The organism is Actinoplanes philippinensis (genome assembly GCF_900113015.1).
In the GTDB taxonomy this organism is placed as follows: domain Bacteria; phylum Actinomycetota; class Actinomycetes; order Mycobacteriales; family Micromonosporaceae; genus Actinoplanes; species Actinoplanes philippinensis.
Map to the genome: position 1 here is coordinate 169,057 of NZ_FONV01000006.1, position 55,912 is coordinate 224,968.

At 71.6% G+C, this 55,912-nt stretch carries 54 protein-coding genes and 1 pseudogene (2 of these 55 running past the window's edge); 28 read left to right on the plus strand and 27 right to left on the minus strand.

The genetic code is table 11. The annotated features are described in order from the left end of the window. The 3 genes from BM290_RS17035 to BM290_RS17045 form a co-directional block, all read right to left on the minus strand. Positions 1 to 794, minus strand: partial view of an ALF repeat-containing protein gene (locus BM290_RS17035; protein WP_177319759.1) — the 5' end (the start) only. It extends 2,776 nt beyond the left edge of the window; only the first 794 of its 3,570 coding nucleotides appear in the window; the start codon lies at positions 792 to 794; its stop codon lies beyond the left edge, outside the window. A gap of 569 nt (positions 795 to 1,363) precedes the next feature. Then, the gene (locus tag BM290_RS17040) at positions 1,364 to 1,789 is read right to left on the minus strand and encodes a DUF3052 family protein (RefSeq protein WP_093615092.1); all 426 of its coding nucleotides are present in this window, start codon (positions 1,787 to 1,789) and stop codon (positions 1,364 to 1,366) included. Positions 1,790 to 1,858: 69 nt separating this feature from the next. Continuing rightward, on the minus strand, positions 1,859 to 2,173 hold the full coding sequence (locus BM290_RS17045; RefSeq protein ID WP_143133788.1) for a hypothetical protein: 315 nt from the start codon (positions 2,171 to 2,173) through the stop codon (positions 1,859 to 1,861). Between the two features lie 268 nt (positions 2,174 to 2,441). Between BM290_RS17045 and BM290_RS17050 the strand changes: the two genes are divergently transcribed. Beyond that, a complete protein-coding gene (locus BM290_RS17050; RefSeq protein WP_239143444.1) occupies positions 2,442 to 2,939 on the plus strand; it encodes a DUF998 domain-containing protein in 498 nt (165 codons plus the stop codon). Between the two features lie 208 nt (positions 2,940 to 3,147). Here BM290_RS17050 and BM290_RS49760 read toward each other — a convergent pair whose 3' ends face one another. Next, positions 3,148 to 3,741 (minus strand): TetR/AcrR family transcriptional regulator, encoded by a 594-nt coding sequence (locus tag BM290_RS49760; RefSeq protein ID WP_093615096.1) that lies wholly within the window; start codon positions 3,739 to 3,741, stop codon positions 3,148 to 3,150. A gap of 142 nt (positions 3,742 to 3,883) precedes the next feature. On the opposite strand from BM290_RS49760, the gene BM290_RS17060 reads away from it, so the two are divergent. After that, entirely contained in the window at positions 3,884 to 4,933 is a 1,050-nt protein-coding gene (locus BM290_RS17060) for an MBL fold metallo-hydrolase (protein WP_093615098.1), read from the plus strand. Between the two features lie 12 nt (positions 4,934 to 4,945). On the opposite strand, the gene BM290_RS17065 is transcribed toward BM290_RS17060, so the two are convergent. The 3 genes from BM290_RS17065 to BM290_RS17075 form a co-directional block, all read right to left on the minus strand. After that, the gene (locus BM290_RS17065; RefSeq protein ID WP_093615728.1) at positions 4,946 to 5,875 is read right to left on the minus strand and encodes a TIGR01777 family oxidoreductase; all 930 of its coding nucleotides are present in this window, start codon (positions 5,873 to 5,875) and stop codon (positions 4,946 to 4,948) included. Next, positions 5,872 to 6,618 carry a DUF2071 domain-containing protein gene (locus BM290_RS17070; protein WP_093615100.1) on the minus strand — a complete coding sequence of 249 codons (747 nt, stop codon included), beginning with the start codon at positions 6,616 to 6,618 and terminating at the stop codon, positions 5,872 to 5,874. Before BM290_RS17070 ends, BM290_RS17065 begins: the two co-directional genes overlap by 4 nt. Before the next feature lie 73 nt (positions 6,619 to 6,691). Then, a complete protein-coding gene (locus tag BM290_RS17075; protein WP_093615102.1) occupies positions 6,692 to 8,080 on the minus strand; it encodes an FAD-dependent monooxygenase in 1,389 nt (462 codons plus the stop codon). Between the two features lie 223 nt (positions 8,081 to 8,303). Here BM290_RS17075 and BM290_RS17080 point away from each other — a divergent pair, with 223 nt between their 5' ends. Genes BM290_RS17080 through BM290_RS49145 form a run of 3 tightly spaced genes read left to right on the plus strand, consistent with a single transcriptional unit; the run spans position 8,304 to position 11,429 of the window. Further along, positions 8,304 to 9,134, plus strand: coding sequence for a TetR/AcrR family transcriptional regulator (locus BM290_RS17080; protein ID WP_093615104.1), 831 nt, complete (start codon positions 8,304 to 8,306; stop codon positions 9,132 to 9,134). A 53-nt stretch (positions 9,135 to 9,187) separates the two neighbouring features. After that, on the plus strand, positions 9,188 to 10,927 hold the full coding sequence (locus BM290_RS17085; protein WP_143133789.1) for an FAD-dependent monooxygenase: 1,740 nt from the start codon (positions 9,188 to 9,190) through the stop codon (positions 10,925 to 10,927). A 37-nt stretch (positions 10,928 to 10,964) separates the two neighbouring features. Beyond that, complete coding sequence (locus BM290_RS49145; RefSeq protein ID WP_239143445.1) at positions 10,965 to 11,429, plus strand: nuclear transport factor 2 family protein; 465 nt, start codon at positions 10,965 to 10,967, stop codon at positions 11,427 to 11,429. Here BM290_RS49145 and BM290_RS17095 read toward each other — a convergent pair. From BM290_RS17095 to BM290_RS17105, 3 genes are read right to left on the minus strand one after another with little or no spacing between them, the layout of a single operon-like run. Next, the gene (locus BM290_RS17095; RefSeq protein WP_093615108.1) at positions 11,407 to 11,814 is read right to left on the minus strand and encodes a DUF6069 family protein; all 408 of its coding nucleotides are present in this window, start codon (positions 11,812 to 11,814) and stop codon (positions 11,407 to 11,409) included. The genes BM290_RS49145 and BM290_RS17095 overlap by 23 nt on opposite strands. Then, positions 11,807 to 12,265: an SRPBCC family protein gene (locus tag BM290_RS17100; protein ID WP_093615110.1), complete on the minus strand. Its 459-nt coding sequence runs from the start codon at positions 12,263 to 12,265 to the stop codon at positions 11,807 to 11,809. The genes BM290_RS17095 and BM290_RS17100 overlap by 8 nt, the downstream gene beginning before the upstream one ends. After that, the gene (locus BM290_RS17105) at positions 12,262 to 12,606 is read right to left on the minus strand and encodes an ArsR/SmtB family transcription factor (RefSeq protein WP_093615732.1); all 345 of its coding nucleotides are present in this window, start codon (positions 12,604 to 12,606) and stop codon (positions 12,262 to 12,264) included. Before BM290_RS17105 ends, BM290_RS17100 begins: the two co-directional genes overlap by 4 nt. Positions 12,607 to 12,857: 251 nt before the next feature. Here BM290_RS17105 and BM290_RS17110 point away from each other — a divergent pair, with 251 nt between their 5' ends. Next, a complete protein-coding gene (locus tag BM290_RS17110; RefSeq protein ID WP_093615112.1) occupies positions 12,858 to 13,721 on the plus strand; it encodes a CHAP domain-containing protein in 864 nt (287 codons plus the stop codon). Between the two features lie 52 nt (positions 13,722 to 13,773). Here the strand turns inward: BM290_RS17110 and BM290_RS17115 are convergent, their stop codons facing one another. From BM290_RS17115 to BM290_RS17130, 4 genes and pseudogenes are all read right to left on the minus strand, one after another. Then, the gene (locus BM290_RS17115; protein ID WP_093615114.1) at positions 13,774 to 14,466 is read right to left on the minus strand and encodes a tetratricopeptide repeat protein; all 693 of its coding nucleotides are present in this window, start codon (positions 14,464 to 14,466) and stop codon (positions 13,774 to 13,776) included. Between the two features lie 48 nt (positions 14,467 to 14,514). After that, a pseudogene (locus BM290_RS17120) lies at positions 14,515 to 14,943 on the minus strand (dihydrofolate reductase family protein); the annotation flags it as partial. A 133-nt stretch (positions 14,944 to 15,076) separates the two neighbouring features. Continuing rightward, positions 15,077 to 15,379: an SRPBCC domain-containing protein gene (locus tag BM290_RS17125; protein WP_093615116.1), complete on the minus strand. Its 303-nt coding sequence runs from the start codon at positions 15,377 to 15,379 to the stop codon at positions 15,077 to 15,079. Further along, on the minus strand, positions 15,376 to 15,711 hold the full coding sequence (locus BM290_RS17130) for an ArsR/SmtB family transcription factor (protein ID WP_093615736.1): 336 nt from the start codon (positions 15,709 to 15,711) through the stop codon (positions 15,376 to 15,378). The genes BM290_RS17125 and BM290_RS17130 overlap by 4 nt, the downstream gene beginning before the upstream one ends. A 91-nt stretch (positions 15,712 to 15,802) precedes the next feature. Between BM290_RS17130 and BM290_RS17135 the strand changes: the two genes are divergently transcribed. The 3 genes from BM290_RS17135 to BM290_RS17145 all read left to right on the plus strand — a co-directional run bounded on the left by BM290_RS17135 (position 15,803) and on the right by BM290_RS17145 (position 19,829). Then, positions 15,803 to 16,699, plus strand: a complete 897-nt coding sequence (locus BM290_RS17135) for a hypothetical protein (protein ID WP_239143446.1) — start codon at positions 15,803 to 15,805, stop codon at positions 16,697 to 16,699. A 116-nt stretch (positions 16,700 to 16,815) separates the two neighbouring features. Further along, positions 16,816 to 18,078 (plus strand): KAP family P-loop NTPase fold protein, encoded by a 1,263-nt coding sequence (locus BM290_RS17140; RefSeq protein ID WP_093615118.1) that lies wholly within the window; start codon positions 16,816 to 16,818, stop codon positions 18,076 to 18,078. Positions 18,079 to 18,215: 137 nt separating this feature from the next. After that, positions 18,216 to 19,829, plus strand: a complete 1,614-nt coding sequence (locus BM290_RS17145; RefSeq protein WP_143133790.1) for an Hsp70 family protein — start codon at positions 18,216 to 18,218, stop codon at positions 19,827 to 19,829. A 10-nt stretch (positions 19,830 to 19,839) separates the two neighbouring features. Here the strand turns inward: BM290_RS17145 and BM290_RS17150 are convergent, their stop codons facing one another. Both BM290_RS17150 and BM290_RS17155 read right to left on the minus strand, forming a co-directional pair. Then, the gene (locus BM290_RS17150; protein WP_093615122.1) at positions 19,840 to 23,871 is read right to left on the minus strand and encodes a hypothetical protein; all 4,032 of its coding nucleotides are present in this window, start codon (positions 23,869 to 23,871) and stop codon (positions 19,840 to 19,842) included. Then, positions 23,862 to 24,950, minus strand: coding sequence for a metallophosphoesterase family protein (locus BM290_RS17155; RefSeq protein WP_093615124.1), 1,089 nt, complete (start codon positions 24,948 to 24,950; stop codon positions 23,862 to 23,864). The genes BM290_RS17150 and BM290_RS17155 overlap by 10 nt, the downstream gene beginning before the upstream one ends. A 154-nt stretch (positions 24,951 to 25,104) precedes the next feature. Between BM290_RS17155 and BM290_RS17160 the strand changes: the two genes are divergently transcribed. Further along, positions 25,105 to 26,133, plus strand: a complete 1,029-nt coding sequence (locus BM290_RS17160) for a TolB family protein (RefSeq protein ID WP_203779207.1) — start codon at positions 25,105 to 25,107, stop codon at positions 26,131 to 26,133. 4 nt (positions 26,134 to 26,137) lie between these two features. Here BM290_RS17160 and BM290_RS17165 read toward each other — a convergent pair whose 3' ends face one another. Together BM290_RS17165 and BM290_RS17170 are read right to left on the minus strand one after the other, a co-directional pair. Then, positions 26,138 to 26,890: a hypothetical protein gene (locus BM290_RS17165; RefSeq protein ID WP_143133791.1), complete on the minus strand. Its 753-nt coding sequence runs from the start codon at positions 26,888 to 26,890 to the stop codon at positions 26,138 to 26,140. Between the two features lie 89 nt (positions 26,891 to 26,979). Beyond that, entirely contained in the window at positions 26,980 to 29,238 is a 2,259-nt protein-coding gene (locus tag BM290_RS17170) for a right-handed parallel beta-helix repeat-containing protein (RefSeq protein WP_143133792.1), read from the minus strand. Between the two features lie 304 nt (positions 29,239 to 29,542). Here BM290_RS17170 and BM290_RS17175 point away from each other — a divergent pair, with 304 nt between their 5' ends. Together BM290_RS17175 and BM290_RS17180 are read left to right on the plus strand one after the other, a co-directional pair. After that, the gene (locus BM290_RS17175; RefSeq protein ID WP_093615130.1) at positions 29,543 to 30,544 is read left to right on the plus strand and encodes a carbon-nitrogen hydrolase family protein; all 1,002 of its coding nucleotides are present in this window, start codon (positions 29,543 to 29,545) and stop codon (positions 30,542 to 30,544) included. A gap of 63 nt (positions 30,545 to 30,607) precedes the next feature. Next, a complete protein-coding gene (locus BM290_RS17180; RefSeq protein WP_093615132.1) occupies positions 30,608 to 31,630 on the plus strand; it encodes a hypothetical protein in 1,023 nt (340 codons plus the stop codon). Positions 31,631 to 31,703: 73 nt separating this feature from the next. Here BM290_RS17180 and BM290_RS48350 read toward each other — a convergent pair whose 3' ends face one another. Continuing rightward, positions 31,704 to 31,859, minus strand: a complete 156-nt coding sequence (locus BM290_RS48350) for a hypothetical protein (RefSeq protein WP_093615134.1) — start codon at positions 31,857 to 31,859, stop codon at positions 31,704 to 31,706. Positions 31,860 to 31,963: 104 nt separating this feature from the next. Between BM290_RS48350 and BM290_RS17190 the strand changes: the two genes are divergently transcribed. The 6 genes from BM290_RS17190 to BM290_RS17210 all read left to right on the plus strand — a co-directional run bounded on the left by BM290_RS17190 (position 31,964) and on the right by BM290_RS17210 (position 37,592). After that, positions 31,964 to 33,253, plus strand: coding sequence for a hypothetical protein (locus tag BM290_RS17190; protein ID WP_143133793.1), 1,290 nt, complete (start codon positions 31,964 to 31,966; stop codon positions 33,251 to 33,253). Between the two features lie 45 nt (positions 33,254 to 33,298). Continuing rightward, on the plus strand, positions 33,299 to 34,396 hold the full coding sequence (locus BM290_RS17195; protein WP_093615138.1) for a hypothetical protein: 1,098 nt from the start codon (positions 33,299 to 33,301) through the stop codon (positions 34,394 to 34,396). Beyond that, a complete protein-coding gene (locus BM290_RS47310) occupies positions 34,393 to 35,205 on the plus strand; it encodes a hypothetical protein (protein WP_143133794.1) in 813 nt (270 codons plus the stop codon). Before BM290_RS17195 ends, BM290_RS47310 begins: the two co-directional genes overlap by 4 nt. Continuing rightward, the gene (locus BM290_RS17200) at positions 35,202 to 35,735 is read left to right on the plus strand and encodes a hypothetical protein (protein ID WP_093615140.1); all 534 of its coding nucleotides are present in this window, start codon (positions 35,202 to 35,204) and stop codon (positions 35,733 to 35,735) included. The genes BM290_RS47310 and BM290_RS17200 overlap by 4 nt, the downstream gene beginning before the upstream one ends. Positions 35,736 to 35,820: 85 nt before the next feature. Next, positions 35,821 to 36,732 carry a hypothetical protein gene (locus BM290_RS17205; protein WP_093615142.1) on the plus strand — a complete coding sequence of 304 codons (912 nt, stop codon included), beginning with the start codon at positions 35,821 to 35,823 and terminating at the stop codon, positions 36,730 to 36,732. A gap of 50 nt (positions 36,733 to 36,782) precedes the next feature. Further along, positions 36,783 to 37,592: an SAM-dependent methyltransferase gene (locus BM290_RS17210; protein WP_239143447.1), complete on the plus strand. Its 810-nt coding sequence runs from the start codon at positions 36,783 to 36,785 to the stop codon at positions 37,590 to 37,592. Between the two features lie 253 nt (positions 37,593 to 37,845). Here the strand turns inward: BM290_RS17210 and BM290_RS17215 are convergent, their stop codons facing one another. Continuing rightward, positions 37,846 to 38,523 (minus strand): M15 family metallopeptidase, encoded by a 678-nt coding sequence (locus BM290_RS17215; RefSeq protein WP_093615144.1) that lies wholly within the window; start codon positions 38,521 to 38,523, stop codon positions 37,846 to 37,848. Positions 38,524 to 38,610: 87 nt separating this feature from the next. Between BM290_RS17215 and BM290_RS17220 the strand changes: the two genes are divergently transcribed. The 3 genes from BM290_RS17220 (at position 38,611) to BM290_RS17230 (ending at position 40,582) form a co-directional block, all read left to right on the plus strand. Then, positions 38,611 to 39,450: a YihY/virulence factor BrkB family protein gene (locus BM290_RS17220; protein WP_093615146.1), complete on the plus strand. Its 840-nt coding sequence runs from the start codon at positions 38,611 to 38,613 to the stop codon at positions 39,448 to 39,450. A 69-nt stretch (positions 39,451 to 39,519) separates the two neighbouring features. Continuing rightward, a complete protein-coding gene (locus tag BM290_RS17225; protein WP_093615148.1) occupies positions 39,520 to 40,035 on the plus strand; it encodes a hypothetical protein in 516 nt (171 codons plus the stop codon). Between the two features lie 121 nt (positions 40,036 to 40,156). Beyond that, on the plus strand, positions 40,157 to 40,582 hold the full coding sequence (locus BM290_RS17230; RefSeq protein ID WP_093615150.1) for an ankyrin repeat domain-containing protein: 426 nt from the start codon (positions 40,157 to 40,159) through the stop codon (positions 40,580 to 40,582). Here BM290_RS17230 and BM290_RS17235 read toward each other — a convergent pair. Then, the gene (locus BM290_RS17235) at positions 40,550 to 41,491 is read right to left on the minus strand and encodes a Clp protease N-terminal domain-containing protein (RefSeq protein ID WP_093615152.1); all 942 of its coding nucleotides are present in this window, start codon (positions 41,489 to 41,491) and stop codon (positions 40,550 to 40,552) included. The genes BM290_RS17230 and BM290_RS17235 overlap by 33 nt on opposite strands. Positions 41,492 to 41,856: 365 nt before the next feature. Between BM290_RS17235 and BM290_RS17240 the strand changes: the two genes are divergently transcribed. After that, entirely contained in the window at positions 41,857 to 42,633 is a 777-nt protein-coding gene (locus tag BM290_RS17240; protein WP_093615154.1) for a hypothetical protein, read from the plus strand. 130 nt (positions 42,634 to 42,763) lie between these two features. Here the strand turns inward: BM290_RS17240 and BM290_RS17245 are convergent, their stop codons facing one another. After that, entirely contained in the window at positions 42,764 to 43,522 is a 759-nt protein-coding gene (locus BM290_RS17245; RefSeq protein WP_093615156.1) for a DinB family protein, read from the minus strand. Between the two features lie 396 nt (positions 43,523 to 43,918). Here BM290_RS17245 and BM290_RS17250 point away from each other — a divergent pair, with 396 nt between their 5' ends. Further along, positions 43,919 to 44,449, plus strand: coding sequence for a hypothetical protein (locus BM290_RS17250; RefSeq protein ID WP_093615158.1), 531 nt, complete (start codon positions 43,919 to 43,921; stop codon positions 44,447 to 44,449). On the opposite strand, the gene BM290_RS51065 is transcribed toward BM290_RS17250, so the two are convergent. The 3 genes from BM290_RS51065 to BM290_RS17260 all read right to left on the minus strand — a co-directional run bounded on the left by BM290_RS51065 (position 44,427) and on the right by BM290_RS17260 (position 46,266). After that, positions 44,427 to 44,663, minus strand: coding sequence for a DUF6959 family protein (locus BM290_RS51065; RefSeq protein WP_373871041.1), 237 nt, complete (start codon positions 44,661 to 44,663; stop codon positions 44,427 to 44,429). The genes BM290_RS17250 and BM290_RS51065 overlap by 23 nt on opposite strands. A 228-nt stretch (positions 44,664 to 44,891) precedes the next feature. Next, a complete protein-coding gene (locus tag BM290_RS17255) occupies positions 44,892 to 45,488 on the minus strand; it encodes a histidine phosphatase family protein (protein ID WP_203779208.1) in 597 nt (198 codons plus the stop codon). A gap of 106 nt (positions 45,489 to 45,594) precedes the next feature. Further along, positions 45,595 to 46,266: an SMI1/KNR4 family protein gene (locus BM290_RS17260; protein WP_203779209.1), complete on the minus strand. Its 672-nt coding sequence runs from the start codon at positions 46,264 to 46,266 to the stop codon at positions 45,595 to 45,597. Positions 46,267 to 46,448: 182 nt separating this feature from the next. On the opposite strand from BM290_RS17260, the gene BM290_RS17265 reads away from it, so the two are divergent. Next, positions 46,449 to 47,282, plus strand: a complete 834-nt coding sequence (locus tag BM290_RS17265) for a PIG-L family deacetylase (RefSeq protein ID WP_093615160.1) — start codon at positions 46,449 to 46,451, stop codon at positions 47,280 to 47,282. Between the two features lie 47 nt (positions 47,283 to 47,329). Here the strand turns inward: BM290_RS17265 and BM290_RS17270 are convergent, their stop codons facing one another. Further along, positions 47,330 to 48,118, minus strand: a complete 789-nt coding sequence (locus tag BM290_RS17270) for a GNAT family N-acetyltransferase (RefSeq protein ID WP_093615162.1) — start codon at positions 48,116 to 48,118, stop codon at positions 47,330 to 47,332. Positions 48,119 to 48,288: 170 nt separating this feature from the next. Between BM290_RS17270 and BM290_RS17275 the strand changes: the two genes are divergently transcribed. Further along, complete coding sequence (locus tag BM290_RS17275) at positions 48,289 to 50,844, plus strand: ATP-binding protein (RefSeq protein WP_143133795.1); 2,556 nt, start codon at positions 48,289 to 48,291, stop codon at positions 50,842 to 50,844. Between the two features lie 304 nt (positions 50,845 to 51,148). Here BM290_RS17275 and BM290_RS17280 read toward each other — a convergent pair whose 3' ends face one another. Beyond that, positions 51,149 to 51,982: a helix-turn-helix transcriptional regulator gene (locus BM290_RS17280; protein ID WP_093615166.1), complete on the minus strand. Its 834-nt coding sequence runs from the start codon at positions 51,980 to 51,982 to the stop codon at positions 51,149 to 51,151. Between the two features lie 102 nt (positions 51,983 to 52,084). On the opposite strand from BM290_RS17280, the gene BM290_RS17285 reads away from it, so the two are divergent. The 3 genes from BM290_RS17285 to BM290_RS17295 all read left to right on the plus strand — a co-directional run. Continuing rightward, entirely contained in the window at positions 52,085 to 53,080 is a 996-nt protein-coding gene (locus tag BM290_RS17285) for an aldo/keto reductase (RefSeq protein ID WP_093615168.1), read from the plus strand. Positions 53,081 to 53,347: 267 nt separating this feature from the next. Further along, positions 53,348 to 53,740, plus strand: a complete 393-nt coding sequence (locus tag BM290_RS17290; RefSeq protein ID WP_143133796.1) for an effector-associated constant component EACC1 — start codon at positions 53,348 to 53,350, stop codon at positions 53,738 to 53,740. A gap of 1 nt (position 53,741) precedes the next feature. Beyond that, positions 53,742 to 55,912, plus strand: the 5' portion of a protein-coding gene (locus BM290_RS17295; RefSeq protein WP_093615172.1) for a caspase, EACC1-associated type. Its footprint extends 340 nt past the window's final position; 2,171 of the gene's 2,511 nt are visible here — the first part of the coding sequence; the start codon lies at positions 53,742 to 53,744; its stop codon lies off the right edge, out of view.

A 55,912-nucleotide genomic window follows, 5' to 3' on the forward strand; every position in this document is an offset into this window, starting at 1 on the left:
GCCGCGGCCGTCTCCCGCGCCGCCAGCTCGGCAGCCGCCTTCGCCAGGCGTGCCGTCTCCACCGCGGTGGCCGCGGCGTCCTTGGCCAGTTGCGTCTCACGCGCGGCCAGCTGGCTGGCCTCCTTGGCCTGCTGTGCGAGCTGAGACACCGTCTGCAGCTCGGCGTCGCGCGCACGAGCCACGTTCTGGCCGTAGTCCAGGAACTCCTGCAGGTCCTCATCGGTACCGGACAGTGCGGCCTGGATGGCCGCGGTCAGGTTCGGACCGGCACCGGCCGACATCTGTCCGACCAGGACCCTGTCGTCGTGGCGCTGCGCGACATACTGGTCCTGGTCGAGGAACTTGCTGACGTCGGCGGGCGTGCCGCTGAGCGCCACCTGCGCGAGCCTCTGCACCTCGGGCCCGCCGTTGGCGGACACCTGCCCGACCCGGACCCGCTCGTCACGTTCCCAGGCCTTGCGCCATCCGGAGACCAGGAACGCATGCCGATCGGCGGGGGTACCGGCCAATGCGGCCTCGCCGGCCGAACGCATCGCCGAGCCGCCGAGACCGATGTATCGGGCGATCTCCGCCTGCTCGTCAAGGTCCTGCGCGGCCGACAGTCCGTTCGGCATGAAGTCGCGGATCGCGTCGTCGCCGCCGACAAGTGCCAGTTCGGCGGCCCTGGCGACGTTCGTCTCGTCGAAAAGCAGCAGATCCGTGGCGTACGCACGGACCTCGCTGATGCTGATGTCAGCCGACTCCTCCTCCGCGCGTGCCGCCGGCGGCGAGATCAGCTCCGCCGCCAGCACCACGACTGCCGTGGTAGCCAGCAATCGCGACCATCTGCCAGGCCTGTTTCGGCCATGACGAACCAAGGACATGTGTTGCACCCCCGTAGAAAAGTGACCTGAGTGGTCGATCCGCGAAGCAGGCCGGGACTTCGAGCAATGCCGCCGAACAGCATGCTCCCGGCTCATCGACCAGAACCGCGTTGTCCTACTCGACGTCCTCGAACATCCCGCCCGAGACACCGGAGTAGCTCACAGCCGCCTCGACAGGCTCATCGCCGCTCTGCGGACGCGCCGCTCACCGCGATCGCCGCAGTCGCACCCGTGACGGCCATTGCCGACACACTCCGAACCTGTCGCACGCCAAAGCCCCCGTTGCCCTGTTTCACATCGTGCGGCTCAGATCATAGACAACGATGATTAACCCGTGGGGCCGCGGCAGTCGGAGCACTGCCCGGCGAGGCAAGCGCCCTAATGATGACGCAGTCGTCCATCCGTTGACGGATGGCAGGCACGACGATCCCGGAAACGATGTGGAGGCGGCCCTACATCGGAGGCGGACACCATGAACCGGTCGTCAGCGGCGGCCGGCATCACCGAACGGCGGGGATGCGGTGCTCCCGGCGGATGACCAACCGGAGGCCCGACCAGATCTCGTCGATCGCGCACACCTTGTTGTCGACCAATCCGGTCGGCAGCGCGACCTCGCGGACGACGTCCTCGGTGACGTCGGTGGGCACCTTCGACGCCCGTTTCGGCCAGGCGACCCAGAAGCCGCCGTCCTGTGCCATGCCGCGCCGGACCTCGTCGAGGCGGGTCTGCAGCACGTGGCGCTCGGTGACGAACAGCACGATCACGTCGGTCGGGGCGCCGGCGGCCAGACCGGGCCGGACGGCCACTCCCTCGGGCAGGCCATCGAGATTGCCCGCGAAGCCCGCCGGCGCGTCGAGCAGGGCGACCCGGTGACCCGGTTTGATGCCGAGCTTGCGGTACAGCGGAGTGTTCGAGTAGCCGGCCATGATGCCTTCGCAGTCGTCGGTGTGCGTGAATGGTAGCCGTGCGTCCGGCCGCGGGTGTCCGGCGATCGGTCAGAGTGAGGTCACGACGAGGAAGGGTGTCGCGGCGACGAGGGCGCACGCCGGCCAGAACCAGCGTGCGGGGACGTCCGCGTTTCGCCACAGCAGGTAGTTGACGCCCACCCAGATGAGCGCGGACCCCAGGATGACCGGCACCAGGGTCAGCGACAGGGCGAGCAGGCCGTCGTTCTCGGTCGGCTCCCGGACCGGCCAGTGGAGTCCGGCCAGGGGTCCGTTGCCCAGGTAGTAGTAGGTCAGGAAGATCGAGACGATCCCCGGCACACCCAGCACCAGGTTCGTGCCGACAGCGATCCACAATCTCCGCATCTCGCCCATCCCTCGTGTCCGTCGCCAGGCTCGGGGTGAGGCTAGCCCTACCGGGATCACGGTGTTCTGCCGTAGTGCCCGCGCGGCATCGCCGTTGATCTACTCAGACGCATGCGACCTTCCGCCGTGTCCACTGTGGGCGCCCTCTGCTGGGCGGCCGCCGCCCCTCTGTTCCTGGCCGCGAATGTCGTCGTCGGGCTCGCCTGGGACGATCCGGGCTTCAGCTGGGCGACGAACAACATCAGTGATCTGGGGAACGTGTCCTGCGGTGTCTGGGACACCAACCCGTCCCCGGTACGTGTGCTCGCCCTGGCACGACGTCATGAATGCGGCGTTCGTGCTGACGGCGGCACTGCTGATCGCCGGGCTGGTGCTGAGCCGGCGGGTGCGGGGGCCGGGGAGGGCGGTCCGCTGGGGCTGGTGGCTGATGGCGTTCGGGGCGGCCGGGCTGGGCCTGGCCGGGGCTTTCCCCGCGGACAGCAACGAGAATCTGCACCTGCTCGGCGCGGTGCTGGTCTTCGGGTGCGGTAATGCGGGCCTGCTGGTCGCCGGGTGTGCCCGTGAGGGGACTCTGCCGGCGCGGCTGCGGCCGGCCACCGCGGCTCTCGGCCTGCTGGGCCTCGCCGGGAGTGTCCTGTTCCTCGTACAGCAGGGAATGGGCCTGGGTGTCGGCGGCATGGAACGTGTCGCGGTGTTCCCGCTGCCGGTCTGGGCCTGCTACGCCGGGTGTTCCCTGTACCTGAGCAGCCGCCTCTCCCGCGCCTAGAACGGGGTGCCGGCGAGCGGGCCGGGCAGGGGTTCGTCGTGGATGACGTCAGAACGACGTACGGCCGGTGCAGTCCCCCGGGTTTCGGCGGTGACGATCTCGGCGGACTCGACCACCCGGCGGCGGCACCGTGCCCCGTGGCGTCCGCGGGGCCGACCGAGCGTTCGATCAGCTGCGGACCTGCCTGCGGCTCAGCTGACGCCGGAGGTCAGGACGGGGCGTATCCGCGCAGGATGAAGGCGATCGTCTCGTCGACGCCGGCCTCGATCTGGTCGGCGGGGAAACCGCCGCTGGTCGCCAGCTGGGTGAGCCCCTGCAGGGCGACGAAGAGCGGCAGCGACATCAGGTCGAGTGGCCCCGGACGGACCTCGCCCCGGCGCTGACCGTCGGCGATCAGGTCGGTGGCCAGGTCTTTCAGCCGGTGCATGGCGGTGATCAGCTCGGTGCTGGCGTCGGGGTCGTGCTTGCGCCCATACATCAACTCGAGCAGGGCGCCGTTGGCGGCGGCGAAGCCCAGATAGGTACGGGCGACAGCGGTCAGCCGGGCGCCGAAGCTCTCCCCGACCCGGTCGAGGGACGCGTCCATGGCCGAGGTGAGGCGCTGGAATCCCTCGATCGCGAGGGCGTCGAGCAGCGCCTGTTTGGTCTTGAAGTGCCGGCTGGGGGCGGCCGGGCTGACCCCCGCCTCACGGGCCAGTTCGCGCAGCGACAGCTCGGCCGGGCCGCGGGCGCGCAGGGTGTCCTCGGCGAGCGTGAGCAGGGCGGCGCGGAGGTCTCCGTGATGGTACGGCCGAGCTTTCATGATCCCATCCTAGCGTGATGTAGGCGACGAACACATTGTGTGCGTTGACTACATTGTTATCGCTGCCTACATTTGGAGCAGCCTACAGGCCTCGCCATCGCGGCCGATTGACGGACAGGCCCAGCAGAAGGAGTCGCCGCTCATGGACAACCGGTTCAACATCGCCGCACAGATCGGCGGAAAGGCCACCGGAGCCCGCCGCGCCCGCATGGAGGCCTCCCCGCAGTACTCCGGCGGGCGGTTCCGCAACAACGTCCCCACCAGCACCGGCATCTCGCTGTCGGCCGTACCCCGCGTCGCTGTCGCCGCCTTCACCGGCGGCGACGCCCGGCGGCCGCACCACCCGGTCCCGCTGGTCGAGGCCCCTCCCGGCGGCGACGCTCAGGGACTGCACATCACGTGGTACGGGCATTCGACCGCCCTGGTCGAGATCGAGGGTCATCGTGTCCTGCTCGACCCGGTGTGGAGCGACCGCTGCTCCCCCACCCCGCTGGCCGGGCCGCGCCGCCTGCACCAGCCGCCGGTCGCGCTGCGTGACCTGCCGCCGATCGACGCCGTGGTGATCTCGCACGACCACTACGACCACCTCGACATGCCCAGCATCCAGATCCTGGCCGACCTGCAGACCACCATGTTCGTGGTGCCGCTCGGCATCGGGGCCCACCTGGAGCGCTGGGGCGTGCCGGAGTCGCGCATCACCGAGCTGGACTGGAACGAGTCGACCCGGGTCGCCGGCCTGGAACTGATCGCCACCCCGGCCCGGCACTTCTCCGGCCGCGGGCTGAGCCGCGACGAGACCCTCTGGGCCAGCTGGGTGATCAACGGGCCGACGCGCAAGGTCTTCTACTCCGGCGACACCGGCTACTTCCCCGGCTTCGCCGCCATCGGGCAGGAGCACGGCCCGTTCGACGCCACCCTCGTGCAGGTCGGGGCGTACGGCCAGGACTGGTCGGACATCCACATGGTGCCCGAGGACGGGGTCGCCACCCACGTCGACGTGCGCGGCGGACTGATGGTGCCGGTGCACTGGGCGACCTTCGACCTGGCGCCGCACCAGTGGTCGGAGCCGGCCGACCGCACCTGGCGTGAGGCGAAGGCCCGGGGCGTCCGGCTGGCGATCCCCCGGCCCGGCGAGCGCGTCGACGTGGACAACCCGCCCGAGATCGACGCCTGGTGGCAGCAGGTCGCCTGAGCCGTCGACGGCCTAGCGGGCGGCGCCGGCCGGCGCCGCCCGGCGGTCGAGCAGGTCGGTCACGGCCGACTCCAGGTCGGCGTGGGTGAACGTGAAGCCCGCGTCGAGCAGCCGCCGCGGGACACAGCGGCGGCCGGTCAGCGCCAGCATCGGGTCGGCGCCGAGGAACACTGATCCGAAACGGACCACCGGCGCCGGGCTCGGCAAGCCGAACGGCCGGTGCAGCGCCCGCCGCAACGTCGTCATCAGATCGCGGTTACGCACCGGGAACGGCGCGGTCGCGTGCACGATCCCGGACATCTCCGGATCGTCGACGCAGTGCCGCACGATCGCGCACAGGTCGTCGGCGTGCAGCCAGCTGACCCACTGGCGGCCACTGCCCATCCGCCCGCCGAGCCCCCACCGCACGAACCCGGCCATCCGGTCGAACGCGGGCGTGCCCGGATCGAGGACGATGCCGGTGCGCAAGGTGACCCGGCGCTGCGCGGTGATCCCGGCGGCGGCCTCCTCCCAGGCGCGGGCGACGCCGGCCATCTGCGGCGGGCCGTCGGCGGGCCGCGCCCTCTCGTCGAGCACCGGCTCACCGGCGTCGCCGTAGATCGCCAGGGTGCTCATCTGCAGCAGCAGCGGCAGCGGCCGATCCAGGGTCGCGCACGCGGCGGCCAGGGCCCGGGCCGGCTCGGTGCGGGAGGTGGTGAGCAGCGCGATGTTCGCCGGTGTCGCCCGCCGGAACACCAGCTCACCGCAGAGGTTGATGAGCACGGCATCGGTCAGCTCGGCGGCCCAGGACCCGGCGGTACGCCCGTCCCAGCGCACGTGGCGGCCCCAGCGGACCGGCGTCGCCGACCGGCTGAGCACCACCACGTCGTGGCCGCGGCCGATCAGGTCACGGGCGATCCGCTGCCCGAGCGCGCCGGAGCCCCCGGCGATGACCGCCCTCATCGGCTCGCGACGGCGGCCGGGCGCACCGCCATCGGCGGCAGCGCGCTCCACTCGGCGGCGAGGTCGCGCATGACCAGGCCACAGTCGAGGATCGCCGTCCCGTGCGGGAAGTTGACCGGGTCGTCGAAGAAGCTGGACCGCACCGACACCGGCTCGACCGGTGTGACGCGCCACTCCCCGCTGCTCAGCCGCACGCCGTCGAGACGGTCCGGGTCGGGCGTGGCGGAGAAGCCGTCGCAGCCACGGCGGAAGAACTCCGACGCCTCGGCCGCGCCGGTGAACAGGTGGCTGCCGGTGAGGGCCCGGGTGGTACGGACGTGAGCTTCCACCCGTACCCCCTGGGTGTCGTCGTTGATGTTGATCTGCAGCTCGTCGGCGGTCTCGCGCACGTCGAAGCGGGCGCGGGAGTGGTGACCCGGGAAGATCCGGCCGCCAGCCCAGGTGGTGAGCAGCGAGCCGGTGTCGCGGCGTGGGATGTAGACGCCGTGCGCGACGCCGTCCGCGGTGTCCCACTCGACGGCGATCCGGTGAGCGGCATTCTCGCTGCGCACGCCGAACGGCATCGGGACCGTGGCCGGACGGACGCCGCTCAGCCGGATCAGGCAGATGCCGGAGACGGCCCAGCCGTTGACCACCTGCGGGCGCAGTGGCGCGGGCAACAGGCGCGCGGTGACCTCCGGGTCGGTGCGGTAGTTCACGAGCAGGCGTCGCTCGATGACGCTCGCCATGCGTGGGGTTCTCATCCGGCTGCCTCCGCTAGGTGTTGAGCGGTCGCTCAAACAGCAGATTACACCGTTTGAGCGACCGCTCAAGCCCCTACCCGAACCAGTGGCCCAGCCGGGCATCGAGTTCGCGCTGATCGTCACCGGCCCAGGCGACGTAGCCGTCCGGCCGCAGCAGGACCGCCGGCGCGTCGAACTCCGCGGTGGCGTCGGCGTGATGGTCGACGCGGTCCGACCAGACGCCGGCGGTCAGCCTTCCGGTGCGGTCCAGCAGCAGGCCACGGCCCTGATGCAGCAGGTCGTAGAGGCGGCCGCCCCGCACCGCGACGTCCGGCAGGCGGCGGCCGACCGGATCCGGGCCCGGCCCGAGGTCGTAGCGGATGCCGATCCCGGAAGTACGCTCGATCAGGCGCCGGTTCACCTCCTCCACGTCCATCAGCTCGGCGAACAGCCGCAGCGCCGCCCGCGGGCCCGGCTCGTCGGCCAGCAGAGCCGTCTGGGCCCGGGTGAGATCGAGCACGTCCTCCGCGACCGGCCGCCGCTCGGCCTGATAGGTGTCCAGCAGGCCGTCCGGCGCCCAGCCACGGACCTGAGCGGCCAGTTTCCAGCCGAGGTTGACCGCGTCCTGAACACCCAGGTTGAGGCCCTGCCCCCCGATCGGCGGGTGGATGTGGGCCGCGTCGCCGGCCAGCAGGACCCGCCCCACCCGGTACCGGTCGGCCAGCCGGGTCGCGTCACCGAAACTCGACAGCCAGCGCGGCGAGTGCACCCCCAGATCGGAGCCGGTGATCGCCCGCAACGCCCGCCGGAAGTCGTCCAGCGTCGGCGGCTCCGTACGATCGACGACCCCGACGCCCGGGACGATCACCCGGTGGAGCCCGTCCGCGGACGGGCGGACCATGAACCGCCGGTCCGCCACCCCGGCCGGGATCTCCGCCACCGCCATCTCGCCCATCAGCGTCTCGTTCCGCGCCGGCTCGCCGGGAAAACCGACACCCAGCAGCTTGCGGACGGCGCTGCGGGCGCCGTCACAGCCGACGAGCCAGCGGGTACGCAGCCGCTCGCCACCGGACGTCTCGACGGTCACCCCGTCGTCGTCCTGATCGAGACCGGTCAGCGCCACCCCACGCCGGACCTGGCCACCCCGGTCGGCCACGTGTTCCTCCAGCAGGCGGACGATCACCGGCTGCGGGATGCCCAGCAGGTAGGCGTACGCCGAGTCGAAGCCCGCCGGCGCGGGTTTGTCGATCGCGGCGAAGTAGGCGCCGGCCGGACGCCGCCGCCCGTGCGCCAGCAGACGCTCCAGCAGCCCGCGCATCGCCATCAGCTCGATGCTGCGGATCTGCAGGCTGACGATGCGGGCCGGGGAGAAGGGCTCGGTGTCGCGCTCCAGGACGAGCACGCTGACGTCGTGCAGCCGCAACTCGGCGGCGAGCATCGCGCCGGCCGGGCCGCACCCGGCGATGATCACGTCGAAATCCATCGGTGTTGCCTCTCGGGAGTGCGGGGCGCTCCCGGCGACAACTACGTCAATCGCCCGACCGGGACAGGACGGGGAGCACCCACATCGATACAACGGTCATGGGTCTCACCTCCCCGGGTGGTGTCGCGGTCAGCAGCAAATTAGGGGGCTGCTCCTGAGCTGTCAATAATTGCAGGCACCTGAAAACTTGCAGATGTCTGCAAGTTCGGCGTACGGTGGCCGCATGACGGACGACCCAGGGCTGCGCGAACGCAAGAAGCAGGCGACCAAGGAAGCGTTACGGCAGGCGGCGCTGCGGCTGGCCACCACCCGGGAGTGGGATCAGGTGCGGGTCGAGGACATCGCGGCCGAGGCCGGGGTCTCCACCCGGACGTTCAACAACTACTTCGCCACCAAGGAGGAGGTCTTCCTCGCCTCCGCCGAGGAGCGGGCCATGCAGACGGTGGCCGCGCTCGACGCCCGGCCCGCCTCCGAGCCGCTGTGGACCGCGGTGATCACGGCGGTTGTCGACACCTTTGCGGGGCGGCCGTCCCCTGACGTGGCGGCGGCCCGGGAGATGGTCGCTCCCCGGGCGCTCTTCGGCGAGCAACTGAAGGCGTTCGCCGTGGTGGAGCGGGCGCTCGGTGAAGCGGTCGGCCTTCGGATCGGGCGTCAGGACATCTATCCGCGTCTTGTCGCCGCCGCGGCTGTGGGGACGGTTCGGGTGGCGTTCACCCACTGGCTGCGGTCGGGGGCGCGGGAGGCGTTTCCGGCAGTCCTTCGGGACGCGCTTGAACAGGTCGCGGCCGGCCTTCCCGAACCGGCCGGGCCTGTCTCACCAGCCGGGCCTGCCGGCCCGTCCAGGCCTCCCGGTCCGGCCGGGCCTGCCGGACCCGTGCGGCTTTCCGAACCGGCCGGGCCTGCCTCACCAGCCGGGCCTGCCGGCCCGTCCAGGCCTCCCGGTCCGGCCGGGCCTGCCGGATCCGTGCGACTTTCCGAACCGGCCGGGCCTGCCGAACCAGCCGAACCAGCCGGACTTCCCGGACCTCCCGGACCGGGGCGACTTTCCGGATAGATCGGGTCTTCCGAGCCGGCTGAGGCTTCCGAATCGACTGGACGGGGTGTGGTGTGACCGTTGACGTGGTGGTTGTCGGGGGTGGGCCGACGGGTCTGATGCTTGCCTGCGAGCTGCGGCTCGGTGGGGCTGAGGTCGTCCTGCTGGAGCAGCGGCCCGCCCCGAGCGGGTTGTCCAAGGCACTCGGGCTCTCCGGGCGGGCCGTGCAGATCCTGCAGTCCCGAGGGCTGCTCGACCGATTCGATCCGGGACCCGTGCCGGCGAGCGGCTTCGCGCGATACGCCCATCTCGGGGGCATTCCGCTCGATGTGGGGCGGCTTCTGGACTCTGCTCCGGAAGGGCGTTATCCGCCGTATCTACCGGTACGGCAGGCCGAGGTGGAGCGGGTGCTGGAGGACCGCGCGCGGGAACTCGGCGTGGACATCCGGCGCGGTCACGAGGTCACCGGTCTCGCCCAGAGCGCCGTCGCCCTCCACGGCACCGGCGGCGACGGCCTCGACGGCGGCCGGTCCGGCCCCGACGGCGGCCGGGACGGTTCCGACGCCGGCCGGCACGGTTCCGACGGCGGCCGGCACGGTCTCCACAGCGCTCGGGAGGGTCTCCACAGCGGTCGGACCGGCCTCGACAGTGGCCGAGATGGTATCGGCGGCGGCCGGGACGAGGGGGTCGTGACCATCGACGTCCGCGCGGATGATGGTGGGGCCTACCGCATGAGCGCCCGCTACGTCGTCGGTTGTGACGGGGCCCGCAGCGTCGTGCGCAAGCAGGCCGGTATCGGGTTTCCCGGCACACCGGCCCGTCAGTTGTCGCGGTTCGGTGATGTGGTCCTGGCCGCGCCGCCCGGTGTCGCGCCCGGCATGACCCGCACCGAAAACGGCCATTTCGCCCTGATCCCGCTGGGTGACGGCGTGCACCGGGTGGTCACCACCGAGTGGGGGCGGGACGTCGACCACGACACGCCGCTCACGCTCGACGAACTCGATGCCAGCGTGCGCCGTGTCATCGGCGCCGACCTCGCCATGACCGAGCCGCGCTGGTTGTCGCGGTTCACCGATGCCGCCCGCCAGGCCGACCGGTATCGGGCGGGTCGCGTGTTCGTCGCCGGCGACGCCGCCCACATCCAGCTTCCGGCAGGCGGGCCCGGTGTGACCACCGGCCTGCAGGACGCCGTGAACCTGGGCTGGAAACTCGCCGCCGAGATCACCGGGTGGGCGCCACCCGGGCTACTCGACACCTACCACACCGAACGCCACCCGGCCGGCGCCCGCATGCTGGCGTTCACCCGGGCCCAGGGCCTGCTCCTGTCCCCCGGCGACGACGCGGGGGCGCTGCGCGACGTGATCGGCGAACTCGTCGGAGCCCACGACGACACGCTGCGCCACGTCCTCGACCGGATCCTGCATCTCGACGTGCGCTACGAGGCCGGCCCGTACGCGCATCCACTCACCGGCACGTGGGCGCCCGATCTCGGCGGCCTGTCCACACTGCTGAACGACGCCCGCCCCGTCCTCATCGACCTCACCCCAGACCAGCGGCTGCACGGCATCCCAGCGGGCTGGGCCAACCGCATCCACCTGACCTCCGCCCAGCCCGACCTGGCTCTTTCCCAGGCCGATCCGGTTTCGGTCCGGACCGGCCTGCCTTCGACCGGGACCGATACGGCAGCGGCGCAGAGCGGACAGGGGTTCGACGGGATGCTGGTACGGCCGGACGGTCATCTCGCCTGGGCCGGCACGCATGGTCTTTCCGAGGCACTGACGAGCTGGTTCGGCGAGCCTTCGGCCGTTGACTGACGGCCGGGATTTCGCCGGACGTCTATCGTCGGCTGTCGTGACGGACACACGTGAGCTGATCGAACGATTCAACGCGGCCTGGCAGCGCGGTGACCTGGCCACGCTGTCGGAGCTGCTCGACGAGGACGTCGTGTATTGCCCGAACGCCTGGGACGGCCCGGCCCGGACGGCGCACGGCCGGAACGCGGTCATCGCCGTCTTCGCCGAGCAGATCGGCCCCACCCGGACCGAGCAGATCAGTCACTCCCCCACCGAGCGGGTCGGCTCGGGCGTAACCGGGCAGGGCAGCGCCGGGGACAGCGACGCCGAGGAGGGCGGTTTCGGTGAGGGGCCGGTCCTCGGGGACGTCTTCGCCAGCGGCGAGCGGGCCGTCTGTGAGTGGCAGTGGCAGCCGGCCGGGGACGGCACGGTGCTGCGTGGGGTCGACGTCTATCGGGTACGGGACGGGCGCATCGTGGCCAAGGACGTCTACGGCAAGATCACGGCACCGCCTCCGCGGTGACACGGGATCGGCCGAGGGCCGCGGCCGCCACCACGATGATCGGGACCAGGGTCAGGTGGCACAGCGCCAGGCTGACCGTGCTGATCGTGTCGAAGTCGGCCGGCAGGGTCATCCCCGCGATGGTGGCGACCGCCAGCAGCGGCCCGGCGATCTGTGCGGCCCGGACCACCCAGCCCGCGCGGGGTGCCAGCAGCGCGGCCACGGCTAGCCCGGCGACCAGCGGGATCACGCTGAACCCGGCGACGGTCACCGCGTCCACCCGGGCCGGGCCCGACGGCGTGGTGAACCGGAAGTCGCCGCCGGCCAGCCGCCCGCCCAGGTGGACGACCAGGTTGACGGCCGCCGCGACGCCGGCGGCCGCGGCGACGACCGCGACCCTAGACATCGGCGGCGGCCCGGCGGCTCAGGAACGCCTCGATGCGGGCGAGCGCTCCGGCCCACACCTCGGCGGCGAAGAAGTCACGGACCTCGGGCGCCGGGAATCCGCTCTGCACCACCGTCATCAGCGTTCCCCCGTCGGCGGCCTCGAAGGACACCTCGATGCGGGTGGTCATCGTCTGCCCGTCGGGGCTGACGCCGACCGACTCGGTGACCAGCCGATGTGGCCGGTCGATCTCCAGGAACGTCTGGGTCTCCCGGAACAGCACGTCGGGGCTGGGACCCCACACCGCGGTCTGCACACCGCCGACGCGCAGGTCGACCTCGATCTCGACGATGCCGGGTGTCTCGTCGAGGATGCTGAACCAGATCTTCTGCTTCTCGGCGTCGGTGTACGCGTCGAACACCTCTTCCGGTGTGGCGGGCAGTCGTCGTGCCGTACGCATCTCCAAGGTCATTTCTTGTCCCCCTCAGGTTCGGTACACATGGTGAAGTAGGCGTCGAGTCCGTCCAGGCGTCGTGCCCAGAGCCGCTGGTAGAAGCTGATCCAGGCCATCGCGTCGTCGAGTGGCGCCGCGCTGAGGCGGCACTGCCGGGTGCGGCCGACCTTCTCGGTGACGACGAGGCCGGCGTCCTCGAGGACCTGGACGTGTTTCTTCATGCCGGTCAGGGTCATGCCGGTGGGTTCGGCTAGCTCGCCGACGGTGGCCGGGCCCTCGCCGAGCCGCACGAGCACGCCGCGGCGGGTGGGGTCGGACAGGGCGGCAAACACCCGGTCCAGGACCGCTTGCTGAACCATGTGGTTCACCTTATGACACTGAACCCAGGAGTTCAATGTCGCGGTCACACCAGTGCGCCGGGCGACCAGGACGTCCACATCGGTGTCCGGCAGCCGCACCCCTGTGCGATCGCCGCCGCCCCGGGCGGCCGCTACCCGATCGGCAACCGGGTCACCCCGTGGATCGAACCAACGTCCCGCGCCGCGCGCCGAACTGGATGAGTGACCGGCACGGATCGCACTGATCCGGCCTCTCGACAGGAGGACCCCGTATGACGAACCTGCACACCGACGTGATCGAGACCGCCGCCGCCCGCCTCCGCCGTCTGCTGACCCGGTCGCTCGCGCTGGGAGCCGTCGCCGCGGGTGCAGCCGTCAGCTTCGCCGTTCCCGCGCAGGCCGCCGGCATCACCGGTTACCACGTGGCCGGGACGGGTGGGAACGGAACCCGCGTCGTCAGCGACCCGCGCACCACCGCTCCGACCCAGGGGACCAGGCTCGCCGACGGCACCGCGATCACCATCGACTGCGGCGTCGTCGTGCGCAGCGGCCGCCGCGAGACCGTCTGGCACCACATCACGGCCCCGGTCAAGGGCTATGTTCCCGGCTACCACACCGACATCCGGCGCTCCGGCTGGTTCCTGCGTGGTGAGGCGACCTGCTCCACCACGACGCCGCCCGCCCCGTCCACGCCCGCCCCGTCCACGCCCGTTCCGTCCACGCCCGTTCCGTCCACGCCGGCCCCGACCTCTCCGGCGCCTTCCACGCCGCCGGCGACGCGTGGTGCCACGATCGACTACAACGAGGGGTACGAGGGGTCCTGCGTCTACTACGTGCTGGACCGCTTCAAGAAGCTGACCGGCGTGTACCCGAAGGCGTTCGGTGACGCGCAGCACCTCGCCGACAGCGCGGCCGCCAACGGCTGGGCCACCGGCTCCACCCCCCGCGTCAACAGCATCGTGACCTTCGAGGGTGGCCAGAACGGCGCCGGCTACCAGTACGGCCACGCCGCCTGGGTCGAGAAGATCGACGGCAACCGGATCTACGTCTCGGAGTGGAACTTCCCGGACCCGTCCACCACCACGTACCGCTGGCTCACCCCGGTCGCCGGTGTGAAGTACATCTACGCCCAGTGATCCGACGCGGCCCGGACCCGGCACAGTGGATGCCGGGTCCGGGCCGCGCCCGTCACGCCCGGATCCCGGCTCGCGCCTGCTCGATCTGATCCACGACGGCGTACGCCTCTCGCGGCGCCGCGATGGCGTACGCCTCTCGCGGCGCCGCGATGGCGTACGCCTCGTCGAGGATCGCCATCGCATCGGTCACGCGGCCCTGCGCCGCGGCGATGTACGCCAGCCCGACCATGTTGGCCGCCACCCCCTCCGGGGTTCCCGCCTCCCGCCAGAGCCGTGCCGACTCCTCCAGCCGGGAGCGTGCGTCGTCGAGCCGGCCGGCCGCGTGCGCCGCGATGCCGAGATGCCGCAGCGCCTCCGCCTCGACGGCCTGGTCACCGGTCTCTGCGGCGAGCCGCTGGGACCGCTCCAGATACGGAACCGCCACGTCGTCGTCGCGCCGGATCACCTGGTGCAGGCATCCGGTCCAGAACAGCGCCGCGCCCTCGCCGCGCACGTCCCCGGCCCGCCGGTAAAGCTCCGCCGCACGCTCGAACAGCGGCAGCTCCGCCGGGTCCTCGGCCGGTGACGAGCCCGCGGCACGCGCGGCCAGGTAGCGGGCGTGCAGGATCCGGCCACGGGCCAGCGCGACGTCGGCCTCCACCACGTCCAGCCCGCGCTCGGCGGCGGCCAGCCGGCTGATGTCACCGCCGAAGACCGCCCGCTCGTACGCCGCCCCAACCTCACCGAGCCGTCCGTCCACACTCATCGCCCGCCCCCCGTCCGCAGTCACACGACAGCGGGGCAGCCTAGCGGGTCACGCCCGGATCCGTGGGCGCACCGCGTAGGTCAGGTGCGTGACGCGCTCGGACGGCTCGGAGCGGATCTGCTCCAGCTCGACCCGTGAGGTGTCGATGCCCTCGAAGAGGCGGGTGCCGGCGCCGAGGAGCACCGGCGACAGCGCGAGGGTGAACTCGTCGACGAGGCCCGCGTTCAGGTACTGCAGGATCGTCTCGCCGCCGCCCGCGATGCGCACGTCACGGTCACCGGCGGCCGCGCGGGCCTGGTCGAGCGCCGACTCGATGCCGTCGGTGACGAAGTGGAAGGTCGTGCCGCCCGGCCGCTCCCACGGGTCGCGCCGGTGGTGCGTGACGACGTGGACCGGGGTGTGGAACGGCGCGTTCTCCGGCCACGACTGCTCGCCGAGGTCGAACATCCGCCGGCCCATGACGCTCGCGCCGGTCCGCACTGCGCCATCCACCGCCGTACCTCCGGATGGTCTTGATTGTCCTTGGCGAAGATGTTGTCGACCGGCGCCGGGACGGGCGCGACATAACCGTCCAGTGAGATCGACACGCTGAAGAAGACCTTGCCGCGCGTCACAGCAGACTCCCGGTGACGTAGGCCGCCAGGTGTTCGAGGGTCTGCCGCCCGCCCTCGATCGCGTGGTATTTCTCGACCGCCCGGTCACGCTGCTCCCGGGTGGGGAAGACGGTGCGCATCTCGAGGCGGGTCGCGGCGCCCTCACCGAACTGGAAGGACTGCGTGGTGGTGCTGAAACCCTCCGGCCCCCACCATCGCGACAGGTGCCGGACCTCGGTGAACGCCGTGAACACCAGCTCTCGTGGTGCGTCGATGAGCCGGGAGATCACGATCTCCCGGTCGTGCTGTGCGCCTGTCACTCCGCCTCCTGTTTGAGGTCCTGCACGTATGCGTCCAGCCGGTCGAAGCTGCCGGCCCAGAACCGTTCGAATCCGCCGAGCCACTCGTGGACCGGCCGGAGGCCGCGGGCGTCCAGCCCGTACCACCGCTGCTTTCCGGCCTCGCGGACCCGGACCAGACCGACCTCCCGCAGCACCCGCAGGTGTTTGGAGGCCCGCGGCTGGCTCATGCCCAGCTCGCGGGCCAGGTCGGTGACCGGCCACTCCCCCGCCCGCAGCAGCGCCAGGATGTCCCGGCGCTGCGGCTCGGCGATTGCGTTGAACGCGTCCGACGTCGTCGCTGCTCGTGCCACGGCGGCCATCATATTCCCATAACGGCATGCGTCAAGGACGGAATCGGCGAATCGGCGACGCGACCGCCGGGTCATCACCCAGTCTGGTGCCGTGCCGGTGCCCGACAGCGACGACGACGGCCCGGGCGGCTGGGCCGGATTCCGGATCGGCGCCGCCCTCGGCATCGCCCTGCTCGCCGGATTCGTCGGTGGCCGGTTCACCGCGCCCGCCCCGTCGCCGCCGGCCGCCGGGACCGCGCCGACGCCGGACTCGGTCTTCTACGTGCCCAGCGCGCCGGCCCACCAGCACGGCGCAGCCGGCACCGGGGCCGGGGAGACGGCCGGTCTCGCACGCACCGCGGCCGGACTGACCCTCGCCACCGACACGACCGCCTTCCGGCCCGGCCGCGCCGGCTCGTTCCGGTTCCGGATCGTCGCCGCCGGCGGCGCCCCGATCACCACCTACACGATGGCGCACGAGCGGCTCCTGCACCTGATCGTGATCCGCCGCGACCTGACCGGCTTCCAGCACCTGCACCCCACGATGGCCCCGGACGGCACGTGGAGCGTCGGCCTGACCCTGCCGGAGCCGGGCAGTTACCGGGCGATCGCCGATTTCACCGCGGTCGTCGGCGGCAATCCGCTGCCGGTCGCCGTGGGCGTCGACCTGACGGTCGCCGGCGATCAGGCCCCGCTCCCCCTCCCGGCGCCGGCAACGCGGGTGGAGATCGACGATCTGACGGTACGGCTGGACGGCGCCACGGTACGGGTCACCACCGCCGACGGCGCTCCGGCAACCCTCGAACCGTACCTGGGCGCGGCCGGTCACCTGGTGTCGTTCCGCGAGGGCGACGTGGCGTACCAGCACACCCACGCCGAACCGGACTCCCCGGCCGGCGCCGCCGTCTTCGCCTTCACCCCGCCGGGTCCCGGCCGCTACCGCCTGTTCGCCGAGTTCCAGATCGCCGGCCGGGTCCACGTGGCCGCCTTCACCGTCGCCCTGCGCTGATACTCCACCGATCGGGTGCATTCTTGAACCGATAATGCGAGAAATATTCGGTTCCCACGAACATTCTCCGACCGGCAGCAGTATCGTCAGGCATCCGCACGCCTCCGGAGCGCCTCATGCATACCATCGCTGATCCGCCGCTGCTTTTGACCGACAATCCGGTGACCGGCCGGAGAGACGACCAATTCGGGTTCAGTACGCACGGCCGGGTACTCTGCGACGCCGTTCAGGCTGCCGTCCACCTGCCGCTGACCGTCGGTGTCTTCGGCCCTTGGGGAACAGGCAAGTCCAGCTTTCTGAACATTTGCCGCGACATGCTGGAGCAGCGCGGCATCCCCACGATCGCCTTCAACCCGTGGAAGTACGACGACAAAGAGGCCATCTGGCACGCGCTGATCCAGACGATTCTCACCGAGGTCGCCGGCGAGCCGGACGGCCGGCGCCACGATCTCGCCGCCAAGGCCCGCCGCCTGAGCAGCACCGCCACCTGGTTGCTGCTACGGCACGCTGCCGGGCCTCTGACCGCGGGCCTTGTCGACGGCGACGACCTGACGAACGTCCGCGACGCCTGGCAGAGCCGGGGCGTCGAGAACTACCGGCACATCAATCACTTCGAGACGGACTTCGCCGAGGTGGTGCAGACCTTCCTCGGTGACCGTGGTCGTCTCGTCGTGTTCGTCGACGACCTGGACCGGTGCCATGGCGACACCGCCATCGCGGTCCTCGACGCCCTCAAACTCTTTCTCGGCGAGGCCTCCTGCGTTTTTGTCCTCGCCATGGATTTCGACGTGATTTCGGCGGCGGCCGCGAAACGCGTCGACGGCGACCAGGCTCGCGGCCGTCAATATCTCGAAAAGCTGATCCATTTTCCGTATCACCTGCCGGAAGTGCGGTTCGAGGCAGTGTTCCGGCAACTGCAGGATTCCGTGGTGACCGAACTCAGCGGCGACCCCGCTCTGTGGCAACTCGCCGAGAGCGCGTTCGGCGACAATCCGCGGCGGATCCGGCGGTTCGTGTCAGCGCTCAATCTCACCGCGGCGACCCTGCGGCTCCATTCACAACCCAGCCGGGACCGGCTGATGCAGGTCGCGATCCTGCTGGCGTTGCGGATGCGTTTCCCCGACTTCTTCCGGCGGCTGCAGGCGAACCCGGCGGTGTGGGTACGGCTCGACGAGGCCGCCCGTACCCAGAACAACGCCGGGCTGCGCCAGGACGAGGTGGAACTGGCCACGGCCGAGCCCGCCCTGTCCGACCTGCTGCTCACCATCACGCCTGGCGAACGCAGCGGATGCTCGTTTCCGGCCATTCCGACGAAGGCACAGATCGAGGTTGTCACCCAGGTGTTGACGGTGACCGGCGGATCGGGAGACCAGCCATGACGACTGAGCTCGGTCATGTGATCGGACTTGACATCGGCGACGGTGAGAGTTGCCTGGCCTGGGCGCCGGCCGACCGCTCCGAACCGATGCAGATCTATACGCGGCCACGCTCTCGCGAACGCAGCATCGTGACGGCCATGGTTCGGTCACCAACCGGCACCGGCCGGCGGCTCATCGGGGACGAGGCCGTCACCAGCCACGGGGCGACCCATTTCGGCGTCAATTTCAAGACCGTGCCGGACGTGCAGTCGCCGCATGCCCCGGATGCCGTCCTGTTCGCACAGGCCTTGCTCACCGAGTTCCAGGAGCAGCATCCGGATGTGGTACGCGACGGTGTGGTGTTCGTCGGGCACCCGGCGGGCTGGCCGGCCGAGGTCGTCGACGCGTACGGCCGTCACCTCAACCGGCTGGAAGTGCCGGTGCACCTGATGCCGGAATCGCAGTCGGCCCTCCTGCACGTCCGCGACCGTGGCCGTGACCAGCGGCAACTCGAACGGGTCCTGATCGTCGACATCGGCTCCTCCACCACCGACTTCACCATCGTCGAGGACCTCTCCCCACGGAACCTTCCGGTCGGCGCCGCCCTCGGCTGCAGACAGATCGACGAGCAACTCGCCGAACTGGTCCGGGCCGCTCTGCCCCACGACACCGCGCTGGCCGAGGCGCTGGCCTGCGACGGTGGACCGGACTTCCTCCTGCTGGCCTGCCGATGGGCCAAAGAGGCTCAGTTCTCCGGCATTCCGCGCCGGATCATGGATCTGCGTGAGTCGTGCGAGGAACGATTCCGGCCGATCGTCGCCAGCGCATGGACGTGGCTGCTCAATCTGGAGATCGCGCAGACGGTGGCAGCGCCCGGTGGGTGGGGTGACCACTTCCGTGCCGTGCTCATCGAGGTCGCCGACCAGCTCGGCGAACTCCCGCACCTGCTGGTGCTCACCGGTGGCGGATCGCGCATGCCACTCGCCGACCGTCTGTGCCGTGAGGTCTTCTCCACCTCGATCGTCGAGCACGACGACGAGCCGGCGTTCGCGGTCGCCCGCGGGCTGGTGAGCAACGGTCAGCACCGGGCCGGGGTGCGTCGCTTCCGGCGTGAGGTCACCGAGCTGATCGAGGATCCGGCGACTAGAGAGCTGGTCCGGGCCGAGGCGGTGCAGGCCCTCAGCACCTTGAAGGACAAGGTCGCCGGGCAGATGTTGGAGGCGCACAGCTCAGCCGCCGCTCTCACCAGCCACATCAAATTCGGGATGTACGAGGCGACACGTGCCCTTGCCGATGCGCTCGCCTACTACCTGTCGATGCGCGTGGAGAGGATCTGCCGGCGCCACGGAATCCCCGCCGACCGTGTACGGCTGGACCTGATACTGCCGGATCTGTTCTCCGACCGCCTGGACCTGATCGTCGATCGCGTCGACCGAGCCGAGCGTCTCACCGAGCACAGCGCACCGGGGCTGCTGACCCCGTTCGGCGTTCCGCAGGACGCGATGAGCCAGGCCTTCAGCTCGGCCATGGAACGAGCCAGGAGCAGGTTCGCCCCATCCCTGGACCCGCAGCTGGCGAGCCTCGCGATCGGCGCGCTCACCAGCAGCTCCGGCCTGGCCGCCGACCGCCTCGCGCGAAGGTGGATCCAGCGGCTGGTCCGTCTCGGCGAGTACACCCCGGACGAACTCGACCGGATCACCGCCACGGTGATGGCGGCAGTCATCGAGCAGACCGAGGACCGGGCTCGCGACCTCGAGCGCTGGCTGGTCTGACCGTCGACCGTCAGTCCACCACGTAGGCGGTGGGGTAACCGAGAACCGGGCCCTCGCCGAACGACGTCAGGGTGCGGGCGCCCCAGCAGGTCACCGCGCCGTCGGTGCGGGCCGCGCACGTCGTCGTGCCGTTGGTGGCCAGGTGGGCGACCAGCAGGATGCCCTCGCGGTCGTAGAGCACCTGCGCCAGCGGCTCGCCGGCGCGCAGCAGGCCGTTGCCGGTCTGGCCGCCGCCGCCCGCGCCGAAGCACCAGCCCTGCGGGTTGGGGCTCTTCACGCAGGTCAGGTCACCGGCGACGGCCAGGCGGGACGCCTTCACGTCCTCGACCAGGGTGGGCGAGGTACGGCCCTTCAGGTCACCGAGGCCGAGCTGGCCGGACTCGTTGGCGCCGAAGCACCACAGCGCACGGCTCGGCAGCAGCGCCACGGCGCACGTGTGGGCGCGGCCGACGCCGAGGGCGATCACCCCGTACAGGCCGGGCACCCGCCGGGCGACCGCGGCGCCGTCGCCGGCGCTGCCGAGCTGGCCGTCGGTGTTGGCGCCGAAGCACCACATGCCGCCGGAGGTGGGGGTGGTCTCGACGTACCGCTCGGTGGCGCAGACGTGCCCGGGGCCGACCGTGACCTGGGAGATCCCGGCGAGCGGCTGGCCGGTGTCGTCGACGACCTGCACCGGCTCCGGGTGGGGGGCCTTCTCGGTCAGGCCGGCGCCGAGCAGGTCGGCACGGCCGAAGCACCACAGGGTGCCGTTGGCCCGCCGTACGCAGGTCAGCTGGTCGCCGACGGAGATCTCGCTGGCGCCCTTGATCGGCACCAGGGCGGGGGTGACGGTACGGGCCGCCGGCTGACCGGCCTGCCCGACGTCGTTGGCGCCCCAGCAGTAGACCTCGTTGGCCTCGGACAGCACACACGTGGTGGCGGCGCCGACGGCGACCGTGCGGGCCTTGACGCCCTCGGGCAGCGGCACCCGCGCCGGGTGCGGGACCGGGATCCCGGCCACGCCGCCGGCGGCGCCCCACCGGTTGTCGCCCCAGCACCACACCTCGGTGCCGCGGACGACACAGCCGGCGTCGGCGCCGAGGGCGATGCGGGTGGTGCCGCCCAGACCGGCGATCGGCTGGCTGGGCCGCGACGAGCGGCTGTCGGCGCCGGTGCCGAGCTGTCCGGAGCCGTTGGCGCCGAAGCACCACAGGGAGGCGTCGCGGGTCAGGGCGCACGTGGTGGCGCCGGTTCCGCCGGCCGCGGACACGGCCATGGCGGTGTCCAGGTTGAGGACGGTCATCGGGACGGCCCAGTCCAGGCCGGCGCCGTCGCCGAGCTGCCCGGAACGGCCGGCGCCGAAGCACCGGGCCTGCCCGGAGAGCAGGGTCACGCAGGTGTAGTGGTTGCCGGCGCTGACCGCGGTGGCGGCGGGCACGGTGACCGCGGCGGGGCCGCCGGTCGCGGCGACGGTACGGCCCAGCTGGCCGACGTCGTTGCCGCCGAAGCAGGACACCGCGATGCCGGTGAGCACACAGGTGTGGTCGGCGCCGGCGGACACCGCCGACGCACCGGTCACCCCGGCGACCCGGACCGGCGTGTGCGTGGTGGACGGCGTGCCGGAGCGCTGGCCGTGGTCGTCGGCGCCCCAGCAGGCGATCGAGCCGCCGGTGAGCAGCGCGCAGGCGTGGCCGCCGCCGACCGTGACGGCGGTGGCGGTGCCACCGTCGGGCAGTGTGACCTTGACCGGGACGGTGCTGGAGGCGGGGCCGCCGAGCTGGCCGCGGGAGCCGTCGCCGAGGCACCAGACCGCGCCACCGGCGGCGACGGCGCAGGCGGCGCCGCCGTCGGTGTCCACGGCGGTGACCCCGGACACGCCGGGGACCACGACCGGACGGGTGGTCTGCTCCGGTTTGCCGAGCACCGCTCCCCAGCACCACAGCACCCCGCGGCCGGTGACCGCGCAGGCCTGGCGGGTGCCCGCCGCGACCTGGGTGACCCCGGTGGGCCCGGTCACCGTGACCGGCGCGGCGGCCGAGTTGACAGTGGACAGGTCGCCGAGCTGGCGGCTCTCGTTGGCGCCCCAGCAGCGGGCGGTCCCGTTGACGTGCACGGCGCAGGTGAACGCGCTGCCGACCGACACGGACTGCCACGGCGCGCGGGGCGCCGCCACGGCGACCACGGACAGCGGCGAGACGGTGCCGTCGTCGTACACGCTCTGCACCTGGTAGCGGTAGGTCCGGCCGTCGGTGAGCTGGCGGTCGGTGCTGGCCGGCAGGGCGGTCCGGGCGATCTCGACGCCGTCGCGCAGCACCCGCCACTCAGCTACCGTACGGCCCTGCGCGGGGGTGAAGGTCAGTTGCGCGGCCTCGTGCAGCCCGGTCGCGGTGACCGTGGGGACGTCCTCGGCCGGCGGGGTGGGCCGGGCGGTGACGGTGGCCGTGGGCGCCGACTCGACACCACGCGCGTCCAGGGCGGTGACCCGGTACTCGTAGGTGGTGTCGTTGTCGAGGGCGCCGTCACGAGCCGGGGAGGCGGCCACCTCGGCGACCCGGGCGCCGTCGCGGTAGACCCGGTAGCGTGCCGCGGCGGGCAGCGGCATGTCCCAGGTCAGCGTCACCTCGGTGTTGCCCGCGACGGCGCGCAGGCCGGTCGGCGCGTTCGGCGGGATGGCCCGCGGGGTGGCCGCGACGGCGGTGGACGGCGGTGACCACTGCTGGTCGGCGCCGACGGCCACCAGCGCGTACCGGTAGGTGATGTCGTTGATCGCCGACGTGTCGACGAAGCCGGTGCCGGTGAGGACGCCGCCGAGGGCGTTGCCGTCCCGCAGCAGCACCCAGCGGCCGGTGCCGCCGCCGGTCCAGGACAGGGTGACCTTGCTGTCGCCGGCGACGACGGCGGGCGCGGCCGGGGCGCCCGGGGCGGGGCCGGGGACGGCCGAGACCGTGGCCGAACGCGGCCCGGCGGACTTGTTGGCGTTGTACGCGACCATCTGGTACTGGTACGTCTTCTTGTTGACCAGCCCGGTGTCGGTGTAGGTGAGCGCGGTTCCGGGGATCTCGGTGACCTTGGTGTTGTTGCGGTAGACCTCGTAGGCGGCGACCGGGTCGTCCGGCTCCGGCCAGCTCAGCAGGACCGCGCCGTCGCGGGGCTGTGCGGTGACCGGGCCGGGTGTGGCCGGGATCGCGAGCGGGGTGGCGACCTTGATCGGTGAGGGCCCGGACAGCTGCCCGGAGACCACGACACGGACCTGGTACTTGTAGGTGACGGTGTTGGTGAGGTTGACGTCGGCCGCGGTGACCGCCGGAGCGGCGACGGTGGAGAGCATCTCGCCGTTGCGGTAGACGTGGTAACGCTGGGCGCCGGCGACCGGGTTCCAGCTCAGGTCCACCCGGGCCGCTCCGCCGGTGGCGGTGAGCCCGAACGGGGAGCGCTGCTCCTCCTCGCTGGGGATGGCGGTGACCTGCACCGACTTGCCGGCGCTGCCGTTCTTGTTCAGCGCTTCGAGGCTGATCAGGTACGACTTGTCGTTGGTGAGCCCGCCGATGGTCAGCACCTGGTCGGCGACCTTGGCGGTGCCCCGGACGGCGCCGTCCACCCGGGCGCGGACCGTAGCGGCGATGGTGTTGTTCGGTTTCTGCCAGGTCAGCGCGACCTGCCCGTTCTGGTTGCGGACCGCGACGCCGTTGAGGGCGGGCGGCGGCGCCTGCGGGGTGACCGTCTTGGTGGCGCTCTTGGCCGAGCGGCGGCCCTTGGCGTCGACGCTGCGCAGCGCGTACTTGTAGGTGACGCCGTTGCGGACCGTGTGGGTGGTCCACCTGCTGCCGGTGACCTGCTTGGCGAAGACGGTCCCGTTGCGGATGACGTCGACACTCACCGCCCCGGACGCCCGGGTCCAGGTGAGGGTGACGGTCCCGTCGCCGGCGACCGCGGTGAGCTTGGTCGGCGCGGCGATGCCGGAGCCGGCCGCCATCGCCTCGGCGGTCACCCCGAAGACAGCGAGAAGGATCAGGACGACGAGGTACGCCGTGGGCCGCCGATAGCCGGCGCGGATCAGTGACATGTCCCGGTCCCCGCGTCGTGGAAGTCGATCGGGGCGGGCTGGGCCTGGACGAACTCCCAGGAGTACCCGCCTTCGGCCAGGCGCATGAACAGCATCCCGAACAGCGCGACGGACGTGTCGGCGTACTTCGCCGCGATCCGCCCGGCCAGGTCGGGACGTTCGTGCTCGTCGGCGACGTCGTAGTTGTTGGCGCCACCGGTGCCGACGATGAACTGCCGCATGCCCTCGTTCTCGGGGACCACCACGGGCGGGGCCATCGACGTGCCGTTCACCGTGTCGGCCCGGCCGATCGGCACGAACCGCTGATAGTTGTGGTCGTGGCTGACCAGCACCACGTCGACGCCGCCGTCGAGCAGCGCGTTCCACACCGGGGTGAGCGGCGCGTAGTCACCGTGGTGGCCGGCCGACCACAGCGGGTGGTGCCAGTAGGCGAGCGTGCACCGGTTCGGGTGGGCTTCCATGTCCGACTTCAGCCAGTTCATCATCTTGCTGCCGGGACCGCAGGGGGTGAGCGGGCCGCAAAGGTTCGAGTTGATCGCGATCATGTGCCAGCTGCCGATGTCGTAGCTGTACGCGCCCGGCACGCCGTAGGAGTTCTCCTGCTCGGCCTGCTTGCCGAAGTAGCCGTAGTAGCCGCCGCCCTCGGAGGTCTGGTACTCGTGGTTGCCCGGCACCGGACGGCTGATCGCCTTGTACGGGCCGAAGAACTGGTCGTACACGTTGGTGAACTCCTCGGCCCGGCCCTTCTCGTACTGCAGGTCGCCCAGCGGCAGGAACGCGGCCAGGCGCTGACCGGCGAGCAGGGCGGCGACGCTGTTCTCCCGGCAGCCGGCCGGGCTGCCCTCACCACCGCGGTAGACCAGGTTGGTGGGCGCGCAGGCGATGTCGCCGACAGCGGCGATCAGCTCCCCGTCGGCGTCCGCGGCGACCTGCGGCACGGCGGTCCGGGTCGGGCCGGTCTTGGCGCTGTCGTCACCGCCCAGCGCGGCGTAGCCCGCGGTCGGCAGCAGCACGGCGGCCAGCATCCCGGCGATCAGCCCGGTTTGGCGCCGGCGGCGCCGGCTCAGTGAGAAACCCACCCCAGCACGATCGCCGGTCCCGGTGGCCGTCCGGTCGCGGGCACGGGTGCGAACCGGTTGCCGCCCGCCCGCTCCGGCCCGGCAACCCGGAGGCGACCCGGGGCACACCGGCGGCGCGGGAGAGTCGGGATTCCAGACGACCGGGGGGTTGACGATGACGATCGGTACGGGCCGGGTCCGCCTGCTGGCTTTCGTGGTGTTCACCGCGGTCGCCCTGACCGGGTCGATCGCCTACGTCGCCGACGCGTACGCCGATCGGACCGCCGCCACCCGGAACACCGCCGACACCGCGGCCGACCTGACGACGATCGCCGCCGAGCCGCACGTGGTGTTCCGCAACACCGCGGCCGGCCCGGACGAGGGGCACGTGGCGCTGACGCCGCTGCGAGCGCCGGGCGGGGCACGGGCGATCACCCCGGCGAGCTGCGACCGGGTGTACGCGACACGCGTGCGCGCCGTCTGCCTGGCCGCCCGGTCCACCGCGGTCAGCCGCACCTACCAGGTACACCTGCTCACCCCCGCCTGGACCGCCGAACGTGAGCTGGACAGCTTCCCCGGCCTGTCCAGCCGCACCCGGATGGCCCGCGACTCGGCACGCGTGGCGACCACCGCGTTCATCTACGGCGACTCGTACAACTCGCCGGGCCGGTTCTCCACCCGGACCACGATCAGCGACGTGGCCGGCGGTGGCCGGGCCGCCCTGGAGGACTTCGAGTTCCGTGTCGGCGGCCGGGTGAACCGGCGCGCCGACCGCAACTTCTGGGGCGTCACGTTCGCCCCGGACGGCGACACGTTCTACGCCACCGGCGCGTCCGAGGGGCGCACGTGGCTGGTCCGGGGCAGCGTGTCGGCGCGTACCCTGACCGCCCTGCACCCGGACGTCGAGTGCCCGTCGCTGTCACCGGACGGCACTCGCGTCGCCTACAAACGGCACGGCGACCTGCCCGACGGGCAGTGGCGGCTGGCCGTGCTAGACCTGGCGACCGGGCACGAGACCCTGCTGGCCGAGACCCGCAGCGTCGACGACCAGGCGGAGTGGCTCGACGACGACCGTGTCCTCTACGGGCTGCGTACCGGCAAGGTCGGCGCGCAGCGTTCGGACGTGTGGGTGGCCGACGCGGACGGCGGCGGGTCGCCCGAGGTGTTCATCGAGAACGCCTGGTCGCCCGCCGTCGTCCGGTGAGCCGTCAGCTGGGGACGGCGTTGAGCTTGATCCTGCCGTCCTGGCGGGTGCAGGTGCCCCAGCCGTTGGCGGTGCTGACCTTCACGTAGTAGGCCCGCTTGGGGTCGAGACCGGTGAAGATCTTGGAGAACTTGGCGTTGGTCCAGCCGGTCTGGGTGGCGCTGACGGTGGTGATGACCTTCTTGTCGATGATCCGGACCAGCTGCAGGTTGAGGGTCACGCCGATGGTCGGGGCCTTGAGGTTGTCCTGGGTGGCGCCGCCGGTCGGGCCGCCGAGGTAGCCCTTCCACTGCGGCGAGGACATCTCGAAGGTGGCCCGGGTCCGGTCGGCGGCCCGGTAGGCGCGGGCCTTGGTGACGATGGTCGGCGCCAGCGTCTTCTCGGTGACCGTCACCGACGCGCCCTGGCCGAGGCTGTCCTCGGCGCGGACCGTGATCCGGTAGGTGGCGCACTTGTCGGCGGTGGCCACGGTCAGCTTGTACCGGCCGTTGACCTGGGCCTGCGTCGCCGGCACCAGGTAGTTGGTGATCGTGCTGCCGTCGGTGACCTTGACCCGGTACCGGGTGGCGTGGGTGGCCGGTTTCCAGTAGACGTCGGTCTGTGACGCGTTGACGGTGGAACGGATCTGCTGCACACCCATCGGCGTGCTGGGCACCTCGGCGACGCTGACGGGCGCCGCCGAGGCCGCCTGCGGCACGGCGAGAAGACCGCCGGCGACGGCGAGGCCCAGCATTGCGGTGTGACGCCAAAACTTCATGATCGAAAACCCCGTTTGCTTGGTGCGTGGTGACTCGTCAAATCTGACGGCCGAAGCTCAAGTCCTGATCAAGCGGCGTTCTTGTTACGTCATGGCTTCACCGCCCGGGCCGCCGCGACCGCGCCGAGGTCACCGTTCGGCTGGTAGGCGACGACGTGGTACGCCGCCCCGGCCACCGTGGCCGGGTCGGTCCAGCCCTGGGTCCGCACACCGGCCACCAGGCCGATGCGGTCCACCAGGTGCACGTCGCCCCTGGCGGTGTCGTCGACCGAGACGTACACCTTGGCGTAGGCCGCCCCGGGCGGCGCGACACCGGTGTACGCGCTGGTGATCCAGAGGCCGGCGGTCTCCACCGAGCCGATGTTCGCGGTGGTCGTCCGGGTGATCCGGACCTTGCGGCTGTCGTAGAACTCGATGCCGGTCCGGGCCCGCTGCCCCCGCCCGGCCGAGGCCTGGTAGGACGCGACCGCCGTGTAGTCGCGGCCCGCGACGACCGGGACCAGCCGGCCGGCGGCGGCGACGGTCCCGTCGGCAGTGGCGGTCAGGGACAGCGTCTCGCCCTGCCGGCCGACGGTCACGGCGGTGACCGGCGTGTACGACCCGAGGTCGCCGGCGGGCAGCAGGTTGCCGGGGATCGCGCCGCCGGTGCGCAGGTCGACGATCATCCGGCCGTCACGGAACACCCGGTAACCGGCGATCGGCAGGCCGCCCTGCGGTTCGCTCTCCGCCCAGGTGAGGGTGCCGGCGGTCAGGACCGGGTCGCCGGGCGCGGACGCGACCGAGGCGCCGCGGACGGCGTGGCCGATCACGCCGGTGACGGTGTTCACCGATCCGTTCGCGCTGCTCAGCACGGTGCCGCGGACCGTGGTCGGCGCGTTGCGGCCACCCAGCTGGACCCCGAACCAGGTCGTCGGGCGGCGGTGCTTGTCGTCGACGCGGTCGGTGATCGTGTTGCCGTAGACCCGGTCGCCGGCGCCGATGCCGATCGCGATGCCGCTGGTGTCGAACGTTCCGGCGCCGGTGTTGTACTCGTACGCCCCACCGGCCCCCGCGTTCTCGACGAGGTTGCCGGTGACCGTGTCCGCCGACGTCTTCTGCCGGTCCGCCTGTCCGATGATCATCACACCGGACTGGGCCGGCCGCACGATCGTGTTGCCGTGCACCAGGTTGCCGCCGCCGGCACGCATCACGTGGTCCTGGCCGGTGTAGTCGCCGTAGCTGATGGTGACGCCCGCGTCGAACGAGTCGACGATCCGGTTGGCGGTGACCGTCGAGGCCCGCGGGTTGGTGATGTCCCGGTTGTTGCCGACGTGCTCGTAGCCGCTGTTGGACTGCAGCACGATGTGCGCGCCGTAGAGCAGGTTCGCGGTGATGGTGGCCTCCGGCACGCCCTCCAGATAGAAGGTGCCGTAGTCGGCGACGTCCCGGGCGTCCGCGACGGCCCGGTCGGTGAAGACGGTGTTGTTGCGGATCATCGGGCGCACCGCGTTGGTGAAGTCGATGCCGTTGCCGCGGATGGTCCGGTCGAACTGGTTGTACTCGACGACCACGTTCTCGTTGCGGCCACCGCCGATGTTGTCCTCGTCGCCGGACTCCGCACCACCCCAGTTGTCGAACCGGTTGTCGACGATGCGGACGTCCTTGGCGTCGTACACCCAGATCTTGAAGTATTCGACGTTGGTGATCCGAACCTGCCGCACCGTCCAGCCGTCGCCGACCGCCACGCCCCCGCCCATGTTGGTGGTGGCGCCGCGCAGCCCGCGGAAGTCGCAGTCCTGACCGGGCCGGGCCGGCATCGTCGCCGGCGCCGGCGCGCCGGCCCCGGCCCGGCAGTCGCCGTTGACGGTGAGGTCGGCGACCAGCTGGGTGCTGCCCGGCGTCTTGACGTCGTTGTGCCGGATGATGCTGCTGTACTGCCAGTTCGCGGTGGTCGTGGGGTCCATCCGCAGCACGGTCGCGGTGATCCCGGCGCCGCGCAGGCTGACGTACGGCGGCAGCCGCAGACCCTTGCTGAGCAGCCACTCCCCGGCCGGCAGGAACACCGTCACCGGCACCGGGCCGGACCGCACGACCCCGTCCGCGCTCAGGCCGGTACGCGCCCGGGCCACCTCGATCAGGTCGGTGAGCCGGGTGTGGTTGACCCGGCTGTCGGCGACCGGGGCGGGCGCGGTGAGACAGTTCGGGTCGGCGGAGCACCCGGCCGCCGTCAGCGCGGCCGGGCTCACCGTCGAGGCCAGCGAGTAGGTCAGGGGATAGCCGCCGGGAGGCGGGTCGTCACCCGAGATCGCCGGTGCGGCCAGCATCGGAACAGACAGCAGTGACAGCACCGGCACGGCCAAAACGGACATCCTGGACAACACCATGGCCGTACAGTCGGCAGCCGACCTCCAGATCTGCTCAAACTCGACGCAAATTCCGGTCAGGTCCCGTAGGGCCGTTCGCCGTGGTCCGGACCGCCGGGTGCTGGCGACCTTGCCCGTGCCGCTGATAACGTCGATGGCGGCGTGGCCCACGCCCAACCTCCTCGACCGTCCCCGACGCGCGGTCTCCTACGGAGGCAAAGGGATTCTGATCTCGGGTCGTCGTCGCTGTTCGCTGGTTCCGGACGTCTTGATCGCGCGGGGGTCGACGCACGGGACAGCGGAGGGTCCGATGACAGCAAACCGGAGTTTCAAGCGCCGGGTGCGCGCCCGCGCCGCCAAGACCGGCGAGTCCTACACCGCTGCGCTGCGGCACCTCCGCACGGCTCCGCGAGGAGAATCGATGCCGGAGAACACCACCATGCGACTGTCGGCCGCCCAGCTCACCGTCCAGCCGGATCCCGGCGACACCGCGGCGCTGCACGACAGCGGCCGCCGCATCCGCGCCCTCATGCGTCAGGCCCACCAGGCCGGGGCACGGCTGCTGCACCTGCCCGAGGGGGCACTGGCCTGCCCCGACAAGCGGATCATGTCGGCCACCGGGCCGGACCACATCGGCCCGGCCGACTGGGACCGCGCCGACTGGCCGACGCTCACCGAGGAGTTGCGGGCGATCAGCGGTCTCGCCGCCGAACTCCGGCTGTGGACCGTCCTGGGCTCGCTGCACCCGCTGACGCCACCGCACCGCCCGCACCTGAGCCTCTACGTCATCCGGGATGACGGCGCCGTGGTCACCCGCTACGACGAGCGGATGCTGTCGAACACCAAGGTCAGCCACCTGTACACGCCGGGGTCGGCGCCGGTGGTGTTCACCGTCGACGGCGTCCGGTTCGGCTGCGCGATGGGCATGGAGGCGATGTTCCCAGAGATCTTCCTGGAGTACGAACGCCTCGACGTCGACTGCGTGCTGTTCTCCACCCACGGCCCGGGAACCCCGGTCAACAACGGCCCGTTCGCACTGCAGGCACAGGCGCTGGCCGCCGCCAACAGCTACCCGGTCAGCTATGCCGGCACCGCCCAGGACGCCCCGAACGCGCCGTCCGGCATCATCAGCCCGTACGGCGACTGGCTGACCCGCTGCCCACCCGAGCCGGCGTCGGCGATCGCCACCGCCGACCTGGACCTGGTCACCGACAACCCGGCCCGCCCGTGGCGCCGGGTGGCCCGCAGCGGCCTGTACGCCCGTTACCAGGCCCCCGACGACCCGCGAAGCCTCGACCGGGCCCACCTCTGACACACCGACGGCCGGCCGGCGCACGCCGGCCGGCCCGCACGGCACCCTGTCTATGCTTCCGGCGTGCTCTCCACGATTCCCGGCCCGCAGCGGCTCGACCGTGTCCGTGACCTGCTGGAAACCGGTGCCGACGACGTCCTGGCGACGGAGCTGATCGCGCTCGGCGCGGCGAACGAGGACTCGTGGCGGTACGACGACGCCATGGTGCTGCGCCATCTGGAAGCCCTCCCGGCCCGCCGCCGGCACACCCTGATCCTCGCCATCGGCGACCGCGCGACCGCACCGGCGGCGGTGTGCGAACTGCAGCGGGTGATCGCCCGCAACCTCACCCCGGACGAGATGCCCTGGCCGGTCGCCCGGCACCTGATCGACGCGGCGTGCGCCCAGATCACCGGCCTCGGCCCCGACCTGGACGTGCTGGCGGCCGTCGCCGAGCGGGAGACCGGCACGGTGCCGCCCGGATTGATCGCTGTCATGCGGCGTACGGCGCACTACGGCCATCCGCCGGCACTGCTGCGGCCGTGGATAGCGAAGGCCGACGGCCTGCTCAACGCCGGTGAGCCGTGGGCGGAGGCCGCCGACGCCGACCCGGGGGCGCGTCCGATGCTCGTGCACGCGCTGCGCGTGACCGGCTCACGTCCGCTGGTGCGGTGGAGCCGCGAGGCTCGCGCCCTCGACCTGCCCGCCGGATGGCGTCAGCGGGTCCACGACTGGTTCGCGCTGGTTCCCCTGCCCCGAACGATCGGTCTCTGCCGATTCGACTACTTCGACGCCGACGAGCTGATCGACTCCTACAACGCGTCGGCGCTGCGCGGGCTGCTGTTCCTGCTCGCCGTCACCGACCCCGTGCCGGCAGACGCGGCGGCGGTCGGCGCCCTCGCCGAGTACGCGGCCGTGAAGGTACGCGGCCAGGGCTCCCGTGACACCGTCGTGGCGAACGCCGCGATCCTCACCCTGGAACTGCTCGGCACGCAGCAGTCGCTCGACGAGCTGGAGCGGCTCCGGGCGGCACGCCTGCCGGCGGGGATGATCGCCCGGGTGATCAAGGCCGCGGCCCGCTGCCGGGCGGTCCTGAGTCACGTCTGACGGTCCGCGACCACGCGAAAGGGCGCCCACCCGATGGTGGGGCGCCCTTTTCAGCGTCGTTCGTCAGCCGAGGCTAGAACCAGACTTTTCGACCACCGACCGGCCGGCCGACGGCTCCGAGGATCCACAGCACGGCACCGATGATCAGGAGAATGATGCCGATCGTGTACAGGATGGACACCTTCAGGAGGATGCCCAGCAGCAAGAGGATGAGTCCAAAAACCAGCATGACCTGCTCCGTTTCACCGGCGGGCGTCTCCCGCCGACCGCCTTGTACCCGACTCGTCAGAAAACTAATCCGGTCGCCGGGCCACACGGGCGGGAGGAGAACGGGTGACCATTGCTGACCGGGGCACTGTGGACTACGAACTCGAGATGTGGGCTCGCACGGTTCTGATCGGATCGTCCGAGCCGCGGCCCTACGACAAGGTCAGGGCGTATCGGATTCTGGCTCGGGTCAACCCGCACGCCTACCAGGCTCACCTGGTGAAGGCGCTGCTTGAACTCAGCTACCGGGATGGCCGGCGCTCCTCGGCCCCGGGCCGGCTGACGTTGCTGGAGGAGACGGCGACCGCCGTCCGTGCCGTGCCGGCCGGCGAGCAGCGGCGCGGTGAGCTGGTCGTCCATGCCCTCGGCGCCTACCAGCGTGACCTGTACGCGTTGGGCCGGCGCGCCGAGGGACTCGCCGTTCGTGCGGAGATGGCCACGGCGAGCCGTCTCGCGCTCGCCGCCGGCGAACGCGGCTGGGTCGAATGGGGATTACGGGCCTGGGCGCACGGCCTGGCCGAGGAGGGCCGGCACGACGAAGCGGCGGCCGTCCTCACCGAACTCCTCGACATCACCTTGCCGGAGGACAGCTGGGGCACGACCGTCTGGGACCGGCTGGCCCTGATCGCCGCACTCGAGGCGGCCGGCCGGACCGGCGAAGCGATCACCGGGCTGAGCACACTCCTCGACGAGGACCGCGTCAAGATGGCCACCGATCGGACGTCGCTGAGCGGTGTCTTCCACACGCTGATCTGGCATGCTCGACTTCTCGACCGGGCGGGCCGCCGCGACGACGCCGTCGCTGCCCGCCATGAGGCGCTCGGCCTGCTCCGGCGGCTGGCCACCACCGGCGAGCCCAAGAACTGGAGCGGAGGCCAGTACTCCTCCGCCGGCGTGCTCCTGGCCGTTCAGGCCCGTGACGCCGAGCCGCACACCGCCGGCCGGCCGCGTCCCGCCCTCGGTTTGGACCCCACCGACTGGTCGCCCGATCTGCGGGAGCGCTACTTCGACGAGTCCGGGCTCACCCGGTGCGGCGCACCCGCCGTCGACCGTCCCGGCACGCTGCTCGATCGTGCCCGCCGGGCGCCGGACCTGGCTGAGCGGGCCGCGCTGCGCCGCCGCGTGGCGATCCGCACCGGGGTGTACGGGCTGTGGCACCACGGCCACCGATTCCTCGAACCGGCCCTGCCCGCCTTCCACGACAGCGTCGACGCGGCCCGGCAACTGCACACCCACGCTCCCGGCGGCCGGCCGGCGCTGGTGCACGCGCTGACCGACCGCACCATGATCCTCACCGCGGGCCGCCGCCACACCGAAGCCCTCGACGACTACCAGGAGGCCCTGTCCCTCGCCTGACCGGCGTGGCGGCACGACGTCCGACAGGGCCCCTATGATCCGTGGGTGTCCGATCTTGACGTACGGTTCGCCCGGCTCGCCGACGAGCGGGACTCCCGCCGGTCCTCGGCGCGCGCGCTCGTCGGACGATGGGACTGGTACACGTGGCCGGGCCTTGATCCTCGCCCGCTGCATTTCGAGCGTGACCTGCTCGCGCCCGGCCGCCGACTGGATACCCGGCCGCCGGCGGATCAGGGTGTGCTGCGCATCGGGTTCGACGCCGACGGCCGGCCGGTGGTGATCGAGGAGTACAGCGGGTTCCTGCACGGCCGCCTCCACTACGAGACCTTCCTGCGGTACGACGGCGACCTGGCCGAGGCCGCGCACTACGACCCCGACCGGCCGATCTACCTGCACGAGTACCACTTCGAGGGCGGGCTGATGCGGTCGGCCGAGATGGTGGCGCGCGGCGGGTCCGGACGGGAGACCTACACGTACGCCGACGGGCGGATCAGCCGCGTCGCGATCGAGGACGACAGGCGCTCACGGTCGGTGCTGACGGCCGAGCACGACGACGCGGGGCTGTTCCGGCTCGTCGAGACCGCGGGCGGCCGGTCCGAGGTGCGCTACGAGCGGCCGCCGACCGGATTCGACCTCGGCGCGGCCTGCCGGGACATCGAGGACACGCTGGTACGGCTGATCCCGGCCGCGGCGGCGGGGCTGGCGGCCGACGGGCCCGTCGACTGTATCGCCCTGTCCTACCATCTGCCGGCCGAGCTGTCCGTCGAGATCTGCGCGGCCACCGCGGAGGAACGTGCCGCGTTGCGTTCGATCGACGCGCCGGCCGCGTGGGCGCCGGCGGACTTCACGGCCGTCGCCGAGGTGGCCGCCGACGACACGGCGGCGCTGCGGCTGGTGCGGCAGGAACTCACGCTGCTCGACACGCGTGACCATGACGTGGCGGCCGGGTCCGAGGCCGGCCGGCGGCTGCTGTGCGCGGTGGCGGCCCGCCTCAACGATCACGATTGGCCCGGCACGCTGCCGGTCACCGACGACTTCCTGGTGTACGCCGTGGACCTCGAACTGGCGGACCTGCACCGGAACCTGACCGACTGCCTCACGCCGGATCAACTGGCCCGGGCACGTGAGCGGGGTCTGCTGTGAGCGGGTCGGGGCTCACCGAGGCCCGGATCCGCCGGGAACTCGACGACGCCTGGTCGCGGACGGTGCTGGTGCAGGTCGTCGCGGGCGGTGAGAACGGTGGCCCGATCGACGATCGTGAGCTGCTGGCCGAGATCGACGAGCCCGGCGCCGTCGGCGAGGTACGGGCGCTGACGACGACGGGACGGTTCAGCGGGGACATCTGCCGCTGCCACGGCGGCCCGACCATCGTGCTGCGCGACGGCGAGGGGGAGGTGGTTCTCCACGCGGGCATTCACGGTTTCGGGTCGATCAGCTGGGATCGGTCCCGGTTCCGCAACGACCTCGACGTGAGCGATCCGACGGCTCTGCATCTGTTGCTGGCGCGGCACGGCGTACCCCATCAACTGGCTCTGTTCTGGGCCCCGCTCACCGCTCACCTGAAGTCGCGTAGGGCGGGCAAGGCCGACCCTGCCGCGCAGCCCGTGCTGGCGGAGTTCAGCGGGCGGCGGGCCGGGGACGTCCCGGCCGACCGGATCGAGGATGCCCGGCAGCGGCTGGCGGCGGCGATCCCGGCACCCGCCGATCGGGCGGCGGCGCTGCTGTCGTGGCTGGGCGGGCTGCCGGCGCCCGGGGAGGCGCTACTGGGCGGTGGGGCGGTGGCGCGCGCCCTGCTGGCCGACTTCTCCCCCGCCGACCTCGTCGCTGCCGTCACCGGCGCAGACTCGGCGCACGCCGTGATGGGCGTGATCAACCTGGCCATGCACGGCGACGACGACCCGGCCCTCGCCGCAGCGGTGGCCCCGATCCTTCGCCGTCTGCTGCGCCGATGAGGGACGTCTGGCCGGCCGCGCTGGCCGCGGCGTTCTCGGCGCTGCGGGGCCGGAGCATCGAGGCGTGGCAGGGCGTGGAGATGTCGGTCCGGGGCGGCGACGAGGGCGTGCCCGAGTACGCCACCGAGCCCTGCCTGCAGCTGTTCCTGCTGGAGATGGTGTGCGCGTCCGGTCCGGCCGTGACCATCGGCACCTGTCAGGATGACCTCGGCTTCGGGCTGAGGGCGGAGCCGGGCACGATCCGCGCGGGCGACGACTGGGGCCGCGGGTTCCGGCGCCGCACCCTGACCGAACTGCCCACCGGCCTGGTGCAGGACGTGGAGGTCTACCGCGACGGCGATGTTCTCGCCGAGGTGCGGATCCGGTTCGCGGAGCGGGAGCTGCTTCTCATGGCCGGCGAGTCGGACGAGGGCTGGGCGGGTGAGCTCACCTGGCGGCGGCTCGACGAGTCGGTGCTGGTCTTCACCGATCCGGGCGAAGCCGAGCGGGTGTCGTGGATGCCGAGCCGTGGACCGCTGCACCGGATGTGACGAACCGCCGGCGCAAGAACATCACCAAGCGGCCGGACGGCCGTTAGCCAGGGCAAGTTACCGGCCCGGCGGAAGGGGCGACCCGATGACGGTCGCGAAAGCGAACCACCTCACGGCGCGGCGTCTGCTGCTGGAGCACCTCGACCGGCATCCCGGCCGTACCGTGCATGATGATCTTGATCCGCTGGAGGCCGGGATCGTCGGGGACGCAACACATGCGGGCGGCGGAGACTCCTACCACCTGGGCCGGGACGATCTGCGGGCCGGCCGGGACCGGTATTCGGTCGACGAGTCGCGCCGGGACCGCGACGGGCTCGACGAGCACGCGTCGGCGCTGGACATCGGCTACTTCAAGGTCCGCACCCCGCGCGGCGCCTTCGACCTGTACGACTTCAACGCCTGGCTGGTCCCGCTGTGCCGGGCCGACGACCCGGACACCCGTGACCTGCGAGAAGTGATCTACAGCCCGGACGGCGAGACGGTCCGGCGCTGGGACCGGCTGGGCCGGCGCACCACCGGCGACGACAGCCACCGGACGCACACGCACCTGTCCGAGCACCGCGACGCCGACGGCCACCGCATGGTCCGCCTGGTCACGCGGTGGCTGACACACATCGGGCTGATCCCTGAGGAGGGCACCATGACGAAGACCGAGTTCCTGACGATGCTCAAGGACAAGGACGTACGGGCCGCTCTGGCGGGCGCCATGTTGCAGACCGACGGCTTGATCCCGGCGCCGCCCGGCAACCGCAGCAGGGACGGCAGCGTCAACACCCACTGGTCGCTGGCGTCGTACGCCCAGTGGACGTACCGCCATCTGCTCGACGCCCGTGCCGCGATCGTCACCCTCGCCACCAGGGACGGCGTGGACGAGGTGGCGCTGGCGCGGGCGCTGGCCCCGATGCTGGTCGCCGCGCTGCCCGACGACCGGGACGACCTGACCCCGGCTGAGCTGCAGCAGGCCATCGTGGGAGCGCTCCGGGAACTCGCCGCCTGATCGACACCGGTACCATCCTGAGGCATCAATGGGATGGGAAGGACGAAGTGGTGACGGACAGTGCAGCCGAGGCGAGACCACCATCTATCGACTCGAGCCGGCCGCATCCCGCCCGCCGCTACAACTACTGGCTCGGCGGCAAGGACCACTTCGCCGCGGATCGGGAGTCGGGTGACCAGATCGCCGCGGTGATGCCGTCGATCCGGACCGCCGCGCTGGCGAACCGGGCCTTCCTCGGCCGTGCCGCCCGGCACATCGCGTTGCAGGGGGTTCGACAGTTCCTGGACATCGGCACCGGCATCCCGGCGCCCGGCAACACCCACGAGATCGTCCAGGCCGTCGACCCGAGGGCCCGGATCGTGTATGTCGACAACGACCCGCTCGTGCTGACACATGCGCGGGCGCTGATGTCCGGGACGCCGGGCACGATCACGTACCTCGACGCCGACCTGCGGGATCCGGCCGCGATCCTGGATCACAAGGACCTGCACGCGCTGCTGGACCTGACCGAGCCGGTCGGGTTGCTGCTGGTCGCGGTGCTGCATTTCGTCCGCGACGACGAGGATCCCGACGGTGTCGTGGCGACGCTGCTCGACCGGCTGCCGGCCGGCAGCTGGGTCGCCGCCAGCCACGCCACCTGGGAGCACACGCCCGCCGAGGTCGTCGCCGAGCTGCAGAAATCCAACCGCGACGGCCGGTTCGTCCCGCGCGACGGCGACCGGTTCCGGGCCCTGTTCGACTCCCGGGTGCAGATCGCCGAGCCGGGCGTGGTGTCGGTGGCCGACTGGCACAACGACGACCCGGGCCGCGCGCCGGCCGCCGACGTGATGTGCAACGCGCTGGTCGGCCGCAAACGCTAGGAGGCGACGCTCGGAACCAGGAATCCGGTTCACACAGTGACTTCCGAGACTACGGTGGCTGGACGGATCTCTGAAGAGAACGTCGTCCGATTCCTTGAACACTCGAGCCGATACGTCCTGGAAGCACGGATCGATACCATGCTTGACCTGCTGTAGAAATCGATCATCGATGGGTACCGCCACACTTCCAGCGACAGAACCCCGGTCTCGCGAACGAAGCCACCTGCCTTCATCGCCAGTCCCCTGGCCGCCGTTACCGGGGGACGGCGGCGGCCGGGAGCCGGATCGGAGCGTATCGGGTGCGGTCCGCGCCGGTCGTGAACGCCCAGTACCGCTCGCCGAAGGACCAGTGCCACCACTCGGTCGGATAGTTGATCATCCCCACCGAGGTCAGCGCCGTGATCAGGATCTCCCGGTGCCGCCGCGCCGTGCCGGAGATGTTGCCGGCGCCGGTGAAGCACGCGTTGGCGCTGGCCACCGGTGTGGCGTCGACCTCGGTGCCCATGTCGACCTCGGCGCCGTCCTCGGCGCACAGGGTGAGGTCGACCGCGCCGCCGGTGCTGTGCGGGGCCACGTGCACCGGCGAGACGAACTTGGTGGCCTCGACATACACCCGCTCGGGATCCCACTCGGGGTGCCGCTCGCCCAGCTCCCGCAGGTAGCCGTCGAAGATCGACTGCTGCCGGTCCAGCGGGCGGTAACCTTCGATCACCAGGAACCGCAGGCCACCGGGCAGGGTGGCCTGCGCGTCCAGCAGCCGCGACACCACCCCGTCACGCAGGTGGCCGAAAGCCCCGTCGGCGTCGGCGTAACGCCGGTCGAGCCGCAGCTCCGGGACCGCACCCACATCCACCAGGGGCTCACCGGACTCGCCCGCCACCACGGCGTCGATCCGGCGGTCGGACAGCAGAACGAAGGGTTCGGGCGGCATGCGGCTCCATCCGTGGGCTGACTCCTGCAGTACCTTGCGGCACTTGATCTGTTCGGCGCAACCCGCCGCTGGGTAAGGGAGGCGACCGTGACGGATGGGCGGGTACGGGCGTGGGCCGCCCATGTGGTCCGGGCAGCGCGGCGCTACGACGAGGCCGACGGTGGACGGCTCGCGGCGGCGGTGACGTACTACGCGTTCTTCGGCACCTTCGCGGCGTGGCTGGCCGGCTTCGCGGTCTTCGGGTTCGTCCTGGACGACCCGGAGGTGCTGCGCGCGGTGGAACACTACCTGGCCCAGGACCTGCCGAGTGTCGACGTGCAGGCGCTGCGCGATGCCCGTACCACCGTCGGGGTCGTCGCTTTCGTGGGGTTGCCGGTCACCGGATGGTTCTGGACCGACGCGTTCCGGTCGTCGATCCGCCGCATCTGGGAGCTGCCCGAATATCCGGGCCGGCTGATCGGACGGATCCTCGCCGACCTGGCCGTTCTCGCCGGGCTGGCGGTGCTGCTGGTCGTGTCGGTGTCGGTGGCCTACGCGACGACCGTCGTCGCCGGGCGGATCGCCGAGGTCGCCGACGCCGGCGACACCCTGTCGCGGGTGGCGCTCGAGGTGGTCGGGTTCGTGGCCGCCGGCGGCGTGACCACCGTTCTGGCGTGCGGCGCGCTGGCCGGGCTGCCCCGGGTGCGGATGTCGTGGCGCCGTCTGATCGGGCCCGCCCTGCTGACCGGCGTGGCCGTCGAACTGCTCAAGACGATCGGCGGCTTCTACGTCCGGGCGGTCGAGGCCAATCCGGTGTACGCGCTGGTCGCCGGCTCGGTCGGCCTGCTGGTCTTCCTCAACGCCGTCAACCAGGTGCTGCTGTTCGCCGCCGCCCTCACCGCCACCAGCACCGTCGGCCGCACGACCGACCTGGCCGCCCGACGATGATCGACGCGTTCATGTGCCGATCGTGTCCCGCTCACCGGCAGTTCTCCTGCGGCCGCCACCGTAGGTGCCATGACCGTCACCACCGGGTCCGCGCTGCTGGAGCGCACGCTACGACACTTCGGCGTCAGCCTGGGACACCTCACCGAACGTTCCGCCGAGGCGTGGATCCGCGCGCTGCGGCTGCCCACCGCCGCCCAGGCCTGCACCCACCCCGCTGAACTGCCGTTCCCGCACGTCGCGATCAGTGTGGCCCTGCCCGCCGGGCTCGCCCTCCCGGCCGAGGTCGCCGGCACGGCCTTCATGCAGGCCGCCATCGCGGCCGGTTCCGCCCACGCCGCCGGCCGGTCCGGCCGGGCGATCCATTACCGCGGGTGGTCGGCGATCACCGGCGACGTCACCGTGGGTGAGATCTTTTCCCAGACCGATATCGTACGGGTGATCGCGCGCGACACCCCCGCGGACACGGGCGACGTGCTGGCGGCGGGCCGTGGCCTCACCCCGCACTGGATCGCCGGCGACCTCACCGTCCTGGCCGAGCCCCGCCCCGACGGCGTGCTGGTCCCCCTGCCCGGCTTCACCCGCTGACAGCCGTCCGCGGCGTCCGGCTCACCGCGCCCGCCGCGGCATCCCGCTCACCGCGCCCGCCGCGGCGTCCGGTTCACCCCGCCGGCCTCACCCGCTGGCACCGGGGCGGCACAATGGCGCGGTGAACCGGCGCCGGCGCAAGAAACTGCAGCGGAACCTGGTCGAGGCGGCCATGTGGGGAACCCCGCTCGACGTGATCAGGCTGCTCCGGGCCGGCGCCCACCCCGACCTGCCGGACGCGGCCGGGACCACCCCGCTGTACCGGGCCGCCGTGCACGGCGTGGCCGAGAACGTCCGGGTGCTCACCGCGGCGGGCGCCGACCCCGACCGGGAGAGCGGCACCGGCGACGAGGGGCTGCCCCTGTGCGCCGCCGCCTGCTGGGGTCACGACGCGGCAGTCCGGGAACTGCTGGCGGCCGGCGCGGACCCCCGGCTGCGCGAGGACGGCGGACACGGGATGACGGCGCTGGATTGGGCGCGAGCCGGCAGCCACCAGCAATCACTCGACCTGATGTCAGGCACGCAGGGCCTTCAGCAGCCGCGCTGACCGGGTGTCGTCGTTCGCGGTGAGGCGGGCCAGCAGATCGGTGGTCGTGCGGGGCCAGTCGTCGCGGGTCAGCAGGGCCTTCGCGCTGACCGCGTCGTCACCCAGGTCGAGGGTGGTAGCGGCCTCCGCCAGCCGCCGATGGTCCAGGCCCGCTTCGGCGAGGGCGCGGCTGCCGTCGTACCCCTGCTCGTTGTTCCTGGTCAGATGCGGGTAGGCGGCGGCCACCCGGTATGTCGCGAGCATCGCGATCAGCACGTCGTCGGTGCGCCGGGCGCCACCCCGTTGCCGGGCGATCTGCTCCGACTCCAGCGAGATCCACAGGGTCGGCGCGGCCGCGTACGGATAGGGATTCTTGAAGATCTTCTGGAAGAGGAAGGCGCGCAGGCCGTTGCCACGGAACCGGTCGCGGCCGATCATCCGGTCCCGGACCGGCCGCAGGTCGGCGCTCACCGGATCGGTCCGCGCCGGCAGGTCCCCGCCGGCCGCGACCCGGCGAACCGTGGCGGGGTCGATGCCGCACGCCCGCAGAATCGCCGCGGCCCGCGCCTGGTCGTCGTCGAGAATCGCCTGCAGCAGGGTCTCCGGCCGGCATTCCTGATCGGGGGCGAGGCGGGCGGCGTGCAGCAGGGCGGCCCGCGCGCCGTCGGTGAGATTCAGGGCCTTCGGGAGTACGAGTTCAGCGTCCGGCCGTGCGGCGCCGTCCGTCCCGTCCCACTCCTTGTCGTCCTCCCGGACCACATGAACGGCAACGGTGGGCGTCACGTCGAAGACGTCGAGGATCCGCGCCACGGCCGGCGCCGCGGTGACCAGCCCGGCCAGCAGATGCGCGGTGCTGATCACGTCGTGGAAAGCGGCCGCGAAATCGAGGGCGCTGGCGGTACGAATGGTGGGACTGAATTCGAGGGCCATGCCGAAAATGCTAGATCCGAACCGCTTTCCACCGACTCTGCTCACGGTTCGACATTCACGGCCGCCCACCTATACCCGCGGATATACCGGCGGTACGACCGGCCCTCGTGCCGGGTCGCCGGAGACCATGCCACGGACTCGAGCAAGCCGGCCGCCCCCAAAGCGACGCGCGACGGCGGGCAGACCGAGCCCTGACACGCGAGCGCGAACGGGAGCCGACATGTCGCACCAATCCAGGCGTCAGCGGCACTGCCAGCCGCCCCACGTCCCAGGTTCACCGTCGGCGAGGCCGGAGGAGCGCTGAACCACACGGATCTGCGGAGTTGAGGTCGTCCGCCCGGTCCCCAATTTGCTAGGTTGCGGGCATGGCTCGATTGACGGAAATCGCATTCTGCCTGCCTGCCACCCCCTTATCCGAAAAATTCATCAGCGACCTCCGCACGCTTCTCGCTGACGTCGCCTATGCCACGAGCAGCCCCACTGACTCCTTGACATTGACCCCGCCTGCGCCGTCAGCCGCTCTCCCGGTGACTGTGTTCCGCCTGGTCGATCGGTCAGCGCCGGAGGTGACCCTCGACATCGGCCGCACCATCGGCGTGCTGGGAAGCGACCTCGTCCCCGACCGGGACCGGGTGGAACTGGCCGACCTCGCGGAGCGTCTCGCTGGGAGCGTCAAGCGCATCGACCACACCGGCGTCAACCTGCCGGCCCAGGTGGTCCTCACCCAGGAGTGGGACTGCTTGGTGCAGGACATCGCTGCCTCCGCGGCTATGTACCGCTACCCCGGAGAGCCGTGGCCGTTCGTCCTGCCGTCGACCGGTATGGAACTGGAAAATGACATACATGATTTCGTCGTCGGCCGGGAACCACGCTTCGAACTCGTGCACGACACCTGGAACCCGTACACCACATGGCAAATCGCGCTTTGGACGACTCTGACCCGTACCGAACTGGAGCAGTTGTTCCCGGACCCCGTCGGCATCGCCATTCCCGGCCTTGAGGAATTCTTCCGGACAGTATTCGTCCAGCACAGCTGGCCGAACCTGGAAATCCGTTTCGACCTCTGCTTCCGCGTTGACGACGGCCCATCGGACTGGGAGACCGGTGAGTGGCTGGTCACCCAAGGCGGCCGGATCAGGTGACGTCCTCACATGCAGCGATCCGGGCGCCGTCTCACGTTCAGCGATTACTTCTCGTGAGTGGCGGACGTGGCTTGCCGGATCCGTCGCCGTCATGTCGATCCGCCGTCGTTCACCTCGTTCGGATTCTGATCTACCCTGTGCCGGCGCGCAGTGCCGCCAGGTCGCGGACCGCGTAGCGGTGGTGTTCGGCTTCCTCCTTCAGCACCACGCTGAGGCAGCGGCGTAGGACGTATTCCCGGTCGGGGTACAGGTCGCCTGGCTTGCGGGCGCACACCCGGTCGAGGTCGGTCTCGGTGAGCCCGTCGACAATGGCGCGCAGCGTGGCCATCCGGGCGCGCCGCGCCGCGAGCACCTCGTCGAGGGTGGGGGTGGCGTCGAGGGTGAGCCCGAGTTTCGCCGCCTCCTCGGGTGGCGTCCCGCCGGCCGGCAGGCCCAGGGGGTGGTACGGCGCCGGTTCTTCGAGGACGGCGTTGCCGAGCCAGGCGTCGCCGGCGAACAGCAGGTGCCGGTGCGTTTCGACGAATGACCATTCGCCGTTGACCCGTTCGTGCAGGGTGGCTTCGGGCAGCTGCCGGGCGCGCTCCAGGGTCGCCGCCCACTGTGTTTCGATGGCCCGCCAGGCGGCCCGGTAGTCGTCGGGGGTCGTGGCGTCGCGGGCCAGCACCCTGGCCGGGTGCTGCCGGTCGAGTTCGGCTTCGACGTAGGCGGTCACGTCGACATCGTTGACGACGAGCCGGGTGAAGTCGCCGCCGAGGTAGACGTCGCTGCCGTAACAGTCGACGATCTTCAGGCCGGTGACGGCGCAGTCGCGGATCTCCAGGCCGGCCAGGTCGGACAGGTGGATACGGGCACCACGGAACTGCTCACTGTTGGTGTAGTCGGCGGGCATCGCAGCAGTCTGGCGTAGTCGTCTCGTCCGCGTCTATCCCGTGCCCACGTTCGGGACGACCCAGTGCGGGGGCCAGGTGCGGGGGCTGTCGGGGCCGGTCTGCCGTTGATCGCGCCTGCTATGCGGAAAGGCGCGGATCGTTGTAGTGATGGTTGACTTTGGTGCGGTGGCCGGCCGGGGAGGGGTGTGCGTGGTCAACGTCGTTGTACGACGTCCCCCGCGTCGAGCTTCGATGAGCGTGGTGGCGGGGGCGGTGCTCGGTCTGCTGGCGTTCTCGGTCGACGCCGTTGACGGCACGGCCCGGCAGGTCATGATCGCTTTGGTCAGCGCAGCGGCCTCGCCTGGGGCTCAGCGGCATTGGTGGCGGGAAGCACGGCCCCGGATCGCCGCAGTGCGGTGAGGGATGCGACGGCACTGCTGGTCTCGGCCACTCTCGTCTACTACCTCTTGATTCTCGTGATCAGCCGGCGTTGGGGCGGCGGCACGCCGGCGGACGGATCATCGGCAGATTGGTACGGGCTGCGTTCGCTGGCGGTCATGACCGCGGCCTGGCTGCTGGTGTCGATGGCCGCCGGACCGCTATTGGGCGTGCTGGGCCGGCTGGCGCGCATCGCGCCGATGCCGAACGCCGCGTTGGCCGCCGGTGCCGCCTGCGGGTTGCTGTCCGGCGAGGGCTGGCTGCAGATCGTCGCAGCACCACCCTGGCGACTGTGGGCTGTCGACGGACCGGATGCCTCCTTCGCCCGCGGAGTCCTTGTCACAGAAGTGGTCGAGATCCTCGTTCCGCTCGCCGTACTCGCGTGGTTGGTGTCGGCCCGACGCCTTCGGCACGTGTGGCCCCAGGTACTGCTCGCGATGGCGGTCACCGCGACGCTGAGCGCCGGGCTGTGGCACCTGGTCCGCATCACCGCGAACCAGCTCGGCTGATCACCCCACCCGCCGGGCAGCACGGCGGCGTAGCGCCGGAATCTTCCGAATCGCTGGGATCTTGACGCAACCGACGTGCGACATCGACAAGCTGCTGTCGCAGGTTGGCGAACGTGTCGCCTTGGATGTGCACGCCGGGGAATGCCCGTCCGGCGAGATGAGTCACGGCGATGTTCCCACCGCTCGCTAGAACTTGCCCCTGCTCGTCGCCCACTCGGCGATGATCCCACCCCGCCGAACCCAGGCGGCCAGCCGAGCTGCTTCCCGATACCGAGCGGAATGCTGAACTGCCGAATTGAGTGCGGCCGCCCCTCTCCTTGGGATGCAGCCGTCATCCTCACACCGATGCTTCCAGCCTCGGAGCCCATTGCGATGATCAACGCATTGAACGGTCCTCCGGCAGAGGACAGAAAAATCCGCGCGGCGTGTACCGGGACGGGGTTCAGGGAATGGGCGGAGGGTCGGCGGACCCGGAACGGGATACCTGCTCAGCGGCCATGTCGACGGTCAAAAGGTCCGGTAGGCGAAGGTCGGCCCAGAAGGCGCCCGGGTCCGCGAGGGCGACAGTCGCGGCCAGCCACACGGTCATGGCCATGCCATGACTCGCGATGACCAGCGGTCGTTCCTCGGCCCGAGCGGCCCAGAAGCTCACCGCTTCGGCGAATCGGGCCGCCACCCGCTCGCGGGGCTCCCAGCCGGGGTAGTCCGTGCCGGTCACATATGCACGCCGACGTGCCCGGAAATCACCCTCGTACGGCTCGTCGCGTGCCACCTCATCAAACCGGGCGTCGGTGTACACCGAGCCGGCCGGCTCCAACGTCTGCCGCGCCTTCGGCTCACGGCTCGCGACCAGCAGCGCATCCGGCGGCAACACCCGCGCGAGCGCCCTGGCCTCGCACCGGCCCTCGCTGCTCAACTCCCACTCCGGAGCGGGAACGTCGGGACCGAATGCCGGCATCGCATGCCGCACCAGAAGCAGGTTCACTCCAGCATGATCCGACATGCTGAACACATCACCGTCATCGCTACCTTCGCGCATAAAATTCGCGCAGACCAGGCCAAGATCAACTGACTCACATGCTGCCTGGGCGGACACATGCCGGAGAGGCGGGTACGACGAAAAAGTCGCCGGCTCGGCATCGTGGTCACCGGGCTCGGGCTTGTTCCTCTGCTTGCTTGAGCCATCCGCGGTACCAGGTTGCGAAACCCGTCGGGCTGCCGTCGGGCTCGCGCAGAGGGCGGAGTCCGCCGTCGCCGGCGGTGTCATCCGCCCACATCTGCCCACGCGCCGGCCCGCTGATCACGAGCGCCTCACGGTAGGCGCAACCGAGGTGGCACAGGTAGAGCAACCCGATGTAGTGCTCGGGCGCGCAGACCACGGCGTCGTGCCGCTCCCAATAGGCGTCCTCGGCGGCGTTGAACTGCTCTTCGGATTCGAAGTCGTCCTCGTCCGGTGGTTCGGGCAGGCCCTCCGCCGGGTTGAACGCCTCGGTGTGCGGAAACGGCCGGCTCAACGTACCCATGTCGGTCATGTCCGCGCCGTCTCCCTCCCAGCGCCAACGGCCTTCGACGCGGCGCAGCGGGAACAGTCCGTATGCGGGCCCGGCGCCGCCACGGCTGACCTGCAGGAGAAATGTCCGGTACTCGGCGGGCAGCTCGACACCCAGCTGCGACTCCAATTCGGCCAGCTCGTTCTCGGTGATCGGAGGTTCCCGTCGCCATTGATGGTCGTTGGCTCCGAAAAGCGTTCCCGCATGGGATTGGGTGGACAGTGAGGCCAGGCGATCGGGCACGTCCGACCAGTCCGAGATGATCACCGCGACACCATAGACCTCAAGACGGACCTCTCGGCCGGAGGTGCATCAACCACTCGCGCGTGCAGTCATGAACGCCGGTTGAGAGGCGTGACCGCCGAGGCCGCGAGCCGTGCGTCTGGCAACCAGCAGCGCTCGGGCGGCGAGCGAGTCCGGCCGGGAGCCGGTAGCCGTAGGGTGTCGGCATGGTTGATCGATCCCTCACCTTGATGGCGGTACACGCCCATCCCGACGACGAAGCTTCGAGCACCGGCGGGGTCCTCGCCCGCTGTGCCGCGGAGGGGATCACGACAGTGCTCGTGACGTGCACCGACGGGCGTTGCGGGGACGGTCCGGGCGGCATCAAGCCGGGTGCGCCGGGGCACGATCCGGTGGCGGTCGCCGCGATGCGCCGCGAGGAGCTCGAGGCGAGCTGTGCCGCGCTCAAGGTCACGCACCTCGAACTTCTCGGCTACGCCGACTCCGGGATGATGGGGTGGCCGAGCAACGACGCACCCGGCTCGTTCTGGGGCGTGCCGGTCGCCGAGGCGGCAGACCGGCTCGCCGGCCTCATCCGGCGGTACCGACCCGACGTCGTCGTCACCTACGACGAGAACGGCTTCTACGGCCATCCCGACCACATCCAGGCGCACCGCGTCACCATGGCCGCGGTCGCGCTGACCGACGTGCCGGCCAAGGTGTACTGGACCACCGCGCCGCACTCGGGGATGGCCGCGCTCGGCGAGGCGCTGCGCGAACTGGGGGTCGACTGGGCGGAGACCGAGATGACCGAGGACGCCCCACCCCCGCAGATCGGCTTGCCGGATGCGGAGATCACCACCTGGGTGGACACGCGGGCGTTCGGCGCCCAGAAGTACGACGCGCTTGCGGCGCACGCCAGTCAGAGCGAGAACATCGCATTCCTGCGCATGGGCAAGGAGCGCTTCACCGACCTGATGGGGGTCGAGACATTCGTGCGGGTACGGGACACCACCGGCGCGCCGCTACCCGAGGACGATCTGTTCGCTGGACTGCGCTGAGCGGTCCGACCGCCGGGAGGACCCCGGCCCGCTAGGGTGCGGCGTTCTCAGTCTGGCGGGGTCCAGTCGTAATGCGTTGATGTGGTGATCCTGTGGAAGCCGCAGCGCTGCAGGATCGGGGCGCTCGCCGGGGAGGCGTCGACGTGCAGCAGGGGGTAACCGCGGGTCACGGCTTCCCGGGCCCGGGCGGCGATCATCGCGCGATACAGGCCGCGGCCCCGCCAGGCGGGCAGGGTGGCGCCGCCGAGGAGGGCCGCGAAGTCGATGCCGGGGTCGAAGACGGCGATCGCGGCGCAGACGACCCGATCGTCGGCTTCGGCGACCAGGATGCTGATGTGGCCGGGATCCGCCGCCACCCGCGCGCCCAGGTCGCCGGCGACCCAGGAGCAGTCGACGCCGAAGACCGCGGTCTGCAGGTCGGCGATGCGGCGCAGATCCTCGGGCTCGCGGACCTGCCGCAGCGCCACCCCGGCGGGCAGGGCCGGGTCGGCGGCCACCTCGCGGGCGACACCGATCAGGACCGTCGACGGCTGCTGGGGTACGAACCCGGCCGCGACCAGGCGTTGCGGGAGTTCGGCAGGCAGGTCGTGGGCGCGGACCTTCCACTCGACGCCCTCACCGCGCGCCTCGAAGTAGTCGCGCTGGCGACGGATCAGCGTGTCCAGGGCCACGCCGGTGACGCCGATGTCGCGGGGCGCCCGGATCCGGCCCACGTGGCCGCCGACGATGCGCAGGACCGGGCCGTCGTGCTCGTACGCCATGCCGGACGGGACGGGGCCGGACGGCAGGCGCATCTGTGCGTCGTAGGCGGCCAGGAACGCGGCGATGTCTGCCATGGGGCACATCGTGCCCGGTGCGGGCAACGAGCCCGATTCGGTGGCCTGCCCGGGACGGTCGCCACGCTCAGCGGGCCCGCAGACCTGACGATGGGTACTGGGTGACGGCAACGAACGCGGTGGCGGCGCGGTTGCGCTCCGCGGGGGCGTTGACCGTCGCGGTCATCGTAGTGACTGTTCTGATCGCCGGGGCGACGTTCGCGGCGATGACCCGTGGTGACGACGACACGGCGGGACGGCTGCTGCAGCGGCGGACCAGTCAGGTCACGGCGGCGGTGCAGGCCGAGGTCAAACGGTATGTCGACGCGGTGACCACGGTGGCCGCCGCGACCGGCGCGCACGATGTGCTGACCGAGGCGAAGTTCCAGCAGCTGAGCGCCCCGCTCGCGGAGATGCGGCTGTCCGGGGCGACCGCCGTCTCCTATCTGTTGCCGGTCGCCGACGATCAGATCGCCGCGGCACAGGCGCTGTGGCGGTCACGGGGTGCCGTCGGTCTGCGGTTGCAGCCGGTCGGGTCGGGTGAGCACATCTTCGCGATGATGGTGCGTTCGCTGGACCAGGCGCCGGCGACCCGTACCGGCGTGGACGCCACCCAGTCGCAGCCGCTGCTGGACACGCTGCGCACCGCACACGACACCGGGCAGCCGGCGGTCTCCGAGCCGTACCGGCTGGTGGTCGATCAGTCGGTGCCCGCGCCGCTGCGACAGTTGTCGTTCACCATGGCGGCGCCGGTGCTCGGGCTGCCGGGGCGGTCCGGGGAACGCGAGTTCCGCGGGTGGGTGGTGATGGGCCTGCGCAGCGAGGACTTCCTCGGCACCGTGCTGCCGAACCTGAGCGACGGGCTGCGCGGGGTCAGCCTGCTCACCGCGGCCGAGGAGCGTGTGCCGAACGTCGCGTCCCACCCGCGCGGCGGCGCCGGGGATCCGGGCATGACCCGGTTCGGCACCGTACAGGTCGCCGACCGGACCTGGTATCTGCGGATCGACGCGTCCCGGCGGGACCTGATCGGGTCCACCGCGCTGCCCCGGGTCGTGGCGGTGGCCGTACTCGCGCTCGGGTTCGTCCTTGCCGCTCTGGTGCATGTGCTGGCGACCGGTCAGGCCCGGGCCCGGCGCGCGGTCCTGCAGGCGACAGCTGATCTGGCGGCGGCCGAGACCCGCGCCCGGGAGCAGGCGTTCCTGTTGACCACGATCCTCGACGCGATGAGCGACGGCGTCGGTGTGGTCGATGACAGCGGTGACTTCCTGCTGCACAATCCGGCGGCCCGGAGCATGCTGGGGATCGCCGAGGACCGCAACGGCGCGGAGAACTGGCAGGCGCACTACGGCATGTTCCTGCCCGACGGCAGCGGCCCGTTCCCCACCGAGCGGTTGCCGCTGGTCCGGGCGCTGGCCGGGGAGCAGTGCGATCTCGTCGACATGCTGATCCGCAACGACACCCATCCGGACGGCATCATGATCAGCGTGTCCGCCCGGCCGATCCGGTTGCGGGGTGGGCTGGCCGCGGCGGTCGCGGTGTTCCACGACGTGACGGCCCGGCGGGCGGACACCGCGGCGATCGAGGCCGCCCGCGACGAGCTGGCCGCCCAGAAGGACTACCTGACGCAGGTCCTGGACGCGCTGCAGATCACCGTGATCACCTGTGACACCGGGGGCATGCTGGTGCACACCAACGCCACCGGTGGCGCGCGGGTCGGGCAGCCCAGCCTCAGCGGCCGGCACATCAACGAGGTCAGCGTGGGGATCACGGTCACCGATCTGGAGGGGCACGTGATCGAGCCCGACGACATGCCGGTGCCGCGGGTGTTGCGGGGCGCGGACGACGTACGCCTGGAGGCCATGATCCGGTTTGCGACCGGCAAGACCCGGGCCGTGGTGCTGAACGCGCAGCCGCTGCTGGACCGTACCGGCGCGCGCATCGGCGCGGTCGGCTCCTCCTACGACATCACCGCTCTGCGCGAGCGTGAGGCCGATCTGGCCGCGTTCGCCGGTGTCGCCGCGCACGACCTGCGGGCGCCGCTGATGGTCGTCGCCGGCTACGCCGACCTGCTCCAGCAGGATCTCGCCGACGGTGTCGCGCCGGAGTCGATGCTGCCGACCATGGCCCGGATCCGGGTGGGGGTGCACCGGATGCAGCAGCTCATCGACGACCTGCTCGCCTACGCCACCGCCCGCGACGCGCGGATCAACCTGCAGCCGGTCGACCTGCAGGCGGTGGTGGCCGACATCATCGCCGAGCGGACCACCCATCTGCGGATCGCCGGGCGTGGTTCGGCGCCGCCGCCGCGGTTCCGGGTCGGCCCGCTGCCGGTCGTCGCCGCGGACGCCAGCATGATCCGGCAGGTGTTCGACAACCTGATCGGCAACGCCCTGAAGTACACGCGGGCGGGTGAGGCGGCCCGGGTCGACATCGACGCGCATCACCCCGGCGGCGATCCGGCGGCGGTCTGCGTCACCATCGCCGACCGCGGCATCGGCATCCCCGCCGAGGAGCAGCCCCACGTCTTCGACCAGTTCCACCGCGTCGCGGCACACACCAAGGCCTACACGGGTACGGGGCTGGGGCTGGCGATCTGCAAGCGGGTGCTGGAACGGCACGAGGGCACCATCCGGGCCGCCGACAATCCGGGCGGCGGCACCCGCATGATCATCACCTTGCCGTACGCCGGCCTGCCGTTGCCCGACGCCGCCGACACCGGCCGGCCCGCCGCCCTGCCGCTGAGCTGAACGCGATCGTGAGCGCCTCCCGCGACGTGGCGGGAGGCGCTGTGCCGGCAGAGCGGACCTGGAACGCGAGACCCCGCGGGTTCCGCGCGCAGGGCCAGCACCACGCTTCGGCTCTCGACTGCGGCGCAGGCGGTGTTCGCGACGGCTGACAGCGCCGGCCCGCCGATCCCCGGCAGCCCGGTGGCCTGGGCCGCAGTGGCGCCGTCGAAGTTGAGCGGGAGCGGCCGGCCGTCGGTCGGGTCACCGACCAGCACGTGCCGCCGTGCCCTGTCGACGACCAGCCGGTCGATCGAGTTGAACCCCGCTACGCCCACGTCTCCACGCCGAGGACCCGCAGCAGCTCCAGGCGCTCGCGGGTCTCGGTGTCGGCCGGGGTGAGCACCAGCAGCTTCTGCCCGAGATCCGGGGTGAGCAGCGTCTCGCAGTCCATGGTCAGGCGGCCGACCCGCGGATGCTGGAACGTCTTGCGGTCGGCGCGGCGCACCGCGACCTCGTGCTCGGCCCAGAGCCGCCGGAACTCCGGGCTCGCCGCCAGCAGCCGCTCGATCAGGCCGGTCACCTCCGGGTCGCCGGCCCGGCGGCCGGCGACCGCGCGCAGGTCGGCGACGTGCTGCCGGGCGTGCCGGTCCTGGTCCTCGGGGACGGCTACGTCACGGGCGCCGGGCTCGGTGAACCAGCGGTAGATCAGGTAGCGGCGGTCGCCGGCGAACCCGGTGTGGTCGCCGCTGAGCAGCACCGACGCCCGGTTCTGGGCGAGCACCTCACCGAGATCGGAGATGACCATGGCGCTGGTGTCGCCGAGCAGGTCGAGCATTCGGATCAGGCCGGCCCGGGCCAGCACGGCCGGGCCGGCGACCGGCGGCGGCTGGTGGCCGGCCAGCCGGAACAGGTGGGCGCGTTCGTCGTCGGACAGCCGCAGCGCCCGGGCCAGGGCGGCCAGCAGCTGGGTCGACGGCTGGCTGCTGCGGCCCTGCTCCAGCCGGACCACGTAGTCGACGGACATGCCGGCGAGCATGGCCACCTCTTCCCGGCGCAGCCCCGCGGTCCGGCGGCGGGGCCCGTCGGCCAGGCCGGCCTCGGCGGGGCGGATCGCGGCCCGCCGCCGGCGCAGGAAGTCGGCCAGTTCGTCACGTCGCATGCCTCCATGCTGCCCCGCCGGCGGCCCGCCAGACAGGGAGCGCCACTCCCACGATGAACGCTCCTCTCCCCCGCCGGCCGCCGCCGGCGCACTCTCGGTGGCATGCAGAAACGAACTCTTGGCAGCACCGGGCCCGTGGTCTCCGCACTGGGGCTGGGCGCGATGGGCATGACCGGCGGGGCGTACGGGGCGGCCGACCGGGCGGAGAGCATCGCCACCGTGCACGCCGCCCTCGACGCCGGTGTCACGCTGATCGACACCAGCGACCACTACGGGACCGGGCACAACGAGATGCTGCTGGCCGAGGCGCTGCGCGGCCGGCGCCGTGACGACTATCAGCTGAGCGTGAAGTTCGGGGCGCTGGTCTCCCCGGACGGCGCGTTCCTCGGGCAGGACAACCGGCCGGTCGCGGTGAAGAGCCGGCTGGCGCAGTCGCTGACCCGGCTCGGTGTCGACCACATCGACGTGTACCGGCCGGCGCGGCTGGATCCGGCGGTGCCGGTCGAGGACACGATCGGGGCGATCAAGGAGATGGTCGAGGCCGGGTACGTGCGGCACATCGGCCTGTCCGAGGTCGGCGCCGACACGATCCGCCGGGCCCACGCCGTGCACCCGATCGCCGACCTGCAGATCGAGTACTCACTGATCTCCCGCGCGGTGGAGGCCGAGGTGCTGCCGGCGCTGCGGGAACTGGGCATCGGGATGACCGCGTACGGGGTGCTGAGCCGGGGCCTGATCTCCGGGCACTGGGATCCGGCGGCGGTGCGTCCGGGCGACCACCGGGCGATGATGCCGCGGTTCTCCGGTGACAACGCCGCCCACAACCTGGCCCTGGTCGAGGCACTGCGGCGGGTCGCGGCGACGAAGGGCTGCACGGTGGCGCAGCTGGCCATCGCCTGGGTGGCCGCGCAGGATCCCGGCATCGTCACGGTGGTCGGAGCCCGTACCCGCAAGCGTCTGTCGGAAGCCCTGCCCGCGCTGGACCTGGAGCTGACCGCGAGTGATCTCGCCGTGATCGAGCAGGCCGTCCCGGCCGGCTCGGCCCGCGGCGACCGGTACCCGGCGGCCATGATGGCGTCCGTCGGCGTCGGCAACTGATCGCGCCCGATACTCACCGTTCGGGTCGGGGTGATCCGGCGGTCGCCGGATCGAGTCGCGATCTGCCGCACGCCGTGGCAGCCGCGTGGAACCCCCGCGGCCGGGAGCGACGGTGCTCCCTCCCGGTCGACACCCATTCGACATTGACGTCTATCACCGCGCTCTGACCGTTTACGATCATTTTCAAGATCAATCGTAATATGTTCGGTACGTCGATTCGTGTAACGCCGGCGCAACGCGATTGTCGTGTTCGGTTACCGTATCGGAATGCCTGCCAGCCATGATTCCGGCGATCCGTCCCCAGTGGAGATCGTCCTCACCGGCGACGACCCCGAGGCGGCCCTGCGCGAGCTGCACGCCTGGCTGCGCGACGACGAGGACCTCGCCGGCGTCCGGGTGCGGCCGGTGACCGCGGCGCCGGGGCCGGGCGAGATGTCCGGCGGCCTCGTCGAGGCGCTGGTCGCGACGGTCGCCGACCCGGGCATGCTCGGGGCGCTGTTCGCCGGGCTGGGCGGGTGGGCCGCCGCACGGGCGTCCACCCGCCGCACCCGGATCCGGGTCCGGACGGGCGACCGCGAGGTCGAGCTGGAGGGACCGCAGCTGAAGGATCCGGAGGGCGTGGTCCGCCGCCTCATCAGCGGCCTGAGCGAGACGCCGTGACATGCGGCTCCCCGATTTCGACAGGTCGCGCGCCGTGCTCATCGGCGCCGCCGAGTACACCAGCCCCGGCCTCGGTGACATGCCGGCGGTCGCCAACAACGTCGCCGCATTGCAGAGGTTGCTGACCGATTCCGCACTGTCCGGCTTCGCGCCCGGGCACTGCAGCGTCACCCTGAACCCCACCGAGCCGGGCGACGTGCTGCGGCCGGTGCAGACGGCAGCCGACGAGGCCACCGACGTGCTGCTGGTCTATTACGCGGGGCACGGCATCCTGGACCACGACGGGCATCTGCATCTGGGCCTGCGAGCCACCGACACCACCGAGGACTGGACCGTCCTCAAATTCGAGGAGCTCGCCAAACACATCCGGCGCAGCGCCGCCCGCAGCAAGGTCATCATTCTGGACTGCTGCTACAGCGGCCGGGCGATCAGATACATGTTCATGTCCGGCGGCCGGCTGGCCACCCGCGCCATCGCCAAACGCGACATCAGCGGCCTCTATGTGCTCACCTCCAGCGCCGCCGGCAAACCGTCGCTGGCCCCGGAGGGCGGCGAGTTCACCGCGTTCACCGGGCAGCTGCTCGAACACATCGGCGCCGGGATCCGCGGCGAGCGGAGACTGCTGACGATGCGGGCGCTGTTCGACGCCGTCCGCGGCAGCATGAAACAGCGCGGGCTGCCCCTGCCGCAGCAGCACATCGGCAACAACGCCGGAGACGTGGCGCTGGTCCGCAACCGGGCGTACACACCGGGCGCGCACGCCGTATCCCTGATCCCGAAGAAACCGGCCCTGCCCCTCGCCCTCCCGGCCGTCCCGCCGCGCTGGCGGCGGGCCGTCGGCGGTGGCCTCGGCCTGGTCGTGCTCACCGTCACGGTGAGCACCGCGGCCGGGCCCGCCCCCGCGGCGTGCGCCGCGCCCACCGCGATCCGGATGCTGGTCCCGCCGGACACCGTCGACATGTTCACCGACATCGCAGGCGCCTACGAGTACGCCACCCGCGGCCCCGACCACTGCCAGCGTGTCCGCGTCGACCTGTCCAGCGCCTCCCGCGACGACGTGGCCCGGGCCTTCCAGCTCTCCTGGCGGACACCGCCCGACGCCACCGACGAGGACCGGCGGCTGCTCGACCGGGTCGGCCTCGCCCCGGACGTGTGGATCGCCGACCTCGGCGCCGACATGACGGCGGTGCAGTCCGCGGTCGCCGCGATCGACGGCGCCGCGGTCCGGATCCCGGGCGGCCCCGACGACTGGCCGATCGCCGAGTCCCCGCTCGTGCTGGCCGAGCCGGGCGACCCCACCAGCGCCCCGATCGCCCGGCTCGCCCCCTCCTGGAACACCGTGATCGGCGGCCGGGCCGGCGAGCCACGGCTGCGGGTCACCGGCGTGGTCCGCCCCGACCCGGACACCACCACCGTCGGCCGGCTCGCCGACGTGGCGCTCTACCCACCCGGCCAGAGCACCACGACCGCCCGGAACCGGGTGCAGCGGCCCCTGGACGTCGCCGCGGCCGACGCCGGCCAGGGCATCGGCACACCCGACATCGCCGGGCTGCTGTGCGGATCGTTCGGCGACGCCCAGCGCGGCACCGGCCTGATCGTCGCGGAGTGGCAGCTGGTCCGGCACAACCTGCAGCACCGGGCCGGCCGGCGATGCGGGCCCGCCCGCACGTGGAACAGCTGGTACCCGGCGGACACCCGGTGGCTCGACTACCCCATGGCGCAGCCCCAGTGGGCCCATGCGCCCGGCCCGCGGGTCCGCCGTACCGCCGACGCCTTCACCGCCTGGATCCGCTCCCCCGCCGGCGGCAAGGCGATGGCCGACCACGGCCTGCGTCCCCGCACCACCGGCCCGGACACCGGGCCGATCAGCGAGAACGGCGCGCTCGCGAACTGGTTCGCCAAGGACGGCTACCAGACCGCGCCCACCGACCTGGCCCGCGCCGACAAGGCATACCAGACGGCGAAGAAACCGGCGACGGTCCTGGTCGCCGTCGACGGATCCGGCTCGATGACCGCCCGCAGCGGCGGGCGGTCCCGCTTCGACGCCGCCCTCGACGGGATCGCCGCGTCGGTCGCCACGATGGGCGCGCGCGACGACTTCGGGCTGTTCATCTTCTCCACCGCGATCAAGGGCGGCATCACCGACGTCGACGGTGACGCCACCGCCGTCGC

What these genes read in the sequence shown, in the direction of transcription:
- BM290_RS17040 (WP_093615092.1), bottom strand. Translation starts at nt 1,789, where the DNA reads ATGGCCGGCTACTCGAACACTCCGCTGTACCGCAAGCTCGGCATCAAA.
- BM290_RS17045 (WP_143133788.1), bottom strand. Translation starts at nt 2,173, where the DNA reads ATGCGGAGATTGTGGATCGCTGTCGGCACGAACCTGGTGCTGGGTGTG.
- BM290_RS49760 (WP_093615096.1), bottom strand. Translation starts at nt 3,741, where the DNA reads ATGAAAGCTCGGCCGTACCATCACGGAGACCTCCGCGCCGCCCTGCTC.
- BM290_RS17060 (WP_093615098.1), top strand. Translation starts at nt 3,884, where the DNA reads ATGGACAACCGGTTCAACATCGCCGCACAGATCGGCGGAAAGGCCACC.
- BM290_RS17065 (WP_093615728.1), bottom strand. Translation starts at nt 5,875, where the DNA reads ATGAGGGCGGTCATCGCCGGGGGCTCCGGCGCGCTCGGGCAGCGGATC.
- BM290_RS17070 (WP_093615100.1), bottom strand. Translation starts at nt 6,618, where the DNA reads ATGAGAACCCCACGCATGGCGAGCGTCATCGAGCGACGCCTGCTCGTG.
- BM290_RS17075 (WP_093615102.1), bottom strand. Translation starts at nt 8,080, where the DNA reads ATGGATTTCGACGTGATCATCGCCGGGTGCGGCCCGGCCGGCGCGATG.
- BM290_RS17080 (WP_093615104.1), top strand. Translation starts at nt 8,304, where the DNA reads ATGACGGACGACCCAGGGCTGCGCGAACGCAAGAAGCAGGCGACCAAG.
- BM290_RS17095 (WP_093615108.1), bottom strand. Translation starts at nt 11,814, where the DNA reads ATGTCTAGGGTCGCGGTCGTCGCCGCGGCCGCCGGCGTCGCGGCGGCC.
- BM290_RS17100 (WP_093615110.1), bottom strand. Translation starts at nt 12,265, where the DNA reads ATGACCTTGGAGATGCGTACGGCACGACGACTGCCCGCCACACCGGAA.
- BM290_RS17105 (WP_093615732.1), bottom strand. Translation starts at nt 12,606, where the DNA reads ATGGTTCAGCAAGCGGTCCTGGACCGGGTGTTTGCCGCCCTGTCCGAC.
- BM290_RS17110 (WP_093615112.1), top strand. Translation starts at nt 12,858, where the DNA reads ATGACGAACCTGCACACCGACGTGATCGAGACCGCCGCCGCCCGCCTC.
- BM290_RS17115 (WP_093615114.1), bottom strand. Translation starts at nt 14,466, where the DNA reads ATGAGTGTGGACGGACGGCTCGGTGAGGTTGGGGCGGCGTACGAGCGG.
- BM290_RS17140 (WP_093615118.1), top strand. Translation starts at nt 16,816, where the DNA reads ATGCATACCATCGCTGATCCGCCGCTGCTTTTGACCGACAATCCGGTG.
- BM290_RS17145 (WP_143133790.1), top strand. Translation starts at nt 18,216, where the DNA reads ATGGTTCGGTCACCAACCGGCACCGGCCGGCGGCTCATCGGGGACGAG.
- BM290_RS17150 (WP_093615122.1), bottom strand. Translation starts at nt 23,871, where the DNA reads ATGTCACTGATCCGCGCCGGCTATCGGCGGCCCACGGCGTACCTCGTC.
- BM290_RS17160 (WP_203779207.1), top strand. Translation starts at nt 25,105, where the DNA reads ATGACGATCGGTACGGGCCGGGTCCGCCTGCTGGCTTTCGTGGTGTTC.
- BM290_RS17165 (WP_143133791.1), bottom strand. Translation starts at nt 26,890, where the DNA reads ATGAAGTTTTGGCGTCACACCGCAATGCTGGGCCTCGCCGTCGCCGGC.
- BM290_RS17170 (WP_143133792.1), bottom strand. Translation starts at nt 29,238, where the DNA reads ATGTCCGTTTTGGCCGTGCCGGTGCTGTCACTGCTGTCTGTTCCGATG.
- BM290_RS17175 (WP_093615130.1), top strand. Translation starts at nt 29,543, where the DNA reads ATGACAGCAAACCGGAGTTTCAAGCGCCGGGTGCGCGCCCGCGCCGCC.
- BM290_RS48350 (WP_093615134.1), bottom strand. Translation starts at nt 31,859, where the DNA reads ATGCTGGTTTTTGGACTCATCCTCTTGCTGCTGGGCATCCTCCTGAAG.
- BM290_RS17200 (WP_093615140.1), top strand. Translation starts at nt 35,202, where the DNA reads ATGAGGGACGTCTGGCCGGCCGCGCTGGCCGCGGCGTTCTCGGCGCTG.
- BM290_RS17205 (WP_093615142.1), top strand. Translation starts at nt 35,821, where the DNA reads ATGACGGTCGCGAAAGCGAACCACCTCACGGCGCGGCGTCTGCTGCTG.
- BM290_RS17215 (WP_093615144.1), bottom strand. Translation starts at nt 38,523, where the DNA reads ATGCCGCCCGAACCCTTCGTTCTGCTGTCCGACCGCCGGATCGACGCC.
- BM290_RS17225 (WP_093615148.1), top strand. Translation starts at nt 39,520, where the DNA reads ATGACCGTCACCACCGGGTCCGCGCTGCTGGAGCGCACGCTACGACAC.
- BM290_RS17235 (WP_093615152.1), bottom strand. Translation starts at nt 41,491, where the DNA reads ATGGCCCTCGAATTCAGTCCCACCATTCGTACCGCCAGCGCCCTCGAT.
- BM290_RS17240 (WP_093615154.1), top strand. Translation starts at nt 41,857, where the DNA reads ATGGCTCGATTGACGGAAATCGCATTCTGCCTGCCTGCCACCCCCTTA.
- BM290_RS17245 (WP_093615156.1), bottom strand. Translation starts at nt 43,522, where the DNA reads ATGCCCGCCGACTACACCAACAGTGAGCAGTTCCGTGGTGCCCGTATC.
- BM290_RS17255 (WP_203779208.1), bottom strand. Translation starts at nt 45,488, where the DNA reads ATGCGCGAAGGTAGCGATGACGGTGATGTGTTCAGCATGTCGGATCAT.
- BM290_RS17265 (WP_093615160.1), top strand. Translation starts at nt 46,449, where the DNA reads ATGGTTGATCGATCCCTCACCTTGATGGCGGTACACGCCCATCCCGAC.
- BM290_RS17270 (WP_093615162.1), bottom strand. Translation starts at nt 48,118, where the DNA reads ATGGCAGACATCGCCGCGTTCCTGGCCGCCTACGACGCACAGATGCGC.
- BM290_RS17280 (WP_093615166.1), bottom strand. Translation starts at nt 51,982, where the DNA reads ATGCGACGTGACGAACTGGCCGACTTCCTGCGCCGGCGGCGGGCCGCG.
- BM290_RS17285 (WP_093615168.1), top strand. Translation starts at nt 52,085, where the DNA reads ATGCAGAAACGAACTCTTGGCAGCACCGGGCCCGTGGTCTCCGCACTG.
- BM290_RS17290 (WP_143133796.1), top strand. Translation starts at nt 53,348, where the DNA reads ATGCCTGCCAGCCATGATTCCGGCGATCCGTCCCCAGTGGAGATCGTC.